This window comes from Gordonia sp. 852002-51296_SCH5728562-b, assembly GCF_001665475.1.
GTDB classification, from domain to species: Bacteria; Actinomycetota; Actinomycetes; order Mycobacteriales; family Mycobacteriaceae; genus Gordonia; species Gordonia sputi.
Genome location: NZ_LZMI01000112.1, coordinates 1 through 57,671 on the forward strand (window position 1 = coordinate 1; position 57,671 = coordinate 57,671).

53 protein-coding genes are annotated in these 57,671 nt (G+C 65.3%); 29 read left to right on the forward strand and 24 right to left on the reverse strand.

What is annotated here, in order from left to right; translation table 11 throughout:
- A partial coding sequence (locus tag A5766_RS18860) for an integrase core domain-containing protein (RefSeq protein ID WP_156527362.1) occupies positions 1 to 303 on the forward strand: 303 nt, incomplete at its 5' end.
- Between the two features lie 435 nt (positions 304 to 738).
- Here A5766_RS18860 and A5766_RS18865 read toward each other — a convergent pair.
- From A5766_RS18865 to A5766_RS18875, 3 genes are all read right to left on the reverse strand, one after another.
- Positions 739 to 1,677, reverse strand: a complete 939-nt coding sequence (locus A5766_RS18865; protein WP_156527519.1) for a hypothetical protein — start codon at positions 1,675 to 1,677, stop codon at positions 739 to 741.
- Between the two features lie 64 nt (positions 1,678 to 1,741).
- Entirely contained in the window at positions 1,742 to 2,950 is a 1,209-nt protein-coding gene (locus A5766_RS18870) for a protein phosphatase 2C domain-containing protein (protein ID WP_156527520.1), read from the reverse strand.
- Between the two features lie 38 nt (positions 2,951 to 2,988).
- On the reverse strand, positions 2,989 to 3,762 hold the full coding sequence (locus A5766_RS18875; protein WP_064905943.1) for a vWA domain-containing protein: 774 nt from the start codon (positions 3,760 to 3,762) through the stop codon (positions 2,989 to 2,991).
- A gap of 238 nt (positions 3,763 to 4,000) precedes the next feature.
- On the opposite strand from A5766_RS18875, the gene A5766_RS18880 reads away from it, so the two are divergent.
- Positions 4,001 to 4,879 (forward strand): hypothetical protein, encoded by an 879-nt coding sequence (locus tag A5766_RS18880; RefSeq protein ID WP_064905945.1) that lies wholly within the window; start codon positions 4,001 to 4,003, stop codon positions 4,877 to 4,879.
- A gap of 1,698 nt (positions 4,880 to 6,577) precedes the next feature.
- On the opposite strand, the gene A5766_RS18890 is transcribed toward A5766_RS18880, so the two are convergent.
- The gene (locus A5766_RS18890; protein ID WP_064905949.1) at positions 6,578 to 7,189 is read right to left on the reverse strand and encodes a helix-turn-helix transcriptional regulator; all 612 of its coding nucleotides are present in this window, start codon (positions 7,187 to 7,189) and stop codon (positions 6,578 to 6,580) included.
- Between the two features lie 186 nt (positions 7,190 to 7,375).
- Here A5766_RS18890 and A5766_RS18895 point away from each other — a divergent pair, with 186 nt between their 5' ends.
- Positions 7,376 to 8,110, forward strand: a complete 735-nt coding sequence (locus A5766_RS18895; RefSeq protein ID WP_064905951.1) for a hypothetical protein — start codon at positions 7,376 to 7,378, stop codon at positions 8,108 to 8,110.
- 12 nt (positions 8,111 to 8,122) lie between these two features.
- On the opposite strand, the gene A5766_RS18900 is transcribed toward A5766_RS18895, so the two are convergent.
- Together A5766_RS18900 and A5766_RS18905 are read right to left on the reverse strand one after the other, a co-directional pair.
- On the reverse strand, positions 8,123 to 9,148 hold the full coding sequence (locus A5766_RS18900) for a ThiF family adenylyltransferase (protein WP_064905953.1): 1,026 nt from the start codon (positions 9,146 to 9,148) through the stop codon (positions 8,123 to 8,125).
- Positions 9,145 to 10,563 (reverse strand): phenylacetate--CoA ligase family protein, encoded by a 1,419-nt coding sequence (locus tag A5766_RS18905; protein WP_064905956.1) that lies wholly within the window; start codon positions 10,561 to 10,563, stop codon positions 9,145 to 9,147. Before A5766_RS18905 ends, A5766_RS18900 begins: the two co-directional genes overlap by 4 nt.
- A gap of 375 nt (positions 10,564 to 10,938) precedes the next feature.
- On the opposite strand from A5766_RS18905, the gene A5766_RS18910 reads away from it, so the two are divergent.
- The 6 genes from A5766_RS18910 (at position 10,939) to A5766_RS18935 (ending at position 16,646) form a co-directional block, all read left to right on the forward strand.
- Positions 10,939 to 11,571: a helix-turn-helix transcriptional regulator gene (locus tag A5766_RS18910; protein WP_231894729.1), complete on the forward strand. Its 633-nt coding sequence runs from the start codon at positions 10,939 to 10,941 to the stop codon at positions 11,569 to 11,571.
- 48 nt (positions 11,572 to 11,619) lie between these two features.
- Positions 11,620 to 12,549 (forward strand): NADP-dependent oxidoreductase, encoded by a 930-nt coding sequence (locus A5766_RS18915; RefSeq protein ID WP_064905958.1) that lies wholly within the window; start codon positions 11,620 to 11,622, stop codon positions 12,547 to 12,549.
- Positions 12,550 to 12,613: 64 nt separating this feature from the next.
- Complete coding sequence (locus tag A5766_RS18920) at positions 12,614 to 14,023, forward strand: acyl-CoA synthetase (protein WP_064905960.1); 1,410 nt, start codon at positions 12,614 to 12,616, stop codon at positions 14,021 to 14,023.
- Between the two features lie 223 nt (positions 14,024 to 14,246).
- Positions 14,247 to 14,822 carry a TerD family protein gene (locus A5766_RS18925; RefSeq protein WP_064906012.1) on the forward strand — a complete coding sequence of 192 codons (576 nt, stop codon included), beginning with the start codon at positions 14,247 to 14,249 and terminating at the stop codon, positions 14,820 to 14,822.
- A 125-nt stretch (positions 14,823 to 14,947) separates the two neighbouring features.
- Positions 14,948 to 16,108, forward strand: a complete 1,161-nt coding sequence (locus A5766_RS18930) for a DUF475 domain-containing protein (protein ID WP_064905962.1) — start codon at positions 14,948 to 14,950, stop codon at positions 16,106 to 16,108.
- Complete coding sequence (locus tag A5766_RS18935) at positions 16,038 to 16,646, forward strand: TerD family protein (protein WP_064905965.1); 609 nt, start codon at positions 16,038 to 16,040, stop codon at positions 16,644 to 16,646. Before A5766_RS18930 ends, A5766_RS18935 begins: the two co-directional genes overlap by 71 nt.
- Positions 16,647 to 16,662: 16 nt before the next feature.
- Here A5766_RS18935 and A5766_RS18940 read toward each other — a convergent pair whose 3' ends face one another.
- From A5766_RS18940 to A5766_RS18950, 3 genes are read right to left on the reverse strand one after another with little or no spacing between them, the layout of a single operon-like run.
- Positions 16,663 to 17,427 carry an AIM24 family protein gene (locus A5766_RS18940; RefSeq protein ID WP_064905967.1) on the reverse strand — a complete coding sequence of 255 codons (765 nt, stop codon included), beginning with the start codon at positions 17,425 to 17,427 and terminating at the stop codon, positions 16,663 to 16,665.
- Positions 17,424 to 18,128, reverse strand: a complete 705-nt coding sequence (locus A5766_RS18945; RefSeq protein ID WP_064905969.1) for an AIM24 family protein — start codon at positions 18,126 to 18,128, stop codon at positions 17,424 to 17,426. Before A5766_RS18945 ends, A5766_RS18940 begins: the two co-directional genes overlap by 4 nt.
- 7 nt (positions 18,129 to 18,135) lie before the next feature.
- Positions 18,136 to 18,756 (reverse strand): AIM24 family protein, encoded by a 621-nt coding sequence (locus A5766_RS18950; protein WP_064906014.1) that lies wholly within the window; start codon positions 18,754 to 18,756, stop codon positions 18,136 to 18,138.
- 49 nt (positions 18,757 to 18,805) lie between these two features.
- Between A5766_RS18950 and A5766_RS18955 the strand changes: the two genes are divergently transcribed.
- Genes A5766_RS18955 through A5766_RS18980 form a run of 6 tightly spaced genes read left to right on the forward strand, consistent with a single transcriptional unit; the run spans position 18,806 to position 25,724 of the window.
- Positions 18,806 to 19,987, forward strand: a complete 1,182-nt coding sequence (locus A5766_RS18955; RefSeq protein WP_442902975.1) for a hypothetical protein — start codon at positions 18,806 to 18,808, stop codon at positions 19,985 to 19,987.
- Complete coding sequence (locus A5766_RS18960; RefSeq protein WP_064905971.1) at positions 19,984 to 21,186, forward strand: HpcH/HpaI aldolase/citrate lyase family protein; 1,203 nt, start codon at positions 19,984 to 19,986, stop codon at positions 21,184 to 21,186. Before A5766_RS18955 ends, A5766_RS18960 begins: the two co-directional genes overlap by 4 nt.
- Complete coding sequence (locus A5766_RS18965) at positions 21,183 to 22,517, forward strand: phosphoribosyltransferase family protein (protein WP_064905972.1); 1,335 nt, start codon at positions 21,183 to 21,185, stop codon at positions 22,515 to 22,517. Before A5766_RS18960 ends, A5766_RS18965 begins: the two co-directional genes overlap by 4 nt.
- Complete coding sequence (locus tag A5766_RS18970; protein WP_064905974.1) at positions 22,514 to 23,656, forward strand: cysteine protease StiP family protein; 1,143 nt, start codon at positions 22,514 to 22,516, stop codon at positions 23,654 to 23,656. The genes A5766_RS18965 and A5766_RS18970 overlap by 4 nt, the downstream gene beginning before the upstream one ends.
- Entirely contained in the window at positions 23,653 to 24,492 is an 840-nt protein-coding gene (locus tag A5766_RS18975; RefSeq protein WP_064905976.1) for a hypothetical protein, read from the forward strand. Before A5766_RS18970 ends, A5766_RS18975 begins: the two co-directional genes overlap by 4 nt.
- Positions 24,489 to 25,724 carry a TerD family protein gene (locus tag A5766_RS18980; protein ID WP_156527521.1) on the forward strand — a complete coding sequence of 412 codons (1,236 nt, stop codon included), beginning with the start codon at positions 24,489 to 24,491 and terminating at the stop codon, positions 25,722 to 25,724. The genes A5766_RS18975 and A5766_RS18980 overlap by 4 nt, the downstream gene beginning before the upstream one ends.
- A gap of 33 nt (positions 25,725 to 25,757) precedes the next feature.
- Here A5766_RS18980 and A5766_RS18985 read toward each other — a convergent pair whose 3' ends face one another.
- Positions 25,758 to 26,261: an LURP-one-related/scramblase family protein gene (locus A5766_RS18985; protein WP_064906018.1), complete on the reverse strand. Its 504-nt coding sequence runs from the start codon at positions 26,259 to 26,261 to the stop codon at positions 25,758 to 25,760.
- 1 nt (position 26,262) lies between these two features.
- Here A5766_RS18985 and A5766_RS24505 point away from each other — a divergent pair, with 1 nt between their 5' ends.
- From A5766_RS24505 to A5766_RS18995, 3 genes are read left to right on the forward strand one after another with little or no spacing between them, the layout of a single operon-like run.
- Positions 26,263 to 26,478, forward strand: coding sequence for a hypothetical protein (locus tag A5766_RS24505; protein WP_156527522.1), 216 nt, complete (start codon positions 26,263 to 26,265; stop codon positions 26,476 to 26,478).
- 27 nt (positions 26,479 to 26,505) lie between these two features.
- Positions 26,506 to 26,883 (forward strand): YidH family protein, encoded by a 378-nt coding sequence (locus A5766_RS18990; RefSeq protein ID WP_005202450.1) that lies wholly within the window; start codon positions 26,506 to 26,508, stop codon positions 26,881 to 26,883.
- Positions 26,880 to 27,218 carry a DUF202 domain-containing protein gene (locus tag A5766_RS18995; protein WP_064861661.1) on the forward strand — a complete coding sequence of 113 codons (339 nt, stop codon included), beginning with the start codon at positions 26,880 to 26,882 and terminating at the stop codon, positions 27,216 to 27,218. Before A5766_RS18990 ends, A5766_RS18995 begins: the two co-directional genes overlap by 4 nt.
- A gap of 151 nt (positions 27,219 to 27,369) precedes the next feature.
- On the opposite strand, the gene A5766_RS19000 is transcribed toward A5766_RS18995, so the two are convergent.
- The 8 genes from A5766_RS19000 to A5766_RS19035 all read right to left on the reverse strand — a co-directional run bounded on the left by A5766_RS19000 (position 27,370) and on the right by A5766_RS19035 (position 38,622).
- Positions 27,370 to 28,119 (reverse strand): DUF429 domain-containing protein, encoded by a 750-nt coding sequence (locus tag A5766_RS19000; protein WP_005202454.1) that lies wholly within the window; start codon positions 28,117 to 28,119, stop codon positions 27,370 to 27,372.
- 2 nt (positions 28,120 to 28,121) lie between these two features.
- The gene (locus tag A5766_RS19005; RefSeq protein WP_005202456.1) at positions 28,122 to 29,423 is read right to left on the reverse strand and encodes a TrpB-like pyridoxal phosphate-dependent enzyme; all 1,302 of its coding nucleotides are present in this window, start codon (positions 29,421 to 29,423) and stop codon (positions 28,122 to 28,124) included.
- A 545-nt stretch (positions 29,424 to 29,968) separates the two neighbouring features.
- On the reverse strand, positions 29,969 to 32,389 hold the full coding sequence (locus A5766_RS19010; protein ID WP_064905980.1) for a phosphoketolase family protein: 2,421 nt from the start codon (positions 32,387 to 32,389) through the stop codon (positions 29,969 to 29,971).
- Positions 32,390 to 32,538: 149 nt separating this feature from the next.
- Entirely contained in the window at positions 32,539 to 33,213 is a 675-nt protein-coding gene (locus A5766_RS19015; protein ID WP_005202459.1) for a response regulator, read from the reverse strand.
- Positions 33,210 to 34,874 (reverse strand): sensor histidine kinase, encoded by a 1,665-nt coding sequence (locus A5766_RS19020; protein WP_064905982.1) that lies wholly within the window; start codon positions 34,872 to 34,874, stop codon positions 33,210 to 33,212. The genes A5766_RS19015 and A5766_RS19020 overlap by 4 nt, the downstream gene beginning before the upstream one ends.
- Before the next feature lie 49 nt (positions 34,875 to 34,923).
- On the reverse strand, positions 34,924 to 36,360 hold the full coding sequence (locus A5766_RS19025) for a CitMHS family transporter (protein WP_064861686.1): 1,437 nt from the start codon (positions 36,358 to 36,360) through the stop codon (positions 34,924 to 34,926).
- A 139-nt stretch (positions 36,361 to 36,499) separates the two neighbouring features.
- Positions 36,500 to 37,762 (reverse strand): DNA polymerase IV, encoded by a 1,263-nt coding sequence (gene dinB, locus A5766_RS19030; RefSeq protein ID WP_005202465.1) that lies wholly within the window; start codon positions 37,760 to 37,762, stop codon positions 36,500 to 36,502.
- A gap of 53 nt (positions 37,763 to 37,815) precedes the next feature.
- On the reverse strand, positions 37,816 to 38,622 hold the full coding sequence (locus A5766_RS19035) for an IclR family transcriptional regulator (RefSeq protein ID WP_005202482.1): 807 nt from the start codon (positions 38,620 to 38,622) through the stop codon (positions 37,816 to 37,818).
- Between the two features lie 174 nt (positions 38,623 to 38,796).
- On the opposite strand from A5766_RS19035, the gene dhaK reads away from it, so the two are divergent.
- The 4 genes from dhaK to A5766_RS19055 all read left to right on the forward strand — a co-directional run bounded on the left by dhaK (position 38,797) and on the right by A5766_RS19055 (position 44,037).
- Positions 38,797 to 39,804 carry a dihydroxyacetone kinase subunit DhaK gene (dhaK, locus tag A5766_RS19040; protein ID WP_064905985.1) on the forward strand — a complete coding sequence of 336 codons (1,008 nt, stop codon included), beginning with the start codon at positions 38,797 to 38,799 and terminating at the stop codon, positions 39,802 to 39,804.
- Complete coding sequence (dhaL, locus tag A5766_RS19045; RefSeq protein ID WP_064905986.1) at positions 39,801 to 40,436, forward strand: dihydroxyacetone kinase subunit DhaL; 636 nt, start codon at positions 39,801 to 39,803, stop codon at positions 40,434 to 40,436. Before dhaK ends, dhaL begins: the two co-directional genes overlap by 4 nt.
- On the forward strand, positions 40,433 to 42,994 hold the full coding sequence (gene ptsP / locus A5766_RS19050) for a phosphoenolpyruvate--protein phosphotransferase (RefSeq protein WP_064905988.1): 2,562 nt from the start codon (positions 40,433 to 40,435) through the stop codon (positions 42,992 to 42,994). Before dhaL ends, ptsP begins: the two co-directional genes overlap by 4 nt.
- An 80-nt stretch (positions 42,995 to 43,074) precedes the next feature.
- Complete coding sequence (locus A5766_RS19055; RefSeq protein ID WP_005202488.1) at positions 43,075 to 44,037, forward strand: aldo/keto reductase; 963 nt, start codon at positions 43,075 to 43,077, stop codon at positions 44,035 to 44,037.
- Between the two features lie 9 nt (positions 44,038 to 44,046).
- On the opposite strand, the gene A5766_RS19060 is transcribed toward A5766_RS19055, so the two are convergent.
- A complete protein-coding gene (locus tag A5766_RS19060; RefSeq protein ID WP_005202489.1) occupies positions 44,047 to 44,685 on the reverse strand; it encodes a class I SAM-dependent methyltransferase in 639 nt (212 codons plus the stop codon).
- A 292-nt stretch (positions 44,686 to 44,977) separates the two neighbouring features.
- Between A5766_RS19060 and A5766_RS19065 the strand changes: the two genes are divergently transcribed.
- The 3 genes from A5766_RS19065 (at position 44,978) to A5766_RS19075 (ending at position 48,748) form a co-directional block, all read left to right on the forward strand.
- Positions 44,978 to 45,760 (forward strand): LLM class F420-dependent oxidoreductase, encoded by a 783-nt coding sequence (locus tag A5766_RS19065; protein ID WP_005202490.1) that lies wholly within the window; start codon positions 44,978 to 44,980, stop codon positions 45,758 to 45,760.
- A gap of 11 nt (positions 45,761 to 45,771) precedes the next feature.
- Positions 45,772 to 46,569, forward strand: a complete 798-nt coding sequence (locus A5766_RS19070) for a DUF1295 domain-containing protein (RefSeq protein WP_064905990.1) — start codon at positions 45,772 to 45,774, stop codon at positions 46,567 to 46,569.
- 202 nt (positions 46,570 to 46,771) lie between these two features.
- Positions 46,772 to 48,748: a TPM domain-containing protein gene (locus tag A5766_RS19075; protein ID WP_064906019.1), complete on the forward strand. Its 1,977-nt coding sequence runs from the start codon at positions 46,772 to 46,774 to the stop codon at positions 48,746 to 48,748.
- A gap of 780 nt (positions 48,749 to 49,528) precedes the next feature.
- Here the strand turns inward: A5766_RS19075 and A5766_RS19080 are convergent.
- Complete coding sequence (locus A5766_RS19080; RefSeq protein WP_005207694.1) at positions 49,529 to 49,747, reverse strand: hypothetical protein; 219 nt, start codon at positions 49,745 to 49,747, stop codon at positions 49,529 to 49,531.
- 59 nt (positions 49,748 to 49,806) lie between these two features.
- On the opposite strand from A5766_RS19080, the gene A5766_RS19085 reads away from it, so the two are divergent.
- Together A5766_RS19085 and A5766_RS19090 are read left to right on the forward strand one after the other, a co-directional pair.
- Positions 49,807 to 50,271 (forward strand): MarR family winged helix-turn-helix transcriptional regulator, encoded by a 465-nt coding sequence (locus A5766_RS19085; RefSeq protein WP_005207693.1) that lies wholly within the window; start codon positions 49,807 to 49,809, stop codon positions 50,269 to 50,271.
- Between the two features lie 78 nt (positions 50,272 to 50,349).
- The gene (locus tag A5766_RS19090; protein ID WP_064905992.1) at positions 50,350 to 51,624 is read left to right on the forward strand and encodes an MFS transporter; all 1,275 of its coding nucleotides are present in this window, start codon (positions 50,350 to 50,352) and stop codon (positions 51,622 to 51,624) included.
- A gap of 75 nt (positions 51,625 to 51,699) precedes the next feature.
- Here the strand turns inward: A5766_RS19090 and ggh are convergent, their stop codons facing one another.
- Complete coding sequence (gene ggh / locus A5766_RS19095) at positions 51,700 to 53,040, reverse strand: glucosylglycerate hydrolase (RefSeq protein ID WP_064906021.1); 1,341 nt, start codon at positions 53,038 to 53,040, stop codon at positions 51,700 to 51,702.
- 75 nt (positions 53,041 to 53,115) lie between these two features.
- Between ggh and A5766_RS19100 the strand changes: the two genes are divergently transcribed.
- Positions 53,116 to 53,793: an SDR family oxidoreductase gene (locus tag A5766_RS19100; RefSeq protein ID WP_064906023.1), complete on the forward strand. Its 678-nt coding sequence runs from the start codon at positions 53,116 to 53,118 to the stop codon at positions 53,791 to 53,793.
- Positions 53,794 to 53,943: 150 nt separating this feature from the next.
- Here the strand turns inward: A5766_RS19100 and A5766_RS19105 are convergent, their stop codons facing one another.
- From A5766_RS19105 to A5766_RS19115, 3 genes are all read right to left on the reverse strand, one after another.
- Positions 53,944 to 54,339, reverse strand: coding sequence for a nuclear transport factor 2 family protein (locus A5766_RS19105; RefSeq protein WP_064905994.1), 396 nt, complete (start codon positions 54,337 to 54,339; stop codon positions 53,944 to 53,946).
- Positions 54,340 to 54,384: 45 nt separating this feature from the next.
- Entirely contained in the window at positions 54,385 to 55,557 is a 1,173-nt protein-coding gene (locus tag A5766_RS19110; protein ID WP_064906025.1) for a thiolase family protein, read from the reverse strand.
- Positions 55,558 to 55,654: 97 nt separating this feature from the next.
- On the reverse strand, positions 55,655 to 57,076 hold the full coding sequence (locus A5766_RS19115; protein ID WP_064905996.1) for an MFS transporter: 1,422 nt from the start codon (positions 57,074 to 57,076) through the stop codon (positions 55,655 to 55,657).
- Positions 57,077 to 57,131: 55 nt separating this feature from the next.
- On the opposite strand from A5766_RS19115, the gene A5766_RS19120 reads away from it, so the two are divergent.
- Positions 57,132 to 57,596 carry a winged helix-turn-helix transcriptional regulator gene (locus A5766_RS19120; protein WP_064905998.1) on the forward strand — a complete coding sequence of 155 codons (465 nt, stop codon included), beginning with the start codon at positions 57,132 to 57,134 and terminating at the stop codon, positions 57,594 to 57,596.
- Positions 57,597 to 57,671 lie beyond the last annotated feature (75 nt).

Sequence of the window (57,671 nt, forward strand, 5' to 3'; positions counted from 1 at the left end):
GGCCCTGAGTTCATCTCAGAAGCCCTGCAGGCGTTCTGTGCAGGGTCGGTCGGGATCTCCTACATTCCGCCCGGCACACCGTGGAACAACGGGTTCATCGAGTCGTTCAACAACCGGTTGCGCGACGAGTGCTTGAACCGCAACTGCTGGCCCACCCTGTTGGAGGCCCGTGTGGTCATCGGCGACTTCAAGGCCGACCACAACCACCGACACCGGCATTCGGCACTGGGCTACCGAACCCCGGCCGAGTACGCTGCCGGATGCACCCACCAGCATCACCCCGTGGGCTGCGAGATCGACTGACGATCACAACAAGGAACTGGCTCTAGAACTGCCTGGACCGGTTATCGGGGACCTGCCAGATTCGCCACCTCGATCCGCCACTACCGGGCCATAACCATGCTATTCCGGCGAACCGACATCAACGCCGCCGCTTAATTCCCCCAACGACCGACAAATTGTCACCGCGGTCCGCGATGAACACTAGATTGCGTCAAGTCAGGAAGCTCGCATCACCTTGAACGCGGTCGAGTAACATCACCAGCGCTCTGCCGACGTTGGTCAGCCACCCAAAAGGCAACACGCGGCTGTTGATGGAGATCAACGATGGTTGGACCGATCCGTGTTACCTGGCGACGGGGGGTGGCATGCCGCACTGCTCGCTGCCGGGTCCTGCTTCGATGTGGGTCTTGCTCTGGCGACTGCGCGGGTAATCGCTAGAGCGGGCGTGCTGAACTGTCATCGGCGGAATGTCGCGAGGATGTCTGAAACTGTTGGGCGAGCCTTCGGATCCGTGTTGGTCATAGCCAGGATCGCGGCAGCCCCCGCAGGGTTGTTGGCAAGGACGCGCTTGATGTTGGACGGCGCACTCTTCGACGTGTATACATTCGCAATCAAAGTCGGATCACTTTCGGTGGGTACGTGGAACAACCGAATTGCGAAGAGCCCGAGCTTGAACACATCGGATTGCGAATTCTGTACTGATGCACGGGCCTTTGCGGCTCCGGTCAACGATCGTGAAGCGCCGGCTAGTTCAAGATGTGCTGCCTCACGGGCGGCGCTGACGTTCTCGGGCACGAGCCAGCCATTGGTGTTGGCTTGCTTCACCGCAGGTTGCGTACTGCCCATGCGGAACCCGTCGATATCCATGAACTTCGGAATCAGGTGCCGTTCGTTCCCTTGCGGTATTCGGTCGGGATTTGTAAAGATGAGATTGTTCTCACTGAAGTCGCCGATTATCAGCCCATTTCGGTGCAGCAGAGCAACCGCCGACAATGTCGTCAGGAACAACCTCATACGTTCTGCCGCACTCGCGCTGGGTATTCCACGCCGCGACTTCTTCGATTCCGGCACCATCAACTGTGCGCCGTCGAAAATGCGTTCCTTTGTTCGTCCTTTCGATAGCTTGAGGTCGAAGAAGTACGGAGATGGAATTAACTTCATGAGAATTCCAAGGGCCCGGTTCTTCTCCACGACCAGGGCTTGCGGCCAGACGAAGAATTGCTTGACAAGGGCGCGATCTTCCGAACTCATGCTGTCCGGACGCAGTATCAACGCGGGCATTGATGCCCACAACGCGTACCCACTGTCCTGTAGAATGTCAGCTCGGTAGGCCTTGTAAACCAACGGCCCGTCAACGCCGGGAATCGGAGAGCCGTCGTCGACCTTGTAGACCACCGCCTGTCCGCCCTCTGCAAGTCTCGTAAGTCGTCCGAGTTTCGAGCGCTCTACGATGACATCGTCACGGGTTCGAGGCATGTGTTCCCCAAAGGATTACAGCGGTCCGATCGTCATCGGCATTCTTGTTGACAAAGCTCATGCTCTGCAAAAGTTCCAATTTACTTCTGGGTTTCGACCATCGCTCGTAAAGGTATCTGGCTACAGGACTTTCACCAGTCTCGATCACCTCCCCGATACCATCGGTACACAGTATTACTGTCTGGTCCGGTTCAAGATTGTACGATCGGACAATCGGCGGGCCAGGATCCAGTGGCAAAGGGATTACTGAGTTATCAATCAGCGCGCTATCCAAACATTTTCCCTGGTGCACGGTTCCGAGGCCGCGCACAGGGTCGAGGACGAACAACGAACTGTCGCCGCTGATCCGCACCCACGTTACCGGCAGAACGCCGTCCAACGATCGTGTAGTCGGTGCGACCAGTACGTCGCAGGTGGTCGCCATCTGTGACGCGAGTGCGCGATCGCTCGGATTGGGTCCTTCGGTACCATGCATGATTACACGTGTACTGTTGTGCTGGACACGCTCCCGCGTGCGTCTGGCGACCCCTTCCCAGTCGATCGAAACTGTGTTCCTCGCCAGTTCACGTTCCGTTTCCTGGACGGCCGCAGTGACCGCCCAAGTGGCCGCCTGATGAGAGTAGCGGGCGGCGCCGACACCGTCGGCGATCGCCGCGATAACCCAATGCCCCGAGACGATGAGCGCATAAGCGTCTTGGCGGGGAGTCTGCGCATAGTGATGGCTAGCACCTCTGACACTTGCCGCCCCAACGAAAAGGTCGTCAGAAACCCTCCCGGCATCGACCACCGTGTCCGGATGGTGTCCTCCACCGACAGAATTCAGCACATTGGGCACGATGCGCTGCATGGATGCCGGGTCTCCCACCAAAGCGCTGCCATTGTAGAAGCCGGCTGTAGCGACGACGTGATCAGTTGCGGACGGAAGAACCCAGACCGGCTCGACAACCGAGCCAAGGCTCAGAGCTCCGAGTTGGTGTCTATCTTGAGATTCATCGTCTCGTTCGAGAGTATCGTCGCTCTTAACCTCCGATGCCATCTCCCCGTCGGATAATTGCGCCTCGCGCGAACCCGAGGCATGCGGGAACTCATCACTCTGAGCGCGTTCCGCTGAACCTCGTTCTTCGGCGAGGTGCTGGACCGATAAGGTTGTCGTTGTTTGCTCGGCATCCATTGGCCCGTCGAGCTCAGACATCTGCCGCCTCCACCACGGGAGCCAGCGGCAGCGCCGCACTAGGTTGCGAGGTCATAGTCGACGAAGACACTCGGGTCGATCGGCTTGATCTCCGCAAAGGAATCTTCCTCATCGGGTACCGCTGCCGACGACGCATCTTTGAGAGTTGCAACCATGCTGAGCATCAGATCCGAAATGAAGCCTGCCAACGCATCACCCGGCGACACCCCTTTACGCGAAAGAATTACCTCCCCAGTCACCTTGTCATCATCGCTACAGGTCTCAGGATTCCTCCATACGTACTTCGTTAGTGTCTCTTTGGATACCTTCGTGCCCACGCCGAACAGTGAAATCAGCGGAAACGCGGCGAATTCGGGGGCAGTTAACTCATCGAAGGCTTTCTTTCGATCGCTGTCGTTGCAGATGGGTTCACCGTCGGTGATCATAAAGACCGCCGGGCGGTACACTTTCGCACCGTCAGCTTTCAGCATCTGATAGTCAGCCTCGATGCGCTCACGTAGAAGACGGAATACGTTGGTGTAGCTCGTTCCACTCGAAGGAACCAAGGCTACATCTTCTGGCAGATCCGAGCCTTTGGACAGGGGCGCGATTACTTCGGCTTCGTCGTTGAAAGCAATGAGGCAGAAGCGCGAGCGTTCCTCTGCGACAGGGTTGTCGAGGCACGCGTCCACGATCGATGGAACCAACTCGTTCGCTGCGTCGATCTTGCCGTCGTCCTTCATCGACCATGACCTGTCCACAGCCAGGTAGATGGGCAGAATACGCTGGGCTTCGTCCTGGAGTTCTTCATTCTGGACTGGTTTAGGCACCATGAACGCGCTCCTAGGGTAATCGATAGATTCGGGGGAATGCTAACCCGTGCCTACCCACTGCGCGAGGTGACACCCATAGCAGGAAAAATCTTCATCTGAACGGACTACTAATGAGCAACGCACGCCTTGCAGAACACATCCACAGAAGGTGTGAATCGGATGACTGCGCGATATGCTCTGGTGTCTTGAACTTCCCCGGCACGGCGCGGACCCATCACTGACCGATCGGAGACTCTTCATGTCTGGCACTGCTCTGATCTTTGTGTTGGATCGCGACGGGCTGGCGTCCAAGAACTGGTCATGGATGAGAGCCAGGGCTGAGCACCGTGGCGGATCTGGTTCGCTGATAGCGGTAGTCGTCGCCGAAGGCGAAGTAGTCCACTCGCTTGTCCCGGCAATCAGAGTTGCCGACACTCCGGCAGAGATTTCCTTCCCAGAGTTTGCATCAAACGCAGGCGTGGGTGTCGAGGCGAAGTTGAGTGAGCACCTTCATATGATCGCTGCTCAGACCCAGGCACACCGGCTCGATGTAGACGCCACGGGCAGTGCTGCGCTTGTGACAGCTGCCAAGAAGGCTGCCGCTCAGGTGTCGGGTGCCGCGATGACCGCCACACAGGTGCTAGAAAGCGGCATCACCGCGACGGCCGGAACGTCGGCGCCAGGTCAGCGAAGGGGTAGGCGTCTTCGTCGCAGGGTGATCGATACGCTTCTGCACCTTGTCTGGCTCTGCCTTCTGCTTGGACTGTTCATTCCCGCCGACACATCTGAGTTGGCCGCGCACGTCTCGTGGCTTATTGTCGTAGTGGGAATTCCTCTACTGCTAGGTGCTGTAGTACTCCGTGACGCCGAGGTATACTGGTTTTTGTCGAACTTTTATACCCTGCTGATCGCCATTCCTCCGCTACTCGGGTGGACTCTGTCGCTGAATCCTCAGATCTCATTCGACTTTATCGACTCAAATTACAATCCGTTGTTGTGGGCCTGTGATCTCGGAGCTCATTTCGCACAATTTCTCATGGGTCTACCAATTGGAGTATGGGTAGGCGTGGAATCCGTTGCCCTCGTAGCAGTGCTGATCACCCAGTTGCTTGTGTCAAGTTCACTAATCGACGTCTGATCGTGTCATGAAGTTGCCGGAGAATGGAACCGGATACTCTTGTGTGGTCTGCGGAGCACCGATTCGTGGTGACCATTTCTATCTCCAGGCCAGGGACGCCCGGTTTTGTCGAGCACACCGCAATCTTCCGCGATGTACCTTCTGCGGGCTACCTGCCGGGTACCGGATGGAGGAGATAAACTATTGTGCACTGTGTCGACGTGATGCGGTCTCGGACGATCGAGCGGTTAATTTGGCCCAAAAGTCTATGGTCCAGTTGCGCAGGTTGGGATTGAAATTTGCCGTAAAACCCGGTTTCAGCCTCGCCTCCCGCAGCCCAAGGAGCGGAGATATCACCGGGCATTCGATCTTGGGTTGGACGAACGTCACAACCGTTGACAACCGGATATCGGACATCCAGATAATAGTTCGCAGACATATGCCAGCCATGAACATGATTGCCACGTTTGTGCATGAAGTGGGACACGCCTATGCATGTACTCTCGGGGTGAAGGATGAATACCTGGAAGAGGGTTTCTGTGAGGCTCTCGCCTACTATCACTTGAGTATGCACGTGCCCAATAGCGAATTGGTCGTGCACCAGATAGCGGGACGTTCGGATTCTTACGGTGAGGCGTTCCGTGCCTGTTCCACAGTAATTCGCCGGCACGGTTTCCCAGCGCTGATCACAAAGCTGCAGACCGCTAACTCCTAGTACTACAGCCGTAAATCGCGTTCATTGGTGCATAGGCCGCTTCGAAGCGTGCGCGCCCAGCGAGCGCTTCTGTGGCCCGATCCGATCGTGGCCATTGCACGACGACTGCCCGGCCGACCAGTGGCAGCGGGCGGCCATCACCGCTCGTAATGCGCGGCAGGTCGGCGTCGAGGTCCCGGCTGACGCCACAGCCGCAAGGCATACCAAGAGCATTTAGGTGCTGCGCCGAGACGATGACCATGTCAAGGGCCACCTGTTAGCGATGAGTACGGTTTTCCGCGCAGGTACCGGACCGGCGTTCAGTGTTTCGCAGCTCCGGTCAAGGGGCTGTAGCCCGATCTGACGAATGCCGGCTGGCATTGACACGTCGCAGCGATAGTTCACCCCACCAGCCGCGATCGTCGAGAGGATTCCGATGCCCGCGTGTCCGATGAGTGGGGATTCGAGGTGGCTGCTGTTCCTGTCGTCGTGTCGCAGAAGGCTCTGTCAACGTAGGCCGCGGCCCTTCTAGTCGAACGGCTCATCCCAGGCCCTGGATCAACCTCGACGTTGGAAATCCGCTTACGCCACAGGTGTTCGTGTCGTTCGACGTCCACGATTTCGACCGTCGAACACTACGTCCTTGCAGGCCCGGCGCGGAAGTGTCGCGACGAGTTGGCAGAGCCGTTCAGAATGCGTGTCGAACTGGTCGACTTGGGGTGCGGTTTCAAACACCGTCGGCGTCGCCGACGAACAGGCACTCCAGCGCGTACTTTTCATCGGTTTGGGCTAGGGAAACGCGGCCGGGTTCGCCGTAGTCTGGGCGCATCGAACGATCGGTGAGGGGGCAATCAGTGGGGGAATGCGCCGCATGCGCGCAGCAATTGGTGGTGTGCCCTAAATGCCAAGGGGAGGCGGGTCTCTGGGGAATCGCAGGGCGCCTCACCTGTCTGGCATGCGACGACACCGGCAAACTCTGTCCGACCCACGGGAAGTCGTGGCAAGCCTGACCCCAGGACACCTCCTCAGCGAGTCATCAACTGGCTCCGCTCGACCCAGCCGTCGGCCATACGCTCCAGCAGCAGCTGCGCCTTGTTGCTGACCGTGCGGTCGGCCTCGGAGTACCTGCGCATCACACGGCGCAGGTGTGAGCGCACAGTGCTCTCGGAAATGAAGTATTTCGTCGCGGTATCCCGGACGGTGGCTCCCAACGTGTAGGTGACGACCACTTCAAGTTCGCGTCCGCTCAGGTGCACACGGCCTTCGGTGCGGACTCCGCCGACGACGCTGCTGAGCGTCTGTTCGAGGGTGCCCGCCGCATAGGGCGAATCGAGCAACTCGATGCCCCGCGGATCATCGACCCGGACGCCGAGGCTGATGATGCGCGCGTCGAGGAAGGCATTCCCTCGCTGAACCTTCTCCAGGTTCCCCTCGCTGCGGACGAGCACGGCGGCCACGTGTGCCGGATCATTCTCCATCGCGTCGAGATCAACGATCCGAGCGCGGTAGCCGAAGCGCTCTATCAAGGCGACAAGCGCCAAGTCACCCAATTTCTGCTCGGCGATCACCGCGACCGACGGGTTCGCCGGCAGCGGATAGGCGTCAACCAGAAGGTCATCATTGATGGTGGCGGTCATTACGGCTCCTTGGCGGCTCAGATCATCCGGGGTGGAACGAGTCCTAATACAGACTCATGGGTTTGGCGGTCAACATCAGCCGTGGTCCGAACACCGTTCCTTCGCAGCCGAGCAACTCATCCCCCAAAAAGACAGAAGTCATGCCTGATCACGCACGGCGATGGCCTATGAGGCATCATTACGCACATGCCAACCGGCCTCCGCATCCTGATCGCGTCACCTCTCGGCCACGTGGTGGCGGCTCCTCTCGAGTCCGCATTTGCCGATGTCACGGTGGTGGTGGCGCGCGACAGGAACGAGTTCTTGAGTTCCGTCGCCGCCCGGGTGCGGTTCGATGTTGTCAGCGCGGACCTGGTTTTCAATCGACCAGATCTGGAGTGGACTTTCGACGGACTCGATGTGATAGAGGGGCTGCGCTCGGCCAATCGGCTAGCACCGGTTTTGCTCGCGACCCAGGGTCACTCCATGGAAGAGGATCACCTCGCTGAGGCTCGGCTGCGCTCCGATGTGTCGGGTGTGGTCGCAAAGTCCGACGGCCTGCAAGTGTTCATGGACTCACTGAAGTCCGTCGCTCTCGGTCAGCACCTGAACTTGTCAGTGGCCAAAAGCCCTCGCCCATCGCTGTTCGAGCTCTTCGACGGGCGGCGGGGAACCACCGCCGCCCGTCTCGCCGGCGCGATCGCCTCGGGTAACGCTGCCGACAACGCCACCTTGGCCGCGGCCGCGAAGGTCTCCCCCAACACCGCAAACAAGGTGGCGACCAACTACATCGGGCCGATGATGCGCGCCCGCAACGAGCACGACGAACGGTTGCCGCTCACCCAGCCGTCGGTGTATCGCTGGTGCGGCTTGCACGCGCGCTACATCGTGAGCTGGTGCCGCAGGCACGGCCACGACGATGTACTGAGACCCGCTCGCTGAAGCCACACGCGTCTAATCACCAGAGCCGCGAAGCACGGCGTCGGCACATACCGATACACGGCCGGACACCACGTCATCCCCGACGACGATGCGGCGTGCGGTGATCGCCCCTACGGCCCCCGCGAGAGTCGCCGCTGAACCAAGCTGCGGCCAAGACGGGATACTCACGCCAACCTCGCCGAGTGCCGAGCGGGTCCGCGGTCCGATGTCCGCGCCGACGATTGCCTCGGCAATGCGGGTGCGGTTGCCTGGGTCCCGCAGCTCCGCGGTACTGAGGGTGTCGATGTCACCGGCACGGCCGTGGAACAGCGGGTAGTCGGGGTCTAGGTCGTAACGCTCCACATCGACGATGACGTTGTCGCCGTCATCGGTCACCATCACTAGCGGGATGCCTGCAGCTCGAGCACGACGTCGGATCGCCACCTTGGCGGCAAGATCGTCGACCTCTTCGAGGATAACGTCAGGCTGGCATCGCGAGCCGCCACCGAAGAAGGAGTCAGCGAACTCGTCGGTGACGCCGTCGACGAAGACCTCGGCCTCGAGGTAAGGATCGGTCTCCAACAGACGCCGCCAAGCGAGTTCTGCCTTGCCCACACCGAGATCGCATACCGATGCGGGCAGACGGTTGAGGTTGGTTGGTCCCAAGGTGTCCGGGTCGGCGATGCGAACCCTCCGCGCACCCGTGAGAACGCAAGTGTGTAGCAGTGACGCTCCCACGCTTAGCCCGGCGACCGCGATAAGCGCGCTCGACCATCGATTCTGTTCGTCGTCAGTTATAAGGAAGCTGTTTCGTGAAGTGCGGAGCCGGTGGAAGAGGGCCGGTTCGGGAAGCCGCACCATCGTCGACCGCCATCCGAAAACGACGTACCGGCTGTACGGATCGGCATTTTCGAGATCGACTGTGGGCAGGTTGCCGTCGAAACGACGAAGTGCGGCAAGTTCGTCGACGGCCGCGTGCCAGCCATCGACGACATCGAGCTTGGTGCGGAGTTCGCTGATACGCGCATGGTCGTCAATTGGATGCAGGATCTCGATCACTTCATGCCTCCGCTGACGTAGGTGTGCTTGATCTGGGGCGCAGCGAAAGGCCCCGTCCGATATCCGAACAGCGTGATCTGTGGATCGGTGCGCTCGCCATGCTCGGTGCGCAGGGCTCGGAACTCATCGTTGGCTGCCAAAAGCGAATCCAAGCAAAGGACCCGAAGCCGTTGCGCCAGAGACGACGTCGCGTCGGTCCCGGCGGCCAATTCAACGCTGACTCGCAACACCGGGTCGTGCGACTCGTCGGGCATTCCGTCGACGACGAAGCGCCCGGTCACCGAATCGGTAACCAACGTGGCATCGAACGCTTCCGCAAGATGAGAGGGGTAGATGTTGGACGAATAGAACGTGGTCGCGACGTCGGTTCGGCCGCTCAGCACCACGTATGCCGCGGCTGGGTCGACCTGCGCGGCGAGCTCTGAGTGACCACACTCAATGAGCTCGTCGCGCAGGCGATCTGCGCTGAACACTGCGCCGCGATCGTTGATGCGGTACCGGATCAACGGCAGTACCGAGTTGATGGTGAACAGTAGGTACCCATCCTCAACCTCCACGTACCGGCGCATCGGATCGACAGCCACCAGCGTGGGCGGTCGTGTGCTCTCGAGACCGAAGATCGCCGCGCCCAGACGACTACCGGGTCGGGCCGCGCGTCGAACCGCGATCGTCAACGGCGTCTCGTGACCCATAACGCCGGCTTCAGCGGTGCCGTACATGACGCAGACTCGATCGGGTTGGCCGGGACGCCCTATGCGGCTCAGCACATGATCACGCCAACCTTCCCCGATCGCTTCGCCTGCGAGCAGAAGGTAAATGTCCTGGGCAAGGTCGTCGTCGGATGCCTGGTCGAGCAGATCCTTGATCAGCGGCGGGTAGCCCGCGAGGACGACCTTCTCGTAATAGGGGCCCAGCTCGGTGAGGTTGCGCAGTGCGGCGGCAACGTCGATACCAGTCGTAGTCACCGAGACGCGAGCGCCCTTCCCACGAAGCGCGAGGAAGGTCTGATACGTGTACGTACCGCCGATCCATGTACCCATGGCGAAACAGACGATAACCAGTGTGGACTCGGCGCCGATCCCGAAGTTCTGCTCGAGGATTCTGCCGTAGAACACGGTTGCGTCGTCCAGAGCGACCTGGTCACGGGGAAAGAATGCGGGGCTTCCGGTGGACCCAGATGTCGCCGACCAACTGCCCGTCGCGGTGATGTCGCCAAACCACAGCAGTTCAGGGAGGGGTGAGCGCCGTAAGTATTCCTTGCTGGTGATCGGCAGGTCGCGCAGGTCCCGGAGCGGCTTGTCCGCCGCTCCTCGGGCAAGCACGAGGCGGCGGTACGCCGGAACGTCGCGCGCCGCGCGATTCGCGAGATCAAGCGCCTCTTCAACGCCGGCAATCTGTTTCACAATTGGTTGCATGGTGCCTCCAGGTTCTCGGTTGTAACCCGGAAGCCGTTTCCCCACCCGAGAACCAACAAAGGCTCCTGTTTACCTCGATCGCCGCTGCCGAAGAGGGGGCGGACGTACTGAGAATCTGCGATTGTTCGCGCGTCTCCTCCCAGCACTGGAAACTGGCCACTCCGTAGAGCGGTGACGCCAAACTATGCAGAACTAACGACACTCAACTCTGCATCGGCGAGCGAACTTCAGGTGTATTCGTGCATGACCTCAGCGCTGATATGTCCTCACAAGTGCTGACTTGCGCAGAGGCCGGGGGCAGCATTCTTTATGCTCGGTTCACCCGAGTACATCAACTACACACTCGCGCGCAGCGCATTTTCCGGGGAGACCTCAATGACTGCCGACGTCGTCAGCGAACTCGACACCGCACCTTTGAAGGCTGCCAGGACTTTGGACGCTGCCAAGACCGCACCCACTGCGGTGATCATCGCAGAACACGACGTCATCGACTCGGCGCTGGCCGTGTTCGTCGAGGATGCAGGGCATCGCGCCGTCATCATCGACCTCGACAACGCCACCGATTCACTCGGCGGACTCGACGCCCCGGGCATCACGATCGTGCGGTCCGCGCGCCGCGTCGCTCAGGTTCGGTCCATCCGCGCGCTCAACGGCACCGTGATCGGCGCGATCGGCGTGCCTGTGTCGGACGCACGCAGCATCGACATCACAGACCCCGGCCACGCGCTCGACGTCCTGGCCGCGATGGCAGGAAAGTCGGAGTCGGCCCAACCCCGCGTCCCCCGCATCCACCTCACCGAACGCGAGCGCGAGATCCTCACCGCGTACGTCCTCGGTGCAACGCTGCGCGAGACGGCTCGCCGGTTCTTCATCGCCGAGAGCACGGCACGCGAACACTATCGGCGGGTTCGGCAGCGGTATCTCAACGCAGGCCGACCCGTCTCCAACAAGGCCGAGCTGCTGCTCGCGCTCATCGCCGACGGCTGGGTGCGGCCCGAGCAACTGTGAGCCAGCGAGTGAAAGCCGACGCCCCGCGCTGATCAGTAGTGTTGAACCATGCGCGTGCAACGGTGGGTGGCAACTGGCCCCGGCGGTCTCGACGACTTCGCGTTCATCGATGATCAGCTACATCCACCCGGGCCGGGCGAGGTCAGCATCGAGGTGCTCGCCGCAGGCGTCAATCCCGCCGACCTCAAGCACACGCTGACCGCATCGGACTTCCCCGTCCCCGTCGGCTATGAGGTGTCCGGAGTGATCGCGGCACTCGGGCCGGGCACCGAGATCGCTTCTGGCGCAGCATCTCCGGGCGACGACGTCCTCGCGTTCCGCGTCTACGGCGGATACGCGACCGCGTTGACGGTGCCCGCGGAGAAGGTGTTCGCACAACCTTCGACGGTCGATGAGGCCTCGGCTGCGAATCTGCTGCTTGCTGGCACGACGGCCGCCGACATGCTCCGGGCATCACGCGCAGCGACCGGCGACACGATTCTCCTACACGGCGCGTCGGGTGCGGTCGGCATGGCGGTGTTGCAACTCGCGCTGCTGCGCGGCATCACCGTGATCGGGACGGCGAGTCCGCGCAGTTTCGAGCGGGTCGTCGAATTCGGTGGTCTCCCAGTCGAATACGGGCCTGGTCTGGCCGATCGTGTTCGCGCGCTGGCCCCGAACGGCGTCGACGCCGCGCTCGACGCCGCCGGTACAGACGAGGCCATCGATACATCCGAGGAGTTGGTCGCCGACCGCTCGCGCATCGTCACCATCGTGGCGCGCGACCGCGCACAGCGAGACGGATTTGTAGCTCTTGGTGGTACGCAGCCCGAGAGTGCCGCCTACCGCGATTCGGTTCGAGCGGAGTTGATCGCACATGCCGCGGCAGGCGATCTGGTGGTTCCGGTCGCCCACACCTTCCACCTGTCACAAGCGCGCGCGGCACTCGAACTCGTCTCGGGCGGACACGCAGGCGGCAAGGTCGCGCTGCTGGTATGAGACTGATGAAGGTCGTGGCCGAGGAGGATAGTGCCCCAAGGAAAGTCGTGGCACAGTGAGAGACGTGTTGCTGCCCTATCTCGTCCCTGCCGCGCCGGATGATCCCGACGCGGTGATCGTCGGCGACGACGTGCTCTCGCGCGAAGACCTCGTCGGTGCGGCAACCGCTGTCGCAGAACGCATTCGCGGCGCACGCACGCTGGCCGTGCTCGCCCATCCGACTATCGAGACAGTGCTCGCCGTCGTCGGCGGCCTCATCGCGGGAGTTGCGATCGTTCCCGTGCCGCCGGATTCCGGCCCGCGAGAACTCGAGCACATTCTGACCGACTCGGGCGCTCAGGCGTGGCTCGGCGCCGCGCCCGACTCGACGCCACTGCCGGTGATCCCGATTCGACGCTTCGCCCGCTCGTGGCATTCGCATCCAGAACCGCCCGGCGAGTCGACCGCGCTGATCCTGTACACCTCGGGCACCACAGGCCTCCCCAAGGGCGTGCCGATCACCCGCCGCGCGATCGCCGCGGGACTCGACGCGCTGGCCGATGCGTGGGCGTGGACCTCCGACGACACTCTCGCCCACGGCTTGCCGCTGTTCCATGTCCACGGGCTGATCCTCGGCGTTCTCGGCCCTCTGCGCCGCGGCGGCAAGCTGATTCACACGGTCAAGCCCTCCCCCGCGGGTTATGCCGACGCGGCCGCGCGCGGTGCGTCGATGTTCTTTGGCGTGCCGACGGTCTGGACACGTATCGGCGCCGATCCTGCTGCAGCGCAGTCGCTTTCTTCCGCACGGCTACTCGTGTCGGGAAGTGCCCCACTGCCCGTCCCGGTGTTCGACAGGATTCGCGAGCTGACCGGACACGAGATCGTCGAACGCTACGGCATGACCGAGACCATGATCACCGTGTCGACCCGATTCGACGGCGAGCGCAAACCGGGCTGGGTGGGAATGCCGGTGCGCGGCGTCGAAACACGGCTGCGCAGCAGCGAGATCGATTCCGGTGCAACAGATCTGCCGCACGATGGCGAATCCGTCGGCGACCTTCACGTACGCGGGCCGATGGTCGGGTCGGGATACCTGAACCGACCGGAGGCCACGGCGCAGAGTTGGCTCGCCGACGGCTGGTTCGCGACCGGCGATGTCGCGGTGATCGGCGAGGACGGCATGCACCGCATCGTCGGACGCGCGTCGACGGATCTGATCAAGTCGGGCGGATTTCGCGTTGGCGCAGGCGAAATCGAAACCGTCCTACTCGGACACCCCGCCGTCGACGAGGTCGCGGTGATCGGTGTTCCCGACGACGACCTCGGCCAGCGGATCGTCGCCTATGTCGTCGGGTCGGCAGTCGCCGACGACGAGCTCATCGGGTTGGTAGCCACCGAGCTGTCCCATCACAAGCGGCCCCGCGAGATTCGGCGCGTCGACTCACTTCCACGCAACGCGATGGGCAAGGTGCAGAAGAAGCTGTTAGCGCAGTGACCTGTCCGCTCGGCCGCCGCTGTTCACCCGCCGTCGGTGTTGGACCGCCTCGCCACCGAGAACGTCATCATTCCCTCGTACTACGGACAACCAGCTTCTATGTTCCCGTCAGCCGTCCGTGGGTAGGGTGGCTGGCGCGTCGACATTATGTCCGACTTGTCACTTAAGATATGACCGTCATTCGACAGTGGCTCCCGCCACACCGCGGCAGAAAGGCACGATCATGGGCGTCAGCCTGAGCAAGGGTGGAAACGTATCGCTGACCAAGGAGGCTCCGGGCCTCACGGCTGTCGCAGTCGGACTCGGCTGGGATGCGCGGACCACCACCGGAGTCGAGTTCGACCTCGACGCCAGCGCAATCGCGTGCGGCACCGACAAGCGAGTGCTCTCCGATCAGCACTTCGTGTTCTTCAACAACCTCCGCTCGCCGGAGGGCTCCATCGAACACGCCGGTGACAACCTGACCGGTGAAGGTGACGGCGACGACGAGGTCATCAACGTCGACCTCGCGGGCACCCCTCCCAACATCGATTCCATCGTCTTCCCGGTCTCGATCTACGACGCCGACTCGCGTAGTCAGTCGTTCGGCCAGGTTCGCAACGCTTACATCCGGGTCGTCAATCGCGCCAACGGCTCCGAGATCGCCCGCTACGACCTGTCCGAGGACGCGTCGACCGAAACCGCGATGGTCTTCGGAGAGCTCTACCGCAACGGTGCTGACTGGAAGTTCCGCGCTGTCGGCCAGGGCTACGCGTCGGGTCTCGCGGGTATCGCCCGCGACTTCGGCGTCAACGTCTGATCCACGTCGCTTCGATGCCGCGCCTGACATTCGCAGGCGCGGCATCTGGCTTGTTTGACTGCGTGTGCCTGGTACCTGGACACGTGGTCCTCCTACTTCGGTGATGCAAGAAAGGCCGCTCCACCGTGATCTTCCGAATTTTCGGGCTGTCCATCGCCATCACGATCGTTTCGCTGGTGGTCGCATTTATCTATGGCGGCCCTACCGCCCTGTTCCTCACACTCATCCTCGGCATCCTCGAGGTGTCGCTCTCCTTCGACAACGCGGTCATCAACGCAACCGTGCTGCGACGCATGAGCGCGTTCTGGCAGAAGATCTTCTTGACCATCGGTGTGTTGATCGCGGTCTTCGGCATGCGGTTGGTCTTTCCTCTCGTGATCGTCTGGTTGAGCGCCAAGCTGAATCCTGTCGAGGCGCTGCGTCTCGCGCTCAATCCACCGACCGACGGCTCTCCGACCTACGAGCAGATCATCACCGACGCGCACCCGCAGATCGCTGCGTTCGGTGGCATGTTCCTGCTGATGTTGTTCCTCGGCTTCATCTTCGAGGAGAAGGAGATTCACTGGCTGCGCTGGATCGAGCGCCCGCTCGAGCGCATCGGCAGGCTCGACCAGCTCTCCGTTGTCGTCGCTGTCGCCGTCCTCGTCATCACCGCTGAATGGATTGCACCCGACGACGAGCGCTCGACGGTGCTCTTCGCCGGCGTACTGGGCATGACCACCTACATCCTGGTCAACGGGCTCGGAGAGTTGTTCAACACACCGGAAGAACTCGAAGAAGGCGCCGAATCGGAATCGCTGCCCCGCTCGGGCCCCAGCGATCTCGCCAAGGCGACGGGTAAAGCAGGCTTCTTCCTGTTCCTCTATCTCGAAGTGCTCGACGCGTCGTTCTCATTCGACGGCGTCATCGGAGCATTCGCCATCACCGCCGACCCGATCATCATCGCGTTGGGCCTCGGCTTCATCGGCGCGATGTTCGTGCGCTCGCTGACCGTCTTCCTCGTTCGCAAGGGCACGCTCAGCGAGTACGTCTACCTCGAGCACGGCGCTCACTGGGCGATCGGCGCCCTGGCGCTGATCCTCATGTACTCGATCGGTACTCACGTCCCCGAAGTGGTCACGGGCCTTGTCGGCGTCGTGCTCATCATCGCGGCTTTGATCTCCAGCATCATTCGACGCCGCAACCACCCCGAAGACACCCCGGAAGGAAAATCCGATGGCGATCAACATGAACAAGGTGACACTGAGCAAATCGACCCCGACGGTCTCGCTCGCCAAAAGGGGTGACGGCCAGGGAAACATGCGCGTCAACCTCAACTGGGACCAGGGTTCCGGCGGAGGTAGATTCTTCAAGCGCTCCTCGGGTATCGACCTCGACCTCGGGGCCATGTATGAGCTCGCCGATGGCAGTAAGGGCGTCGTGCAGGCGCTGGGCAATTCGTTCGGCTCGCTCGATCGTGCGCCCTACATCGTGCTCGACGGCGATGATCGCAGCGGAAGCAACACCGGTGGCGAGAATCTGCACATCAACCTCTCCGACATCGGACGCTTCCGTCGAGTCCTGATCTTCGCCTACATCTACGAGGGCACCCCGAACTGGTCGTCGGCCAATGGCGTGGTGACGCTGTTCCCGAGTTCAGGGCCCCAGGTCGAGGTTCGCCTGGATTCAGCAGACGACCGCGCGGTCTCATGTGCCATCGCGATGCTCACCAGCAACGGCAACGAGCTCAGCGTCAACCGCGAGGTGCGCTATATCCAAGGCGCGCAGCGGCACATCGACGAGGCCTACGGCTTCGGGATGAACTGGACGGCGGGCCGCAAGTAGCACGTACGCCGAAACCTCAGCCCTGCTGCTGCCCCAACTGACGGGAGACCTGCTGATTGATCTGCTGCAGACCCGGCACCGAGAGTCCGGACAACTGTCCCTGAATGGCGCGGACGATGGAGAAGTCGCTACGGACCTTCTCGCTCGACTGCACGAGAACGGTTCCGCTGCCGGTGAAGTCGAATTGCTGTTCCTCGCCCGACTGCACACCCATCCGGTGAGCGGTTGCCGCGATCAGGTCGGTGACCCACGACTGGTCGTAGTGGTGGCTCGGTGACGGGCAATCCGCCCAGCCCACAAGCGCTTCCGGGTCGACCCGCACCGGAGGTTCGACGAACATGACCGGACCGTTCGACGATGCGAGGAACTTGCCCGTGCCGAGCAGGGTGAGGAAGCCGGGCACGATGGACTGTTTCAACGAGAGTTGCGGTTGGAACGCGAGGAGATTCGCAGCCCTGATCGTCAGGTTGCCATCTTCGAGGTCGTAGGAATTGATGTTGTATCCACGGTCTCCGATGATCAGCTTCCCGTGTCCCTCAGCCACCACGAAATCGCTGAGATACAAGGGCGCAGAGAACTGTTGGGCCACCATCTGGAGGAGCTGACCGTTCAACCCGTGCTGTAACGAGGTGAACTTCATCTGCCCGTAGAACGCGATCATCGCGCCCTTCGACATGAACCACGGTGCGTTGAGCTCGATGCAGAACGAGTAGTCGTTGCCTTCGATGTTGTCGTCGGCCGGCAGCGACATCGGATTCCACACGGTGTTGAGTGCGCTCACAACTTCTCCTCTGACGCCTGTACGTACACGACTCCCTGACCCGCACACTGCAACTGCAGTGCCTCGCCACCCGTTCGGCCGACGTTGCGCCAACTGACGTTCGACGTCAGCGTGGTGGCCACCTGCCCCGCTGCCGCGACGTACGCCTGGGGATCGACGGTGACGGGCGGACGGTCGGGGGCGACCCCGAGTTCGAAGACGCCGCCATGGCCGAGGATCACCACCTGCCCCTGACCGGACAACTGAGTGGTGAACATGCCCTGCCCCGTGACCGCGCCCGCCGCAGCGGACCGCAGCGAACCGAACAGTCCGCCACCACCGCCGCCACCGCCCTGGGCGGTCACCGACACCACTGATGCCTGCAGGCCGGACGTGTAGGCGAGCGTGCGTGATGCTTCGACGCGGATCAAGCCGCCGACCCTGCCGACGTCGACGACCTCTACCTCGATCCCCCGGAACCCGAAGTGCACGACTCCCTGTCCGGTGGCGAGGATCGTCGACTCGTGTTCGCCTGCGAGTCGATGTCCGATCGCGCCGCCGATCCCCGACATCCCGCCCGATCCCGGCCCGACACCGGCGATCTGGTGCGGCGCGAACCGCACGTCGCCCGTGTAGAACAGCATCGCCCCTCTGCGGGCGACCACCGGTCCGGACTGGGCGACGTCGACCGACACGACCTTGCTGTTGACCTTGGTGAACATGCTCCGCCTACCGTTCCGCCGGCTGAATCGACACCACGCCGGTTCCGTCCCAACGCAGCGAGAACGCTTCGGCGCTGCCCTGCCCGATGGCCGAACGCCACGACACATCGGTCACGAACGACTGCGAGAGCGCGCCACGCGCACAGACGAACGCGTTGGGGTCGACGATCAGCGGATACTGCGGCGAGACCTCGAGGTGAATCAGCGGACCACCATTCGACACGATGCCGACCTGGCCGGTTCCACTGACCGTCGTCGTGAACAGTCCTTGGCCACCTGTCGCGCCGTGCATGCCCGCGAACGTGACATTCGTCTGGAGGTTGCCGTTGAGAACCATCAGTTGCTGCGACTCCACCTGCAGCGTCTCACCGCTCAATTCGATGATCGTCGTCTCCGCGGCGTTGTGCGCGAAGTAGACGACGCCGGTACCGCCGGCCTCCATGAGCGACAACGATTCGCCGGTTGCCCGACGCTTGATCCCGGCGACGAGTCCGTCGCCACCACCGAACCCCGCGGATTTGAAACTGACCTGGCCCTCATAGGCGACCATCGAACCGGAGAGCGCGCGAACCGAGGTGTTGTTCAGTCGCGCCTCGATCACCCGCTTGGATCGCTGTACCAGTTGCACGTTCATCCTCCCGTCGTACCTTGACGAAACTAGTCGATAGCATCAGACGGTGGGCAGTAGGTTCTGGCAGCGGGGAGAGCGTGGCAGCTCAGGCATGCCTGCCGACACCGCGGCGTCGGTCCAGCAGATGACCACAGCATTCCTCGAGTCAGAGCAAACACTGAGCAGCATCGACGGCGCGGTCGCCACGGCTCACGAGATCGAGCCGCGAACTCGGCTGCGGGACGAGTGGAATGCATTGCGGGAGCGCTACTCCCAGGCGACCGCCGGCTACCTCGACCTCTCGAACTCACCACGGCCCGCGCGGGGCGAACTCGCGCGGTGCACAGACGCGTTGCGGTCTCTCCAGGTCGAGATGCAGCGTTTCGCCGCCGCCAACTCCGCCGAACTCGGCCGCGCGTCGCGTGCAGTCGACGAGGTCGCATCCCTCGAACGTCAGACTCAGGTCGCGGCGACGCAGCTGCGCGGGGTGATGGCCCAAACGCCGGCATCCCTCACGACGCTGCACAGCGTTCGCCTCGCCACCGAGAGGTTCGACGCCGCGCTGACCGAACAGCGCGCGGCATCGGGCCTGCTCGCGAGGCGGGCAGCCGCTCAACGCGTGCTGGCCGCGCGCCAGTCGCTCGAGGACGCGCTCGCCGATGCGCCGTCGCTCACCGAGCGCGGCCAGCGGGTCATCCGCTCGGTCGACACACGCCGCAGCGGGATCGTGACCCGCGCGGAGCGCATGCCCGGCGAACTCTCGACTCTCCGCAGAGAGTTCAGCCTAGAGTGCTCACTCGATCTGCAAGACAATGAGCAGGTCTATTCGCGGTTCCTCGACGCCGCCGATCACCGATTGGCACAGGCCCGATCGCACCTGTCCGACGCCCCTGACCTCGCCATCAGCGAGGCCGAAGCAGCGCGCGACGAACTCGACGGTGCAGAGCAGGCCGTGGATGCGGTCGCCGACAGGTTGCGTGGTCTGCGAGAGGTGCGCGCCGACCCGGGAGCTCTCGAACAGCGCGTGCGGTTCCGCCTGCGAGACGCGCAACACTTTGCCGTCGATAACGCTCTGGTTGACGAATGGGGCTCAGTGCTCGATGCTCAGGCCGACCGAATTGTCCGTTCACGGAGTGCCCTCGATCGGGTACATCCCGACTACTGGACGTATTCCACGGAGTTGACCACGATTGAGCGCCGCATCGTCGAGATCGTCGAGCGGATGAGGGGGCAGGTGGCCAGGCGATGACACTCACAACCGATGCGCCAAGTGCGAGTCGGGCAGGCAACGGCGCCAGGCACTTTCGTCATCTCCCCGCGTCGACGCGGGAACGCTTGTTCGTCACGCAACCGTCGCCGGTCTCCACCTCGTGGTCGACCGACCGTCTCGCCATCGCGCTTGGCGCCACCCTCTACGTGCCCGCGACGCGTCCCGACCTCGCCGAAGTGATCACACGCCGACACGCCGACGGCGTCGTGTCGATGGTCATCGACCTCGAAGACGCGATCGCCGACGGCGATCAGGCCGCCGCCATCGAAAGCGCTGTGGACGCCCTGCGTCGACTCGATTCGACTGCCGCGGCCGAGATGATGCTGTTCGTTCGCGTCCGCTCCGCCGATCAGATCGCGACGATCAGCGAGGCGCTCGGCTCGACGAACTCGCTCATGGGATTCGTACTCCCGAAATTCGACGCCGATAACGCACACGAATTCTTGATTGCGGTGCGGAAGGCCGGTATTCGAGCCGGTAGGCACTTCTGGGCAATGCCGGTACTCGAGTCCGCTGGCATCGTTCACCGCGAGAGTCGCGAACACCACCTGTCGGTGATCGCCGACGCGATCGACGAGCACCGATCCCGGGTGCTCGCCATCCGCATCGGCGCGACGGACATGTGCGGACTGTTCGGCATCCGCCGCGACCGCGACCTGACCATCTACGACGTCCGCGTCGCAGCCGACGCGATCGCGTCGATCATCAACCGGCTGGGACGATGCGACTCCGCCGGGCACATCGTCACCGGACCGGTCTGGGAGTACTTCGCCGATCACGAGCGACTGTTCAAGCCATCGCTTCGGCAGACCCCGTTCCAGGAGCAGGGTGCCGTGTGGTTTCGCAGCCAGTTGGTACGCAAAGACCTCGACGGTTTGCTGCGGGAGATCGCGCTCGACCGTGCGAACGGTATGCACGGCAAGACCGTGATCCACCCGACCCATGCCGCCGCGGTGCACGCACTCAGCGTGGTGACCCACGAGGAGTACCACGACGCACTCGACATCCTCGCCTCAGACACCGGCGGCGTGCAGGCATCGACGTATCGGAACAAGATGAATGAGTCCAAGCCACACCGCAATTGGGCGTCACGCGTGATCGACCGGGCCGCCGTGTTCGGGGTCACCCACCCCGGCGTCGGCTTCGTCGACCTCCTCACCGCGATGGATCTCTCGTGACAACTACCAGTTCACGTGCAGCGCACGTCGTCGACTCCGCGGACGCCCCGAGCTGGGTCGCCGACACGTTCGGGGTGGCGATCACCGATCTCACAGATACCCCTTCTGGTGCTGAATCCGGTTGGAGCATCGACGAACTCGTCGTCCTCGGTCTGCGCCGCAATCGCAGGCGGGCACACCTGCTCGTGTCGACGGTTCTCGGCAAACACATCCCCACCCCGCCCGAACGCGTCCGCCGGGCCGCAGACGACCTCGCAGCGCTCGTCCGCGACCACATCGGCGTCGACGCGGCCGAGAAGTCGACGGTCCTCGGGTTCGCGGAGACGGCAACGGGTTTGGGCCACTGCGTCTTCCATGCGCTCGACGCTCACGCGTATCTGCACTCCACCCGTCGACGCCCACCGGGCGCGCTCACCATCGGGTCGTTCGAAGAGGGCCACTCACACGCGACAACCCATCTGTTGCAGCCGAGTTCGATCGAGGTGCTCTCCCCCGACCCCGACAGTCCACTCATCCTCGTCGACGACGAGATCTCCACCGGGGCAACCGCGCTACGGGCCATCACCGCGATCTGTGAGAGCACCGGCAGACGTGACTATGTGATCGCATCGCTCGTCGATCTGCGATCACCCGAACATCGGCAAGCCACAGACGATTTCGCGTCCAGCAACGATGTCCGGATCGAGTACGTATCGCTCGCGCAGGGCAGCATCGACCTTCCGGCAGGGCTCACCGATGCCGTATGGGAGACGCCGTCGACGCAGCTCAACCCACTCGGGACGCGAGGTGAGGTCGTCACGGTGACGCTGCCGTGGCCCGCCGATGTGCCCGAGGGTGGTCGTCACGGCTTCCTACGCTCGGACACACAGGAATTCACCAACGCTGTCGACGGTGCGGTGGCGGCACTGCTGCCCGAACTCGACTCGTCGAAAAGCACCGTGGTGGTGGGTCACGAAGAACTGATGTACCTGCCGCTCTGTATCGCGGAGGGGCTGGCCAAGGCCGGAATCCCCGCGACGTTCCAGACCACCACGCGCTCACCCGCGTTCGTCCGCGACGTCGACGGGTATCCGCTGCGCCGCGGCCTGACCTTCACCGCGCCCGAACACGACCCGGGGACACCGCGATTCGTCTACAACCTGCTCGACCCCGGCGGCTCGCCCGACCTTCCGCGCATCGTGTTGATCATCGACGACCCCGCGGACACCCCCGACCTCACGGCGCAGGGCGGAGTGCTCGACGTGATGACCGCGGCAGGCCACGACGTCGTCGTCGCGAAAGTCGCCGCGACCGGCCAAGTTGCGCTGCGCGACGCACGGAGCGCATCGTGACGGCTCAGCGACTCACCACAGAGGGAGCGCGGAACGCCGAGCTACGCGGCCCGGAGTTCGGCTCCTACGCACCCGATGAAGTGACCTGGCTTCTCAAAGACCTCTCGCACCTCGAACTCGAGGCCGACTTGGCCGTACGCGAACGCCGAATTCAAGCGGGCACAGCGCATTACGCGGAGTCTCTGCCCATCGAGTACCAGCCGGGAGTCGCATACCAGCAGTTGTTCGCCGACACCCTCGACGACTCGGCACAGCGCCTCGCGCACGCAGTCGGCGTCGTCGGAGAACTGATCATCGCCGAGCGACATCGCGAGCCGACGCTGGTGTCACTCGCGCGAGCGGGCACGCCGATCGGGATTCTCCTGAGACGCTGGCTGAATCATGTTCACGGCTGGGCCGCACCGCATTACACGATCTCGATAGTTCGCGATCGCGGCATCGACACGGTCGCCCTCGACCACATCACCGACCGCCACGACCCCGGATCACTGGTATTCGTCGACGGGTGGACCGGCAAGGGCGCCATCCAACGCGAGCTGACAGAGGCGCTCGACGCCTACGCCCGAAGCGGTGGGCCACGCCTCGCCGACGAAGTGGCCGTTCTCGCCGACCCCGGGTTCGCCACCACCACCTTCGGCACGCGCGACGACTTCCTCATCGCCTCGGCCTGTTTGAATTCGACTGTCTCCGGACTGATTTCACGGACGGTTCTCAACGCCGACCACATCGGCGACGGCGAGTTCCACGGCGCCAAGTTCTATCGACACCTTGCCGAGCACGACATGTCGAACCGCTTCCTCGACGTCGTGTCGGCGCAGTTCGACGCGGTACGCGAGGATGTTGCTGCAGACGTCGCCACTCTCGATGCCGCGGACCGCACGCCGACCTGGGCTGGCTGGGAGTCCGTGGAGGCGATCCGGGCGGAGTACGGACTCTCGTCGGTGAACTTCGTCAAGCCGGGCGTCGGAGAGACCACGCGGGTACTGCTGCGCCGCGTGCCGTGGCGAATTCTTGTGCGAGACAACGACCTACCCGAGCACCGCCACATTCGACTCCTTGCCGCCGAACGCGGGGTACCCGTCGAGGTGCGTGCCGACCTCGCGTACTCCTGCATGGGTCTGATCAAGGAGGACTCGTGACCGGATTGGTGGCGAGCGATCTCGACCGCACGCTCATCTATTCGCGTGACGCGATGGGGGAGATGCAGTTTCGTGACGCTTCTCCGGTGTGTGTCGAGATCTATCGCGACGCTCCGCTGTCGTACATGACGAGTTCGGCGATCACGCTTCTCACCGATCTACGCGCGCACGCACCCTTCGTCCCGGTGACCACCCGCACGCCCGAACAGTTCGGCCGCGTTCAGTTACCCGGAGGAACGCCTCACTACAGCGTGGTCAGCAGTGGCGGCCGCATCCTCGTCGACGGCGTCGACGACCACGGGTGGCGCAGCGGCGTCGAACGCGCCGTGGCCGCCGGTTCCGCACCGCTCGATGAAGTTCTTGCGCGATTGGCCGTTGCGGCAGAAGAGGATTGGGTGAGCACGCTGCGCACCGCCGACGACCTGTTCTGCTACCTGGTCGTCGACACCGAGCGCCAGCCCGAGCACTTTCTGCCCGAGTGGGAGCAGTGGTGCGCCCAGCGCGGGTGGGTCGCCTCGCAGCAGGGTCGCAAGATCTACGCCGTGCCCGAGGCCGTCACCAAATCCGCAGCGGTAGCGGAGGTCTACCGGCGGTGCGTCGACGATGGTTCGATTTCTGCCGGCGCCCCGGTCTTCGCGGCGGGCGACGGCAGGCTCGACGTCGACCTGCTGCAGTTCGCCGATGCCGGCATTCGGCCCGCGCACGGCGAGTTGGCCGAGTTGGATTGGCAGCATCCGACGGTGACCGTCACGTCGCAGTCCGGTGCACTGGCAGGTGAAGAGATACTCGAATGGTTGCTGGACGCAGTGACCCGACAAGCAAGGACGGCGATATGACGACAGTGTTGTCGAAAGGCCAGAACGCACCCCTGCCCGCGGGCGAGGTGACTATTTCTGTGGATGTTGCTGCGCCGGTTGATCTCTCGGCCCTGCTCGTCACGCCCGACATGCGCGTACGCTCCGACGCCGACTTCGTCTTCTACAACCAGCCCACCGGAGCAGGCGTCACGTTGGCGCCCACCACCGGTCGGCAGACGCTACGGATCACACCCGCGGCAGTACCCGCGGAGATCCACGCCGTGCGCGCGGTAATCACACTCGACGACGCGTCGTCGTCGTTCGGTCGGACGCCACCGCCGGTCGCGCATGTCTTCGACGCCGCGGGCACCGAGCTATTCTCGTTCACCATCCCCGATCTGAGCAGCGAAACCGTCGTCGTGGCCGTCGAGGTGTATCGCCGGGACACGGGATGGAAGGTGCGCTCGATCGGTCAGGGCTACGCGGGCGGTTTCGCCGATCTCGTTCGGGACCACGGGGTTTCGGTCGACGACGCGCCTGCGGCTGCCGCTCCTGCTACACCACCCGCTCCGCCTGCCGCTCCTGCGCCGGCCGCCCCGCCGTCACAGTTCACGCCGCCTCCCGCGCCGCCGCAGGCCGCCCCACCGCCGCAGCCCACCTCACCGCCGCAGCCAACCGAGATCAGCCTGTCCAAGAACAAGCGGGTCAACCTGGTGAAGGGCCAGAAGGTGACGTTACGCAAGGACGGCGGCGTCGCGCTCACCCTGGTGCGCATGGGACTCGGGTGGGACCCGGTCAAGCGCGGCTTCTTCGGCGGCGGGTCACAGAACATCGACCTCGACGCGTCGGTGATGATGTATTCGCGCGGTTCGCTCGCGGAGGCCATCTACTTCGGTCATCTTCGGAGCAGCGACAACTCGATCGTCCACTCCGGCGACAACTTGACCGGTGAAGGCGACGGCGACGACGAGGTGATCCGCGTCAACCTTCAGGCTGTCCCACCGCATATCGACAATCTCGCGTTCATCGTGACGTCGTACCGCGGGCAGACCTTCGAGGCGATCGACAACGCCTTCTGCCGTCTCGTCGACGACACGACCGGCGCCGAGTTGGCACGCTTCACGCTGCGGGGCGGCATGCCGTTCACCGGTGTGCTCATGGCCGTGATGTCGCGAAGCGGCGGGGACTGGAAGATGCGCGCCGTCGGCGACGGCTTCCAGGCCAAGACCCCGCGGGAGGCGGAAAGGTACCTCGGCCGGTACCTGGAGTAGGTCTGCACTGGGTGGGCGTGCACGGCCGGCGCGCTACGACGACCAGCTTGCGGCCGACGATGAGCTGGAAGCGTCGGCTCGAACGCGGTCGATGGCGACGACGAGCGAGATGATCATGGCTTCGAGCGCGTCGTCGAAGATGTCGACCTCGTAGGTGTCGCCCCAGCTGAGCAACTTCCTGCGAATACTGGCGACCCGTTCGCCATTGCGCGACACGTCGAAGGTCATGTCCCACCAGTCACCGGAGACGTCGAGCGCCGCACCCTCGATGAAGTACTTCGGCTTGAAGAAGCTGAACTCCTTGCGGATCGTCGCGACCTCGACGCCCTGCATCTCGACCGTGAACCGTGGCAAAAAGCTGAAGACGGTCTTCGTGATCTCCGCGATGGGAGCGCCTGATCCGTCAGTCACGGTGAAGTGCTTGGGGACCCGCATGAAGCTGCCCTGCACGTAGTAGCGCGGTTGCTCGGACTCGCCGAACACGGTGAACTGCTCGCCGACCGAGAAGACCTTCTGCTTGATATACAACCTCGACACGATGCACACCTTCCTCCGCGGTTCCGGCTACGCCTCTACCCGCGGTTCCGACCACCCTAGCCAAACCCCGTCCCTACCCGGTCGACGCGAGGCGACGCCCCGTCGACGCGAGGTCACTGCCGACTGTGCGCTCGAGAATGCCGACTGGGCGCTCGAGAATGTCGACCGGGCGCTCGAGAATGTCGACCGGGCGCTTCTGAGCGTCGAGCGTGCATAGGCAGCGGCGATCGGCCACAGTGGGAAGGTGCCTGAGAACGCCACGAACGAGTCACCCTTCTCGCCGCCGGCGCGCGAGCCCGATTACCGTTTCACACTCGCAAATGAGCGCACCTTCCTCGCGTGGCAGCGCACAGCGCTCGGACTCCTCGCCGCTGCGATAGCGGCGTTGCAGTTCCTGCCCGATCCGACGCACCCCGCGTTTCGGTACGGACTCGGATTGGCTCTCGGGCTTCTCGCAGTCGTCGTATCCGCCGGCGGCCTGATCCGGTGGAAGCAGAACGACGACGCGATCCGACGCGAACAGCCGCTGCCGAGAAGTTCACTGATTGCGGTGCTGGGTGTCGCTCTGACGGTGATCGCGGCGGCCGCGGTGATCACGGCGTTGATCGTCGCGCGGCCATGAGTGACCGGTCCGACCCCGCGACGCGCGCCGGATTGCAACCGCAACGTACGGATCTCGCATGGAGCAGAACGTCATTCGCGATTCTCGTCAATGGGCTTCTGGTCGCCGGTCGCGAGGTGCTGCGACCGAGTTCCTCGCCGACGCCTCTGATCTATGCGCTGTGTGCCGTCGCGGCAGTCGCCTCCGTCGTGGTCGCGATCATCGGACGGCGGCGTCGTCGAGTGCTCGGCGACAACTCCGCCCCATTGCACCGCTCGGACACGGCGGCCGTCATGACGACAGCTGCCGCGGTGTTGACGACGATCGTCGTGCTCCTCACCGCGGCGCTCGTGTAGGAACGGCGCGGTCGGCGGAGCGCTTGGTCGACGGAGTAGTCGGCCACGAACTTCCGGTTGCTGGAGTTCCGGTTGCCCAGACGCTCGGATTCCGCGCCTGTGGGCAACCGGAACCGCGGCGCCTACCGGGGTGCGCCGACGCTCCCGCGGGTCATCGCAGGTCGTCGATCCTGCCCGTCGGAACGTGAATCCAGCCCTCGCGGTGGGCGATCGGCATGTCTGCTTCGAGCGGAAGTGCGGTGCCGCCGAGGCTCGCCGCACGTGCGATGAGTGCGGTGACGACGGCGTCGAATGCGTTGTCGTTGCTGGCCATGAGGGCAGCGTGGCGTCCGACGTCCAGCCAGGGTGCCGCCGCTCGCAGGTCGTCGACGAGACCCGCGAGTACATCACGATGCGTCGAACGTTTGTATCCGCGCGATGTCAGTCCCCAATGCTTCAGTGCGCCAGCGGGATACGCTTCGACGGCCCAGCCGTCGACCCGGTTCGACACTCCGAGGTCGGCGAGCAGACCCGCACAGCGAAACGCTACGTGCGCGATCTGATCTGCCGACACGCTGAGCGGTCGGCCCAGTCCGTGCTCGACCAGGTAGCGATCAGTGCGTCGATATGCGAGCGGGCGACGTGCAGCGATGTCGTCGAGCTGCGACTCCTTCGCTGTGTCGCCACGATGGTGAGCGCTGACGAACTCGACAAAGGCGTCGGGCCACCCGAATGGCGAGTCGATGCCGCAGCGATCAGCGCCGTCGACGAGCGCACGGATCGTCGAATCATCTGCGGGAGTGACCAATTCGCGGAGTACAGCCGAGAACCCACCACGGTCGACGTCGTGTTCACGCCATTCGACGACGGCGACGGCGGTCGACGCGGGCGAGGCGGAGAGGTCGACGCCCGCGGTGATCACGCTCAGATCTTTCCGTCGAGGAACTCCGCGTAGGCGGGAAGGTCGAGTTGACCGTGACCCGACAGACCGATCACGACGACCTGCTCAGCAGGATTGTCGGCGACGTGTCGAGCGCACGCCGCGATCGCATGCGTCGACTCGGGCGCGGGCACGATGCCTTGCGTGCGCGCGAACTGCACGCCCGCGGCGAACGCGTCGTGCTGATCGATCGCCACACCCTGGACCAGGCCCTGCTCGACGGTGTGGCTCAGTGCGGGCGCCATGCCGTGGTAGCGCAGACCGCCGGCGTGGATGGGATCGGGCACGAAATCCATTCCGAGAGTGTGCATCTTGAGAAGCGGGGTGAGGCCCGCGACGTCGCCGTGGTCGTAGCGGTATTCGCCCTGCGTGATCGACGGGCACGCCGAGGGCTCCGCGGCGACCACCCTCGGGTTCGACCGGCCGTGGATCTTTTCGCGCAGGAACGGGAACGCCAACCCGGCCAGATTGGAACCGCCACCCGCACAACCGAATACGACGTCTGCACCATTGGGTTCGACGGCGACGAGCTGTTCGACGGCCTCCTGACCGATCACACTCTGGTGCAGCACAACGTGATTGAGCACGCTGCCGAGCGCGTACCTGGCGTCGGGGTCGTTGGCGGCGACCTCGACGGCCTCACTGACGGCCATCCCGAGACTGCCAGTGGTGTCGGGGGTCTTCGCGAGAATTGCACGGCCCGACTCGGTCAACGTCGACGGGCTCGAGTGAATCGTGCCGCCGTATGTGCGGATCAGATAGCCGCGGTATGGCTTCGATTCATAGGACGCGCGCACCTGCCAGACCTCGACGTCGATGCCGAACTGTGCACCCGCGAACGCGAGCGCACTACCCCACTGACCCGCGCCGGTCTCGGTGGTGAGCTTCCGGACACCGTCGACGCTGTTGTAATACGCCTGCGCGACAGCGGAATTGGTCTTGTGTGAGCCGACGGGGCTGACGCCCTCGTACTTCACGTAGATCCGCGCGCCCGTGTTGAGCGACTCCTCGAAGCGTCGCGCACGGATGAGCGGCGACGGCCGCCACATCTTGTAGATCTCGCGCACCGGTTCGGGGATCTCGATGTACGGCTCGGTCGAGACCTCCTGCGCGATCAGTCCGCTCGGGAAGAGCGCGACGAGATCGTCTGGTCCGACGGGCTCCTTGGTGCCCGGATGCAGGTGCGGCGGGATCGGCTCGGAGAGCTCCGCCGCGAGGTTGTACCAGTGCGTCGGCACGTCCACGGTGATGAGGTCCGGGTTGCTTGCGTCCACGTGCATCGTCATGCGGACACTCTAGTCCGCGGGCGGGCAGCGCCGCGGGCCGATTCGGCGCTCGGCGTCGGGCGGGGGTTAGGCGGCTCGACGTCGAGCGCCCCCGCAGAAAGTAGGGGAAGGAACCTTTCCCCGCGTTGCTGATCCCTCCCCCAGAAGCTGCGCGCGGAAACCGAAGAAGCCCGCGGAAAGAACGCTTCCCCTAGTTCCTGCACCCGGTGCCGCGTCCCGACGTCGAACCGCACGACCGCTCGGGGCGTGCGCCCCGACAGAAAGTAGGGGAAAGAACCCTTCCTCGAGTTACTGACCTCTCCCCCAGAAGCTGTGCGGAGAAACCGAAGGAACCCACGGAAAGAACGCCTCCCCTAGTTCCTGCACCCCGGTGCCGCGTCCCGACGTCGGGCCAGGGGCAGCGCGACGTCGAACACACGACTACTCGACCTCCAGCGCCCCAAGAAAGTAGGGGAAAGAACCCTTCCCCTACTTTCCGCGCGGCCGCCGGCCGACGAGGCCCGCCCGCCGGCCGAGCCCGCCGAGTCCACCCGACCCCGGCGCGCCTAGTCCCGCGAGCCGCTCGGGGATGACCACTTCCAGTCGCGCACCTCGGGGAGGTCCTCGAAGTGTTCGCGGACGTAGTCGTGGTGGCGGGCGAGCTGGTTGTTGCAGTACGCCACCAGCTCCTCGGCCTTCTCGGGGGCGCGGCGTGCGCGACGCAGCGCCTCGATCACCAGGTGGTAGCGGCTCATCTTGTTCAGCACCACCATGTCGAACGGGGTTGTGGTCGTGCCCTGTTCGGAGAAGCCGCGCACGTGGAAGCGTCCCGGATGGGTACGCCCGTGCACCAACTGGTGGATCGCGCGCGGGTAGCCGTGGAATCCGAACACCACGTCGACGTCGCGGGTGAACAGCTCGTTGAACTTTTCGTCCGACAGTCCGTGCGGGTGATCGTTCTGCGGCAGCAGCACCATCAGGTCCATCACGTTCACGACGCGCACACGCAGGTACGGCACCCACTCGCGCAGCAACTGCGCGGCGGCGAGGATCTCCTGCGTAGGGACGTCGCCCGCGCTGGCGAGCACGATGTCGGGTAGCTCGCCCTCGACGTTCTCGGTGCCCGCCCAATCCCAGATCGACGCTCCGGCGGCGGCCTGCTTGTTGGCCTCCTCCAGCGACAGGTACTGCAGGTGCGGCTGCTTGTCGACGACGATCAGGTTCACGTGATCGCGGCTGCGGAAGCAGTGATCCGAGATCGACAGCAGCGAGTTCGAGTCCGGCGGCAGCCACACGCGAACCACCTCGGGTGAGAGTGGCAGCACGAGGTCGATCAGCCCGGGACCCTGGTGCGAGAACCCGTTGTGGTCGTTTCGCCAGCACGTCGACGTCAGCAGGATGTTCAGCGACGCGACGGGTTCGCGCCACGGCAGCGTCGCCGCGTGCTGCAACCACTTGGTGTGCTGCACCACCATCGACGCGCTCACCATCGCGAACGCCTCATAGGTCGCGAACACACCGTGCCGACCGGTCAACGTGTAGCCCTCGAGCCAGCCCTGGCACAGGTGCTCGCTGAGCACCTCCATCACACGACCCGACGGCGAGAGGTTGTCGTCGTATTCGGTGACCGGAAGCTGCCACGCGCGGTCGGTGACCTCGAAGACCGCTCCGAGCCGGTTACTCGACGTCTCGTCCGGGCAGAAGAGCCGGAACGTGCCGCCGCCGTCGGCGTCGGAGTTCTGCGTGTAGATGTCGCGCATGAACTCACCGAGAACGCGGGTCGTTTCGAATGAGACGTCGCCCGGTTCGGGGATGTCGAGCGCGTACTGCTCGATCGGCGGCAGCCGCAGCGGCGAGAGCAACCGACCACCATTGGCATACGGCGTCGCACCCATCCGGAGATCGCCCGCAGGCGCAAGCGAGGCAATCGATTCGACGATGGCGCCGTTGTCGTCGAAGATCTCCTCCGGCTTGTACGACTTCAGCCACTCCTCGAGGATCGCGAGGTGTTCGGGGTTTTCCCGGACGCCCGAGAGCGGCACCTGATGCGCCCAGTGCGTGCCCTCGATCTTCTTGCCGTCGACCTCTTTCGGTCCGGTCCAACCCTTGGGTGTGCGCAATACGATTGCGGGCCAATGGGTGTCGGGCAACGTCGAATCGGCGCCGTCTGCGCGCGCCTCGGATTGGATCTCACCGATCCGACGACGGGCCTCCACGATCGCGGCGCGCAGGTCGGAGAACACCTGGGCGGGATCGTCGCCCTCGACGAATGTCGGAACCCAGCCCTGCCCGTGCAGATAGTCGGTCACCTCGGCGTCGGTACTGCGGCCGAGGACCGTCGGACCGGCGATCTTCGCCCCGTTGAGGTGAAGGATCGGCAGCACGGCGCCGTCGCGCGCGGCGTTGAGGAAGGCCGGAATCTTCCACGAACCCGAGAGTGGCCCGGTCTCGGCCTCACCGTCGCCGATGACACAGGCGACGGTCAGGTCGGGGTTGTCGTAGGCCGCGCCCGCCGCGTGTACCAGTGCATATCCGAGCTCGCCGCCCTCGTGGATACTTCCCGGGGTCTGCACGCTCACGTGACTGGGGATGCCGCCGGGCGTCGAGAACTGACGGCAGAGACGTTTGACGCCGTCGGCGTCGAGGGAGATCTTCGGGTAGACCTCGGTGTAGGTGCCTTCGAGGTACGTATTCGCGACAAGCGCGGGACCACCGTGTCCGGGACCGGTGATGTAGAGCCACGAACTGTCGGACTCCTTGATGATCCGGTTCAGCACCGTATAGATCGCCGAGAGTCCCGGGCTGGTCCCCCAGTGGCCGAGCAGACGAGGCTTGATGTGGTCGCGCGAAAGTGGTTCGCGCAGCAAGACATTGTCTTGCAGATAGATCTGGGCGACGGTGAGGTAATTCGCCGCCGCCCACCATCGCAGGTCGGCGTCGAGATCCGCCTGCTGATACGCGCGCTGTTGGGTGGAGACCTCGGTCATGCGGGTTCCCTTCGAACTCGTCGACTCTTGATGGTGCTCTTGTCCATTCCCCCTTCCATCAGTTCTACGCGGACACCAAGCCGCGTGCGCGGCTCTTCACCGTAAATTCGCCCAAGGTGTTACCCGGAAGGGGTGTTTGCCCGGAGATCTCACCCCGGCAGCCGATACACCTGCCGTGGGCGACCCGTACTGCCGTAGTGCAGCGACATGAGCAGCCTGCCACTGTCGACGAGCGCCGCGAGGTGGCGCCGCGCGGTCGCGGGCGAGACCCCGATTCGTGCCGAGACCTCGTCGGCGAACATCGACTCGCCCTCGGTGAACTGGTCGAGGATCGTGCGCTCGGTGTGCGAGCCGCTGTCGCCGGCGTGAGGGACGGGTCGAGTACCCGTGCGCATGGCCGACAGCGCGGCGTCGACGGCCGCCTGGTCGATGTGCTCAGCGGCGAGTGCACGCCGATAGTGGGCGTAGCCGGCAAGACGTCGTGCGAGTTCGGTGTCGTCGAACGGTTTGATGAGGTACGTCAGGGCACCGGCACGCAGCGCGCGACGCACAGCGGCTGCATCGGTCTCTGCACCGGCGATGAAACAGTCGCACTCCAACTCGGCAAGGAGGTCGATGCCGGAACCGTCGGGCAGATGAACGTCGAGCAAGACCAGGTCGGTGTCGGGGTGCGAAGCGAGGGCTTCGCGCGCCTGCGCGACCGACCCCGCCGTCGCGGTGACGCGGAAACCTCGTAGCGCGGTGACGATTGCCGCGTGGAGTCCGGCGACGCGAAAGTCGTCGTCGACGATCAGCACCCCGAGTTCACGCGTCGGCGTACTCATCGGACAACCGCTGTCGAATCGAACACGCCGGGTAGTCGTGCAACGATAACCGCACCACCCCAACGGTTTTCAACGTCGCTCCGACGCTCTCCACCAGGATCGACGACGACGATGTCGCCGCCGAGTCGCCTGGCGAGTTGCCGCGACAACGCCAGACCCATTCCCCGTCCTCCCGGCACCGACGGGGCGTCCTTTGTCGTGACACCGTCGGAGAAGATCGTTGCGGGATCGTCGAATCCGATTCCCGGCCCCGAATCGGTGACGGTGATCAGCAATTCGTCGCCCTCCGTAATCGCGTCCACGTCGACGTGTGGCCGTGAATCGTTGTCGCCATCGGACTCTCCGATGCGTTGCGCTGCTGCATCGATCGCGTTGTCGACGAGATTTCCGACGACGGTCGTGACCGTGATCGGATCGAGAAGCGTCCCGCGCACCCACGTCTGATCGCCGAGACCGAGTACGACGCCGCGTTCTCTGGCGTGCGAGGCCTTGGCGTCGAGGAATGCGGACAGATGCGGCTCGTCGATGTTCTCGATTCCTTCCAGACCGAAATGACCTGCGCTGCCCGTCAATTCGGATAGGTATGCGCGCGCCTCGTCGACGTGGCTGCGACGCAGGAGGCCGGCGAGCACGTGCAGCCGATTCGCCGTCTCGTGGCGCTGTGCGCGCAATGCCGTACTCATCGCGCCCATCGAATCGATCTCGCGGGTGAGCTCTTCGACGTCGGTGCGATCGATGATCGACGCGACGATACCGAGGTCGCGCCCGTCGACATCGACCCGGTGCGACGACACCAGCACGATGCGGTCGCCGACGGTCGCGGCGACCGGATCGGGGGTCGGGGTGCGCAGCACAGCCCGGATCCGGTCGCTGAGCTCGAGATCGTCGACGCTGGCACCGACCTCATCAGTGATGTCGAGCAGCTGACGTGCCTTGTCGTTGATGACGCGCATGACACCGGTCGCGTCGACAGCGAGCACGCCGTCGGCCATGGCGTGCAACACGGCGCCCTGATCGCGGACCAGTTCGGCCAGTTCGTCGGGTTCGAGACCCAAAGTGAGTCGACGCCATCGACGCGCGAGCAGGATTGATCCCACCGCGCCGACGGCGAGCGCCGCCAGAGCGATCAGCACCGTGGTCCCGATTGCCCGACGCGTCGCTGCCGCAAGGTCGGCCGTCGAGACACCCACGCTCACCAGTCCGACAACGCGACCGTCGTCGATGATGGGCACCTTCGCGCGCACGGACTCGCCGAGCGTGCCGCGATCGGTGGTGATATCGGCCTGCCCCGACAGCGCCTTGGTGGGATCGGTCGACACGTGCTTCCCGACCTCGCCCCGATCGGGGTGCGACAACCGGATGCCGTTGGCGTTCGCGATCACGACGAACAACGCTCCGGTGCGCTCACGCACCGCGGATGCCTGGGCTTGAATCGGACCGTTCGCCAGTTGGCTGACGTCGAGGTCGCTGCGGTCGCTTTCCGCGACCTCGCTGACCGTTTCACGATCGGCCGCCACCGACTGCGCGATCGCGAGCGCGCGTTGCGCGTACTCGTCGCGGCTACGGTCGTCGGTACCCGCGAGCACGACGCCGAAACCGACGCCGAGGCTCACCGCGATGACGGACAGTTGCAGCAGAAGAACCTGCGTCCGTAATCGCATGTGTAGAGCCTAGGCGTCGGCAGTAGTGCGGCGGTTGGAGTTCGAACTCTCAGAACGGGATCGCGCCGACCACGACGCCCACAGCAAGCATCGTCACCGATACCAGTGCTGCTCGCCACAGGACCTTCTTGTGATGGTCGGCCAGTGAGACCCCCGCGAGCGCGACCAGCAGCAGGATCGCGGGCACCAGCGGGCTCTGCATGTGAACGGTCTGGCCGGTGATCGAGGCGCGTGCCATCTCTGCGGGATCGATGCCGTACCGCGAGGCGGTCTCCGAGAGGACCGGAAGCACACCGTAATAGAACGCATCGTTGCTCATCAGGAATGTCAACGGCATCGAAACGATCCCGATGACGATTGCCATGTGCGGACCCATCGCGCTCGGAATCCCGTCGGCCATCCAATGTGCGATGGCGTCCACCATCCCGGTCCCACTGAACACCCCGGTCAACACCGCAGCGGCTAGCACCATCGCGACCACCGAGACGATGCTGGAACTGTGGCGGGTGATGGCCTCCTGTTGATCTTTGATGTGCGGGAAGTTCACGGCAAGCGCGATAGCCGCGAAGATCATGAAGAGAACGGGGATCGCGACGATGTCGGCTCCGAGGATCGCCAGCAGGGCGACCGTCAGCGTCGCGTTGACCCAGACCAGCTTGGGTCGCAACGTCTTTCGATTCGGATCGAGAACCCCGGTGAACGCCGACTCCCCGTCGCCATCCGACGTCGTGGCGACATCGCCTGTGCTGGAGTCGGTTCCGCTCGAACCAGTCGAGAGAGCTGGTCGGTTGTTCGACGTCGTCCCGGACCCGCCGACTCCAGCGGCAACCAGTTCACCGCGCGGCACGAGCACCGCGTCGTCGACTTCCAGACGCCCGATCCGACGACGCTCCAAGACCCCGAGGTGATAGGCGAAAGCCAGGACGACCAGCAGCGCGGCCCCGAGCGCGGGGAGCATGGGCAGAAAGATGTCGTTGGTGTCGATCTTCAGCGCACTCGCCGCACGAGCCGTGGGGCCTCCCCACGGAAGTATGTTCATCGTGCCGTTCGCGAGACCTGCGACGACGGTGAGGACGACGGGGCTGACGCGTAGTTTCAGATAGAGCGGTAGGAGTGCCGCGGTGGTGATGATGAACGTCGTCGAGCCGTCGCCGTCGAGTGAGACGACCATCGCGAGCACTGCGGTGCCGACGACCAGCCGCGCCGGATCATGCCCGACCATCCGGACCACCAGCCGAACGATGGGGTCGAAGAGCCCGACGTCGATCATGATCCCGAAGAAGATGATCGCGAAGAACAGCATCGCCGCCGTAGGGGCGAGTTCTTTGATCCCGTCGGTGATCATGTCGCTGATGCTGAGGCCAGCGCCGGCGAACAGCCCGAACGCGACCGGGACCAGGATGAGCGCGACCACTGGTGTCGCGCGTTTGGTGATGATGAGGAACATGAACGTGGCGACCATGCCCAACCCGAGTGCTACCAACATTTCCGTGCTCTTTCTCGTGTCGTTCGCGAGCGGTGTGTTGCCCGTTACTGATCGAGTGTCGGGGTAGTCCAGATCACAGTGAAGCTTGTGCGCGTAAGGCACGTTTTGCGCGTTCTGCGCACGGGAAACGGGCTGCCGTTCAGTCCGGAAGCATCGGGGCGTCGTCGCCGTGGTGGCGCCCGAGGAGTACGCCGCGGGTGACGGCGTCGCGGCCGAATCGCGTTCTCAGATCGTCCATCGCGGTGTCGAGGTGCGCGCCCCGACCGCTGAGTGGACTCGACGCCTCGACCGCGCGCACCCGGCGGTCGGCAGGGTCGGGTTGGTCGAACGGCAGGGTGAGCTGAATCGAGTCGCGCTCGTCGAGTCCGGTGAGCGACAACCCGATCAACGTGCACCCGCGGTCGCGGATCACGGGCAGGGCGTCGTCGAGCAATCCCCGCGCCGACGACATGATCACGTCGGTGCGGTCGGTGGCGTCGGACAGTGTTCGCGACCGTGTAGCACGCGAGAAGTCGTCGAACCGGAGACGCAATACGACTGTGCGACAGACTCGTTCGGCATTTCGGAGGCGACGTCCGAGGCGTTCGACGATCGCGACGACGGTCGCCTCGAGGTCGGCTTCGCTCTTGGGTCGACGGCCGAGCGCCCGCTGCGAACCGATCGACGAGCGTCGACGCCCGGTCTCGACACAACGCGGATCGGTGGCCATCGACAGCGCGAAGAGGTGACGCGCAGAGCCCGGTCCGACGATGTGCTTGAGTGAGCGCTCGCCGAGCCGGGCGATCCCGCCGACCGTGGTGACGCCCGCGTCGTGGAGTTTGGCCTCGGTCACCGGCCCGACGCCCCAGAGCCTCCGAACCGGTAGCGGATGCAAGAACGCCAGCTCGGTTCCCGGCGCCACTTCGAGCAGCCCGTCCGGTTTGCCGACGGCGCTCGCGACCTTCGCGAGGAACTTGGTGCGCGCGAGACCCACGGTGATCGGCAGTCCCACCTCGTCGCTTACGCGTCTACGCAGACGCTCCGCGATCTCGACCGGTGTTCCCGACACTCGACGCAGGCCCGCGACGTCGAGGAACGCCTCGTCGACCGAGATGCCCTCGACGATGGGTGTGGTGTCGTGGAAGATCTCGAAGACCGCGCGGCTGGCCTCGACGTAGGCGTCGAAGCGTGGCGGCACCACGATTGCGCGCGGACAAAGCGCCCGCGCCTCGTGGCCCGGCATCGGCGACCGCACGCCGAACGCCTTGGCCTCGTAGCTGGCCGCGAGCACGACACCACCACCTACAAGCACCGGCCGCCCGCGCAGCGCCGGATTGTCGCGCTGCTCGACCGACGCGTAGAACGAGTCGAGATCGGCATGCAGTATCGACGCCTCGTGCCGCTCGCGTCGCTCGATCCGCATAGAACACATGTTCGCATGCGAGTCTGACATTCTCTACACCCGAGCTGCCCCGATCAACCCGTGCGGGACCTCCGCCGCCAGGCGTCCTTGTCGGTGGCGCGGTCGTCCTGAACTGCGGGAGGCCAAGTGGCAGCGCCCAATTCGCGCGAGGTATTGCGCGCGACGTCGCGCAACATCGAGGCGACCGACGACTCGAGCGGCCACTGCTCCGCGGTGGCGACGACACCGACCGCACCGATCGGACCGCCCATCCGGTCGGTCAAGACGGCTGCGAGTTCGCACTCACCCAAAACAGCCTCTTCGACGGACTCGGCGAGTCCTGTCGCGCGCACATCGGCGAGGGTTGCGCGCAGCGCCTTCGGATCGGTGAGGGTCGATCCGGTCATGTCGCGCAGGTCGGCGTCGAGGATGTCGTCGGTCAGCTTGGCGTCGAACGCCATGATCGCCTTGCCGAGCGCCGACGCATGCGCGGGTATGACGATTCCGACCTCGGGCATCTGCCGCGAACCGTCGAGTCTGGGTTGGTGATGGACCACCACGACGTCGTCGATCAACATCACTGCGGTGCGGACCGCGAGTCCGCTGCGTCGTGCGAGATCCTCAGCCCACGGCGCGATCCGCGCACGAAGTTCGAGACTGTCGAGGTAGACGTTCCCGAAAGTGAGAACCGCAGGTCCGAGGCGGTAGCGCCCCGAGTCACGCTCCTGCACGACCATCCGGTGCGCAAGCAGCGTGCGGACGATGCCGTGCACGGTCGACGGCGGCAGCTCGAGCCTCTCCGCGATCTGGCCGAGACTCATCCTGTGGTCGCCCGCCAGCACCGTCAGCACGCGAAGCGCGCGGTCTACGGACTGAATCATCCCGACATTCTCGCAGCAATCGTCGCAGCGATCTCCCCTGAGGAGAGATCTCCGCTGTTCCAACTTCAGAAAGTATTGCCCGTCACATCTCGCGTGGCGTAGTGTGACGTTTCATTCGATAATGCCGAATGAAACAGACGACATCCCCGTCCGTCCCCGTAGGAGTTGTGGCTCATGAAGAAGTTCATCAACGAGCCGGCCGATGTGCTGGCCGACGCACTGCGCGGGGTTGCGGCCGCTCATCCCCGACTGCGCGTCGACCACGAGAACAGGGTGATCTTCCGCGCGGAGGGACCGCGCAGGGGAAAGGTCGGGTTGGTCTCCGGCGGAGGGAGCGGCCACGAGCCACTGCACGGCGGCTTCGTCGGTCCGGGGATGCTCGACGCCGCTGCCTGCGGCGAGGTGTTCACCTCGCCCGTCCCCGACCAGATCCTGGCCGCCACCAGCGGCGTCGACGGTGGCGTTGGCGTGCTGCACATCGTGAAGAACTACAGCGGCGACGTGATGAACTTCGAGATGGCCGCGGAGCTCGCCGACGTCGAGGTGGTGTCTGTCATCGTCGACGACGACGTCGCTGTCACCGACAGCAGCTTCACCGTCGGTCGACGCGGCGTCGCGGGCACGGTCTTCGTCGAGAAGATCGCCGGGGCGGTCGCCGAGCGCGGCGCCGACCTCGCCGAAGTCGCCCGACTGGCACGCAAGACAGATGACAACGCACGCACCATGGGCCTCGCTCTTACCTCCTGCACGGTCCCCGCGGTCGGCCACCCCACCTTCGATCTCCCCGAGAACCAGATCGAACTCGGCGTCGGCATCCACGGCGAACCGGGCCGCAAACGCGTCGATCTGCCTTCGGCGAACGAGATGGCACAGATGCTGATCGATCCGGTTCTCGCCGACCTCGACTTCACCGTCGGTGAGAACGGGGTCGTCCTGCTGGTCAACGGCCTCGGCGGGACACCCCTGATCGAGCTCTATCTGATGTGCGCCGAGTTCTCACGACGCCTCGACGCCGCGGGCATCACCGCTACGCGCACCCTGGTCGGCAACTACGTCACCAGTCTCGACATGGCGGGATGTTCGGTCTCACTGTTGCGACTCGACGACGAACTCACCGATCTGTGGGACGCTCCGGTCGACACACCGAACCTGCACTGGGCTGATCGAAAGGGCACGTCATGACCACTCTGACCACTAACACCATCGCCACCTGGCTCCGCCTGTTCACCAGCGACGTTGTGGCCAATGTCGACGAACTGACCCAACTCGACGCCGCGATCGGCGACGCCGACCACGGATCGAACATGGAACGCGGCATGACCGCCGTCGTCGACGGACTCGCCGACAGTCCGGACCTGCCGGGACCGCTGCTGAAGAAGGCGGGCATGACACTCGTCAGCAAGGTCAGCGGGCCGCTCTACGGGACCCTGCTGCTCCGGATGGCGGGCGCCATCGGCGACAGCAGCGAGATCGACGGCCCGACGCTGGCCGCGGCACTGCGCGCGGGGCTTGCCGGCGTGGTCGACCGCGGGCACGCACAGCCAGGCGACAAGACCATGTTCGATGCGCTCAACCCCGCATGCGATGCCCTCGACGCGGCGCTCGCCGACGGCGCAGCACTGCCGAAGGCGCTGCAGGTCGCCGCCGATGCTGCCGCTGCCGGGCGCGATTCGACCGTCGACATGGTGGCCCGCAAGGGTCGTGCGTCGTATCTCGGAGAGCGCAGCGTCGGACATCAGGATCCGGGAGCGACGAGCGCGGCGATGCTCGTCGACGCGCTCGCCGAAGCCGTGAACGCGACCGGCACATCATGACGGGGCTGGTGGTCGTCTCCCACAGCAGAGCGCTTGCCGACGCCGCGGTGGCACTGGCATCGGAGATGCTCCACGGATCGACGACCCGGATCGCCGTCGCAGCGGGACTCGACGCCGAGACCTTCGGCACCGATGCCACCGCCATCGTCGAGGCGATCGAGAAGGCAGACGACGGCCAGGGCGTCGTGGTGCTGATGGATCTCGGAAGTGCTGTTCTGTCAGCCGAACTCGCGCTCGAACTCATCGATCCGGAGGTCCGCGAGCGCACCGTGCTGTCGGCGGCTCCGTTGGTCGAGGGACTCATGGCCGCAGCCGTGACCGCCGCCTCCGGGGCTTCACCCTCCGACGTCGCCGCCGAGGCGGCGCAGGCGCTGACGCCGAAGCGGTCGGCGCTGGGCGTCGGCGAGGAGGATGTGCCGGCGAGTGGTGAGAATATGTCGCCCGGCGGTGAGTCCGCCGTCGTCGAGGTCGAGAACCCGCATGGCCTCCACGCCCGACCTGCCGCCCGATTGGTCACGGAGGCAAGACAATTCGACGCCGAGGTCACGCTGCGCAACCTCGATACCGGCGCCGGCCCGGCGTCGGCGAGCAGCATGTCGCAGGTCGTGGGCCTCGCCGTGCGGTGCGGCCAGCATCTCGAGATCGACGCGAGCGGCCCCGACGCACAGGCCGCCATCGAGCACCTGACTGCGTTGGCGCGCAATCGGTTTGGCGAGGAGGACGCGGCCGCTGGTCCCGACGCCCCCACCGCTGGTCGAGCTGGTCGAGACCACCCAACCGCTGGTCGCGCTTGTCGAGACCACCCCACCGCCGATCGAGCGTCAACCCCCGCCGGCCAAGCGACTACCGCCGGTCGAGCCGCCCCTCCCGGTGGTCGAGCTTGTCGAGACCACCCCGCCCTGCCCGCGTCGCCCGGGATCGCGATCGGGCCGGTGTTCACGCCCGCGGTCGTCGACGTCGAGCCCCCCGACGAGCACTTCGACTCCGCCGACGCCCAGTCCGCCAGACTGCGCGACGCCATCGACGATGTACGCGCCGACATCGAGAGCCTGCGCGCCACAACGGCGCAGCACAGCCCCGCCGACGCCGCCATCTTCGACGCCCACCTGGTGATGCTCGACGATCCCGACCTGGTGGCCGCAGCCCTCGAGCGCATCGAGTCCGGCGTGCCCGCGTCGCGCGCGTGGGCGGAGGCAGTGGCGGCAGTCGAAGCCGAATGGCGCGCCGTCGACGACCCCTACCTGCGCGAACGTGCCGTCGACGTGCACGCGGTCGGACAGCAGGTACTCCGCAAGCTGGCAGGCATCCCGGACGCGACCATCGATGGCACCGGCATCCTCGTCGTCGACGATCTGCTGCCCGCACAGGCGGCCGTCCTCGACGCCGAGAAGGTCGCGGGCGTCATCCTCGCGGGCGGGAGCCCGACAAGTCACGCTGCAATCCTCGCCCGCGCGCGCGGGATCCCCGCGGTCGTCGCTGCAGGCTCCGACGTCTTGGCCATCGAACCCGGTGTCACAGTCGCACTCGACGGATCGACCGGCGAGATCATCGTCGACCCTGACAGTCAGACCCTCGAACGCCTGCGCGGCGAGGCATCGCGTGCTGCGGAGCGCGGAGAACTCGCCCGCGCATCGGCGCACGAGTCGGCGAGCACCGCCGACGGCACGCGAATACTGGTGGCAGCCAACCTCGGTTCCGTCGAGGATGCGCGCGCCGCAGCCGAAAGCGGCGCGGACGGTTCGGGTTTGGTCCGTACCGAATTCCTCTACCTCGACCGTGCGCAGCCACCCTCCGTCGACGAGCAGATCGACACCTACCTCGCGATGGCCGATGCCCTTGGCGGCCAACGCATCACGCTACGCACGCTCGACGTCGGAGGCGACAAACCGCTCCCGTTCGCGCCGCAACCCGCGGAAGAGAACCCCTTCCTCGGCCTGCGTGGGCTCCGCCTCGCACTGGCGGAGAAGACCCTCTTCGACGACCAGCTCCGAGCCATCGTCACCGTTGCACACCAGACCCCGATCAGCATCATGTTCCCGATGGTGACCACCGTCGACGAATTACTCACCGCCCGAGAGCATCTCGACGCCGCGATCACTTCCGTCGGACGTGGCGAACCGGCGGGGCTCGAGGTGGGGATCATGATCGAGGTTCCCGCAGCAGCCCTCAAGACCGCCGCCTTCGCGCGGTACGTCGACTTCTTCAGCATCGGTACCAACGACCTCACGCAGTACACGCTGGCCGCAGAACGCGGCAACACTTCCGTTGCGGCGCTTGCTGATCCGCTCGATCCCGCAGTCGTCACACTGATCAACAGGGTCTGTCGCGGTGCGGGACCCGACCGCCTGGTCGCAGTCTGCGGAGAGCTGGCGGCCGACGAGACGGCAACCGATCTCCTTGTTGCGCTTGGGGTGCGGGAGCTGAGCGTCGCTCCCCGCGCTGTCCCGCCGGTCAAACAGGCGGTACGCGGCATCGAGGCCACCACCAATCCCAGGCTCGTCGAGCGGTGCCTCGAAGCTGACGCTGCTCACTCGGTGCGCGCCGCGCTCATCAAGTGAGCAGCGCGGCTCGATAGACTCGAACGCATGCAGGCCATCACACGAGCGAACACGGTCGACGGGGTTTACGAGGTCGAGAAGTGACAACACCAAGCGCCACAATCGGACTAGGCCTGGCAGCCGTTGGCCGTCCGGCGTACATCACGACCGGACGAGACGACGACCTCGGCGAGGAACGCAGCATCGAGGACATGCGTGCGCGCACGTACGCGGTGCTCGACGCCGCCTACGCCGACGGGGTGCGCTACCTCGACTGCGCGCGGTCGTACGGGCTGTCGGAGCAGTTCCTCGCGGACTGGTTGAGTGATCGACCCGACGTCGACGACGTGGTCGTCGCCTCGAAGTGGGGCTACCGCTACGTCGGCGAATGGGAACTCGACGCCGCGGTTCACGAGGTCAAGGACCACAGTCTCGGCGAGTTCGTCGACCAGTGGACCGCAAGCCGCTCGATACTCGGCGAAGCACTCTCCATCTACCAGATCCACTCGCTGACACCCGACAGCCCGGCACTGACCAACCCCGCACTCCTCGACGCGCTCGCCCGACTGCGCGACGACGGCTACCGCGTCGGCTTCTCGACGTCTGGTCTGTCGCAGGCCGACGTTGTGCGACAAGCGATCTCGATCGAAGTCGGCGGGGCACCGCTCTTCGGGGTCGTCCAGTCGACGTGGAATCTGCTGGAGACGTCGGTGGGCCCAGCGTTGGCGGAGGCCGCGGAGGCGGGGCTGTCGGTAGTCGTGAAAGAAGGCATGGCCAACGGACGGTTGGCGCCCGGCGTCGCCGACGACTCCGACGCCCGACGCGCCGTCGACCTCGCTGCAAACGAACTGGGCGTACCCACCGACCAGGTCGCGTTGGCGGCGGCGCTGGCTCAGCCGTGGGCGGCACATGTGCTGTCGGGCGCGGTGAGCGTCGAGCAGGTCGACAGTAACGTCGCCGCGAACACGGTGACCCTCGAACCCGCGGTTCTCGCGGAACTAGTCGCGCACCCCGAGACGCCTGCTGACTACTGGTCGAAGCGGTCGCAACGCGACTGGAGCTAGAGCTAGCTGCTACAGGGCGGGCAACCTACGCGCCAGCAGCACCACGTCGTCGATGTGGTGCCCACCGCCAGCGGGGATGCCGCGCGGGCGGGTCTCGTGGGTGACGATCTCCCAGCCAGCTTCTTTGGATTCACCGTCCGTGGTCCGGCTCTCGAGCAAGGTCGCGATGTCGTCGGGTTGCACGTAGTCGGCGGGGTCGAATCCGTGCGCGCGCACGCCTTCTGGCGCGTGTGCGACCACCAGCAGTGAGCCGCCCGGCCCGACAGCATCGACGAGTTTCTCTGCCACCGAACGGTTTTCGGTGAGGATCGGGAAGTAGTGCGCCGCGACGAGAGCGAAGTCACCACCCGGTACGTCGTCGACGACGAGATCTGTTTGCAGCCAAGTGATCTCGGGTCCGGGGAAGCTCTCCCGTGCGCGGTCGACGGCGACCTGCGAGATGTCGATCGCCGTGACCTGCCAGCCGCGCTCGGCGAGCCAGCGGGCATCGGCACCTTCACCACTTCCGACGTCGAGCGCGGTGCCCGGCGCGAGGTCGGAGGCCTCAGCGATCAGGGAGGGATTCACGTTGGACGTCCATAGGCGCTCGATGTCGGCGTACCTCGCGTCCCACTCCGCCGCCGTGTGCGGGTTCTGGTCGTGGCTCATCGGTCCAGCCTGACACCGCCGCCGCGCGGCGTCGAGCAGCATTGCGTTGGAGGCAAGAAGTGGTCTCGACAAGCTCGACCAGCGGTTAGGGGCCCGACCAGCGGGCGAGGTGGTCTCGACAAGCTCGACCAGCGGGCGGGGGTCTCGACAAGCTCGACCAGCGGTGGGTGCGCTCGACCAGCGGGCAGGGTGCGCTCGACCAGCGGTGGGTGCGCTCGACCAGCGGTGGGTGCGCTCGACCGGCGGAAGTTGGTCATCGACGCGGCGGCTGTGGAGGGGCAGACTGGGAGACATGGCATTTCCCATTCGCATCGGAGTCCAGATCCAGCCGCAGCACGCCCCCGACTACTCGCTGATACGCGACGCGGTCTTGCGGGCAGAAGACCTCGGCGTCGACATCATCTTCAACTGGGACCACTTCTATCCGCTCTACGGCGACCCCGACGGCGCGCATTTCGAGTGCTGGACCATGCTCGGCGCGTGGGCTGAGCAGACCGAACGCGTCGAGATCGGTGCGCTCGTCACGTGCAACTCGTATCGCAACCCCGACCTGCTGGCCGATATGGCACGCACCGTCGACCACATCTCCGGCGGCCGACTCATCCTCGGCATCGGCGCGGGCTGGTTCGAGAAGGACTACGACGCGTACGGCTACGACTTCGGCACCAAAGGCAGCCGCATCGGCGAGCTGGGCGAGGCACTGCCGCGGATCGCCTCACGGTTCGAGAAGCTCAATCCCCAACCCACCCGGCACATTCCGGTCCTCATCGGTGGCAGCGGCGAGAAGAAGACCCTCCCGCTCGTCGCGAAGTACGCCGACGCCTGGCACGGCTTCAACGACGTCGAGACCTACCGGCACAAGACCAAGGTGCTGTCGGGCTATTGCGAGGAGATCGGCCGCGACCCCGAAACCATCGAGCGGTCGGCAGGCATCCCGTTCACCGGCGACGTCGAGGAACTGGTGCGCACCGCCGACGCCATCAGCGCCGAAGGCGTCTCGCTGATCACCGTCGGCACCACCGGCCCCGAGTACGACCTGACGGCCGTCGAAGCGCTGTGCCGCTGGCGCGGGTGAACTGAGTCGATATGTCGAGCCTGGCCGTCGTCGCGATCATCGCGGGTGTCATCTCGCTTGGCTGTTGGGTCGCGTCGCTGATCACCGGCGACACGTCGTGGGTCGACCGCATCTGGTCGATCGCGCCTGTCATCTACCTCTGGGTGTTCGCGGCGTACAGCCACTTCGACGCCCGCACGACGGTGATGGCTGTGCTCGTGACGGCGTGGGGTATCCGTCTGACGTTCAACTTCGCCCGACACGGCGGGTATACCGGCACCGAGGACTACCGCTGGGCAGTGCTGCGCTCCCGAATGAGCAAGTGGCAGTTCTGGTTGTTCAACCTGTTCTTCATCGTGATCTACCAGAACCTGCTGCTGGTGCTGATCACGCTGCCCGGCTACACCGCGCAGCGTCATCCGGGCGGGTTCGTTGTGCTCGACGTCGTGCTCGCGGTGGCCTTCCTGGCGTTCCTCGCCGGGGAGGCCACCGCCGACCAGCAGCAGTGGGAGTTCCACGCACGCAAGGCCTCCGGCCAGACGTCGACGCGGTTCTGCACCACCGGGCTGTTCCACTACTCCCGGCACCCGAACTACTTCTTCGAGCAGGCCCAGTGGTGGGTGATCTACCTGTTCGGAGCCGTGGCCGCGGGGTCGATCCTGCAGCCGACGATCGTCGGCGCGGTGCTGCTGACCCTGCTGTTCGTCGGCTCGACCAAGTTCACCGAGTCACTGACACTGTCGAAGTACCCCGAATACGCCGACTACCAACACACAACGTCGGCGCAGATCCCGTTGCCGCCCAAGCGACGTCGGACGGCGGCTGCCTGAGCGGCGATCCTCTGCGCCGCAACCCTGTTCACGCGACGTTCGCCCAGCGATCGGGACAACCGGCGCGAGACGGGCGTGGCTGGGTTCAGCTCGAGGCCGTCGACCGCCTAGATTTGATGACATGCTCAGACCGCTCACTGTCGGAAAGAACATCCCGGACCCTCGCGTTCTCCTGCGCGTGGTGATTGTCGGAGCACTCCTCATGCTTGCGCTGGTGGGTACTTCTCTGGCCGCGGACACCGCCCGGGCCGAGCCGCCGATGCGGCTACCCGACCAGGTGACCGATCCCGCCGACGTGCTCTCGTCGTCGGATCGCACGCGGGTGCAGCACGCGGTCGAGGGGCTCTACCGCGACCACGGCGTGCAGTTGTGGGTCGTCTACGTCAAGACATTCAACGGGCTGGGTAGTGAGCAGTGGGGCTCGCAGACCGTGCAGATGAGCGACCTCGGCGAGCACGACGTGCTCCTCGCCGTCGCCACCGACGACCGCGCGTACCGCTTCGACGCGCCCGATTCGGTCGACGGCCTCGACCGGTCGAAGCTCGATTCGATCGCCCAGGACAACATCGTGCCCGCGCTCAAGAAGTCGGACTGGCCGGGCGCGGCCGTCGGCGCGGCGAACGGTCTCGGCTCGGCACTCACGCCGTCGCACACCGCCGCAATCGTCACCGGAGCGGTCGGTGGTGTCGCGGTCGTCGGCGGCGGCGGCGCCTACCTCTACTCACGGCGGCGTCGAAAGCAGAAGCTCGAGTCGCAACTCGACTCCGTTCGCGAACAGGAACTCACCGGCGACCAACTACTGTCACAGCCGATCGAGGTCCTCGAACCCTGGTCGCGCGAGGTCTTGACCGACACCGACAACGCAATCCGCACCAGCGAGGAGGAGCTGCGGCTGGCCGTCGACGAGTTCGGTCCGGCCCAGACCGCACCGTTTACACAGGCACTCGACGCCGCGAAACGTGGTCTTGCGACATCGTTCTCGCTGCGACAACGACTCGACGACGACATCCCGGAGACATCCGACGAACGACGCTCGATGCTGGTGCAGATCATCACAACCTGCACCGACGTCGACGCCGCACTCGACGAGCAGGTCTCGGCCTTCGACGAGATGCGCAATCTGTTGATCAACGCCGACAGCCGATTCGCGCAGATCACGCAGCAACTCGTCGCGCTGCGGGCACGCCTCGAGGGTGCCTCCGGCCAACTCGCGACGCTGACGCAGAAGTACGGCGCGCCGACGCTGCGCTCGATCGAGCACAACGTCGACCTCGCCGCCCAGGAGGTCGGGTTTGCCGAGAGCAGCGCGGACCAAGGTCGCGCGGCGATCGCGCGACCCGTCGGCGAGCAGGGCGCCGCCGTTGCCGCGATCCGCTCGGCGGAGGGCGCCATTTCCCAGGCCGACAAGCTCCTCGACTCGATCGACAACGCCGACACCAACATCGCCGCCGCGCACACGCAGCTGCCCGCGCTGATCGCCGAGGTCGAGGGCGAGTTGCAGGAGGCCGCCGGACTGTCGTCGGATGGCGGGCCGGAGCTGGCGACGGCGGTGGCGTCGGCCACCACGGCGCTCGACCGCGCCAAAGCCGGCACGGACCAGGACCTACTGGGAGTGTTCACCGCATTGGTCGACGCCGACGCCGACCTCGACCATGCACTCGATTCCGCCCGCGGCGCGCTGGCAAAGCGCAAGCAACGAACCGAGGTACTCACCGCTGCACTGACCAGCGCGCAGGCCAAGGTCACCGCGGCGTCGGACTTCATCTCAACTCGACGCGGCGCCATCGGCTCGACCGCACGCACCCGACTCGCCGAAGCGCAGCGCCTACTGCAGTCGGCCACTACGACCGCGGAGAGCGACCCGACCGCGTCGACCGATGCCGCGCGTCGAGCCGGATCTCTCGCCGACCAGGCACTGATGGCCGCACAGGGCGACGTGGTGAGCTGGCAGCAGAGTCAGCAGCCGCGCTCGAGCACCGGATCGGCGGCCACCGGTGCGGTACTCGGCGGCATCCTGGTCGACAGCTTCCTGCGCGGGACGATGCGCGGCGGTGGCTACGGCGGAGGGTTCGGGGGCGGCTTCGGCGGCGGTGGCTACACCAGCGGCGGCGGGCGCAGCCCCGGCTCGTTCGGCGGGTCGTCGAGCTCGGGCCGCATCGGCGTCGGGGGCCGGTTCTAGGGCCCTGGTCCGGTCGGGCGCGCGGTCGGGCGTGCGGTAGGCGGCCGCTGCGCGCCGCAGCCCGCAGAAAGTTGCGCGTCTTGGGCGGCCCGCATGTACCGGTACGTGCGGAGGGTCTGGGAAGTGCGGTTTTCTGCGGGCTCCCGGGTAAGGCACGCGCCTCGGTGCTGCACGCGCGGTCGCTGCCGCACTCCGCAGAAACTCACGCCCCACGGGCCGCGCGCATGTACCGGTACGTGCGGAGGGTCTGGGAAGTGCGGTTTTCTGCGGGCTCCCGGGTAAGGCACGCGCCACGTTCCTGCGGGCTCGGCCACTGCGCGCGGTCGCTGCGGCCTCCGCAGAAAGTGACGCCCTACGGGCGGCGCGCACGTACCGGTACGTGCGGAGGGCCTGAGAGGTGTGGTTTTATGCGGGGCGCGATTCGGCGTGCGCCCGGTTGCTGCAGTCTGCGCGTGCCCGCCTTCTGCACGCGGCACGTTGCTGCTGGCCCGGTCACTGCGCGCGCGGGCGCGGCGCAGTCCGCAGAAAGTGACGCCCCGCGGGCCGCCCGCACGTACCGGTACGTGCGGAGGCCCCGAGAGGTGTGGTTTTCTGCGGGCTCCCGGGTAAGGCACGCGCCACGTTGCTGCACGCTCGATCACTGCGCGCGGGCGCGCCGCACTCCGCAGAAAGTGACGCCCCACGGGCGGCGCGCATGTACCGGTACGTGCGGAGATCCCGAGAAGTGTAGTTTTCTGCGCGCGCGCCCAGTAGCCGCACACGCCCGGTTGCTGCGCGCCCCTACGCCGACTTCCGCCCGAAGCCCAGGTACGCGATTGGGCCGATGTAGTTGATGAAACTCGCTGCGGCCCAGGCCTTTTTGGGTCCGCGAACCTGCTCAGCGGGCCGCTGCTTGAGGTCGCGTAGGGCGTAGCCCTGCAGCGCGAACTGGGCGACGGCGGCAACGCTGATCAGCGCGCGCTTCGCGGGGGTGAGGTTCTTCTTCGTGTCACGAGTCACAACGTCACACTACCGTTCGGCCTTTTATTTCATAAGCCTAAGTATTAGAGTTACTAAACGTGACCGAAACCAGTGCAGACATCGCCCGAGCGCTTCGCCCCTCCGTGACGCGGCTCTACCTGGCGTTGCGTCGGCACACCCCGATTCCCGAGTACACCGCTGCTCAGGCGTCGGCGCTGGCCACGATCGTCGACCACGAGCCGATGCGCATGGGCGAACTCGCCGAACGCGAGTCCATCCGCATGCCAACGGCAACAGCCCTGGTCGACGGCCTGTGCAAGAGCGGACTGGTGGTTCGTGCACCAGACCCCGACGACCGACGTGCCGTCCTGGTCCGACTGACCGAACACGGGCACGAGGTTCTCGAGCGGGTTCGCGGGCAACGCGAGGACGCGCTCGCCGCAGCACTCGAACGGCTTTCCGACGACGACCGCGCGCGGCTCGCCGCGGCTGCCCCAGCATTTCGGGCACTGCACGCGGAGCTCGAGGGGACCCCGACCCCATCCCCGACCCCGACGAAGTAAAAACAGCGGCGACGTAGAAGCAGTAGTTCCCAAAGACTCTAGTAAGCAACAACTTTCGACAATGAACACGAGGTAGATGTGACAACCACGACGGAGAAGCCGGCGCAGTCGGCGCCAGAGGAGCACTCCCACTCACTGATCGAGACCTTCAAGGGTCAGCCCCGGGCCGTGTGGGTGACCGCATTCGCTGCGGTCATCGCCTTCATGGGTATCGGCCTCGTCGACCCGATCCTGAATACGATCCGCGAGGAACTGCACGCGCCGCCGTCGAAGCTGACGCTGCTTTTCGCCGTCTACCTCGGTGTGCAGGTGATCGCCATGCTGATCACCGGTTGGGCCGCATTCCGCTACGGACCCAAGCGCACGCTGACCGTCGGCCTCGCGTTGATCGTCATCGCAGCGGGCGTCTCGACGTTCGCGGGCAACATCGACCACCTCATCGCGATGCGCGTGCTCTGGGGTCTCGGCAACGCGCTGTTCATGGCGACGGCACTGGCGTTCATCGTCGGCGCGGCCAAGGGCGGCCAGCACGGCGCGATTCTACTGTACGAGGCCGCGCTCGGCGTCGGCCTGGCAGTCGGTCCGCTTCTCGGAGCACTGCTCGGAGCATGGACGTGGCGTGCACCGTTCGCGGGTACCGCGGTCCTCATGCTGATCGGTGCTGTGCTGTGTGCGTTCATGCTGCCGTCCGACGGTCCGCGCTCAGAACGTGTCGCGGTCAGCATTGTCGACCCGCTCAAAGCGCTGCGTAACCGCACCTTGCTGCTGACGTCGATCGGCTCGGCGTTCTACACCGGCGCACTGTTCACGGTCATCGCCTACGCGCCACTTGCCATGGGCCTCAAGCCGATTCCGGCGGGCATGGTGTTCTTCGGTTGGGGTCTGTTGACCGCACTCTCGGGTGTCTTCGTCGGGCCGCGACTCGCCGAATGGATCGGACAGCGCGGTGGCGTGATGACCGCGATCGTCGGCTACGGCGTCGTGATGGCGCTCGCAGCGGTCGGTGTCGCCACCGACCAGGTGTGGCTGACCGGTCTCGCGATCGTGCTCTCGGGTCTGCCGTCGGGCATCCTCAACACGCTGTTCACCGGCGTTGCGATGTCGTCGGCCGATCCCAACAAGCCGCGCTCGGTTGCCAGTGCCGGCTACAGCTTCCTGCGTTGGATGGGCGGCGCGGCGTCGGCCGTGCTGGTCGCCTACCTCGCGGAGTGGTTCGCTCCGGCGGCCCCGTTCTGGTTCGCCGTCGGCTACTGCGCCGTCGCCGTGATCGCGGTCGGGTTCGTGCAGTCGAAGAAGGCGGAGTCGCACCACGTCGACGAGGACGCCGCGCTGGTCGGTGCGGAAGAGTTCTGAGTCTCGCTCAATACGAAAGAGGTTGCCCCGCAGTCCACTTCGGACCGCGGGGCACTCTTCTGTAGGGAGCGGCCGTCAGTCGAGCCAGTCGAGCACCGACGCCGCGGTCCAGCTCTGCTGCATACTGCCGAGCGCCTCGCCGGTGAACGGCTCGTAGTACTCGGCGAACGCGCCATCGGTGGCCTGCCGCAAGCCCTCTTCACGGAGTCGCGCGGAGCGTTCTGTCCACCCGCGGCGCGCGAAGGCCCAGCTGAACAGCCAGGTCATCACCGGCCAGACCGGGCCGCGCCAATACTCACGTGGGCGGAAGTCGGCCGAAATCGGCGACGTCGACGGCGGGACACTGAATCTCAGGTCGGGGTGTCCGCAGAAGCGCGGGCCGTCGAACAGTCGTAGCAGCGCGCGTTCCCGATCGCGCGACAGCCCGCCGCACAGCAGGGGCGCGAAGACCGCGATGGTCTCGGAGTTGATCCACTGACCGGCGCGCAGGTCGTAGTCACGCGCGGCACCGTTGCGGTCGTTCGCGGCCGCGACCACGCCCGCCTTGAACCGATCCGACCACGCCCGCAGGTCTCGCACGTCAGCGCGCGGCTTGGAGTAGTCCTCCCCGATCGTCGCGAGAACATCGCATGCGACGGCGAAGATCGCACTGACGAAGACGTCCTCGACCATGAAACTCATGACCTTGGGCAGGATCTCGTCGTCGTAGTGCGCTCGTTTCATCTCTTCGACGAGCCAGATGTAGCGGTCGTATTCGAGGTCGGTCGGGCGCATCGAGAGGTCGGCGACGTGCTCGAGGTCGGCGCGGGTGTACGGCGGCAGATCCTCGCCGGGAACGACGCGCGAGTACGGACCGTCCCAGCGCGGGGAGTTGTCCATACCCGATTCCCAGCCGTGGTAGATCGTGACGCGACCGCGCCCGAGCGGATCCCGTGCGTGAGCGAGCCATCGATGCCACCGCATCAGCGCGCCCCACCGGCGGTCGATGAACTCGTTTGCGACGGCCCGCGTCGAACGGCCGTGTCGCCGTGAGTGATCCAGGATGCGCTGAACCGCAATCGCGTGCACCGGCGGCTGCGTGATGCCCGACGTCTCCGGATAGTCGGGTGCGGCGTCGGCCAGGCGCGAGCACTCCCATCGGCCTGGGCCGGGGAAATAACCGTCGCGCCCGTTGGCGAAAACGATGTGCGGAATCATGCCGTTCGACCACTGCGCCGAGAGCAGTGTGTCCATCTCGATGACGGCACGTTCGACGCTCAGCGGCGCGAGACCGACTGTCACGAATGCTGCGTCCCAGCTCCACATGTGCGGGTAGAGGCGGGGTGCCGCGCTGGTCATCGTGCCCAGATCGTTGCCGCGGAGCAGATACGCGGCTCGTGCCGACAACTGCGTTGGGGTGAATCCATACCTGGCCACGCGTTGATTCTGCACTGCCTCGACTGTCCTCGCCGCTCGAGGTCGTCGGTGATGTCCGCCGATACGGTTGGACGCGTGCCAACCGCATTGATCACCGGAGCCAGCCGCGGACTCGGCGAGCAGATCGCCCGACAACTCGCACCCACCCACTCGCTGATTCTCGGCGGCAGACCGTCGACAGCACTCGACGCGCTCGCCGCGGAGCTGGGTGCCACGACATTCGCCGTCGAACTCACCGACCACGATTCGGTTGCCGCGGCCGCGGCGTCGATACCGTCGCTGGACGTACTGGTCCATAGCGCGGGAGTCGGCTCGACGCTGCGCACCGTCGCCGAGACACCCGCCGACGAATGGCGTCACGTGCTCGAGGTGAATCTCGTTGCCGCAGCCGAGGTGACGCGTGTGCTGCTGCCCGCGCTGCGGGCGGCGCAGGGTCACGTCGTGTTCATCAACTCGGGCGCGGGGATTCGCGCCAACCCCGGTTGGGGCGCGTACGCGGCGAGCAAGTTCGGGCTGCGCGCGCTGGCCGACGCCCTGCGCGGCGAGGAGACCTCGCTGCGCGTGACGTCGGTGTTCCCCGGGCGAATCGACACCGACATGCAGCGCGAGCTGGTCGCGATCGAGGGCGACGACTACGACGCGTCGAAGTTCCTGAAGCCCTCGACGGTCGCGGGCGCGGTGGTCGCCGCGATCCACACCCCGGCCGACGCCCACCCGACGGAGATCGTGCTGCGCCCGACCGGCCGCGGGTGATCTCGACAAGCTCCTTCCCGCTGGTCGAGCGGGCGCGAGCGCAGCGAGCACCCGAGTCGAGACCACACCTCCGGGCGGGTGATCTCGACAAGCTCGATCAGCGGTTGGGGGCTCGATCAGCGGGGGTGGGCTCGATCGGCGGGAACTCCCCTACAGCTGCTTGAGGTCGGTCGGGGCCCAGACGGCGCGCATGGAGGAGATCTTGCCGTCGGCGTCGAAGACCATGATGTCGATCGGGGTGATCTCGAACCGCATGTCGGCGGTGCCGGTGACGAGCGTGAACTCGAAGACCGCGGTGTCGCCCGCGATCTTCTTCCAGTTCAGGGTGGCGACGTGCTCGTCCATGCCGGTGATGATCGAGTAGAACTCGACGAGCTGATCGCGGGTGTTGCGGATGTCGGCGCCGATCGGGTCCTCGACGGTCGCGTCGGGTGCGTAGAGATCCGCGATCTGCTCGGCGGTGCCGCTGGTGAGCAGATCGATGTACGCAGCTACGGCGGCCTCGATCTTGCTCGACAGCTCGGTCTGTTCCTGCTCGACGGTCATACGTGTCTCCAAATCTAGAACGTGTTCTACTTTGGAGCCAAGGTATCAGTCGAGGCGCTCGTAGATGGTGCCGTTCGCGATTCCGCCGGCCTCGCACATCGTCTGCAGCACGAAGCGCCCGCCGCGCTGCTCGAGAGCGTTGATGGCGGTCGCGGCGATACGTGCACCGCTCGCACCCAGCGGATGCCCGATGGCGATCGCGCCGCCGTTGACGTTCACGCGGTCCAGGTCGACGTCGAGTTCCTTCGCCCAGGCAAGCACCACGGACGCGAACGCCTCGTTGACCTCGAACAGGTCGATGTCGTCGAGGCTCAGTCCCGCGCGGGCCAGCACCTTGCGGGTCGCCGGAATGATCGCGGTGAGCATGAGCAGCGGGTCGTCGCCGACGACGGCGAACGAGTGCACGCGCGCCCGAGGCCGCACCCCGAGTTGTCGCGCCCGCTCCTCATTCATCACCAGCACCGCTGCCGAGCCGTCGTTGATCTGGCTCGCGTTGGCCGCGGTCACGTTCCAGCCGATCTGCGGGAATCGTTGCGCGATCGCCTCGTCGTAATAGGCGGGGCGAAGGCCTGCGAGTGTCTCGAGCGTCGAGCCGACGCGGATCCCCTCGTCCGTGGTCAGCCCCGCGAGCGGAGCGATCTCGTTGTCGAAGAGACCGTTCTTGGTCGCTGCTGCGGCCAATTCGTGTGAGCGCAGGGCGAACTCGTCCATCTCGGTGCGCGAGATGCCCCACTTGGCTGCGATCAGCTCCGCCGAGATGCCCTGCCCGACAAGTCCTTCGGGGTACCGTTCGTTGAAGGCCACGCCGTTGAGGTCGTCGGTGCCGAAGGCAGCCGATCCCATCGGTACCCGCGACATCGATTCGACGCCCGCACCGACCACTACGTCGTAGGCGCCCGCAATGACGCCCTGCGCTGCGAACGCGATGGCCTGTTGACCACTGCCGCACTGCCTGTCGAGCGAGACGCCCGGCACCGACTCCGGGTAGCCGGCCGCCAACAAACCGCGACGCGCGATGTTGAGGCTCTGCTCACCGACCTGCGTGACAACGCCGGTGATCACGTCGTCGATGTCGGCCGGATCGATTGCATTGCGTGACAGTAGTTCTCGCAGCGGATGAGCCAGGAGATCGACCGGGTGTACGTCGTGTAGCGCGCCCGTCGGCTTTCCCTTTCCGACCGGGGTGCGCACGGCGTCGACGATGACTGCTGTGTTCATGATCTTCATACCTTTCGTGATGGTGAATCATGCTGTGCCCGACTATGTTCGGGCGGGGCGGTGCTACGACCCCAAGGCCCAAGACCGCAAGACCGCATCAACCGATGTTCGACGCCGCGACCGCTTCAGCCTGGGCGGACGTGCGACGCACCAGCGGGCCGAGCGCGAGAATTGTTGCGGCTGCGGCGAATGCCGCGCAGACCCACCAGGTTCCCGTTGTGACTCCCGCTCCGAGCATGGCGACAAGCGCGCTGGTGCCGATCGTCGTACCCAGTTGTCGCGACATCGTGATCACCGCGCTGCCGCGGCCGGCGATAGCGGCGTCGAGTCCGCTTGTGGCGGTGGCGATCAACGCCGGAATGACCAGGCCGACACCGAATCCGCCGAGGAGCCAACCGGGTAGGAAGCCGGCGGCGTAGTTGGGATCGGACGCGTCGGTGCAGATTCTGATCAGGACCATTCCGATGGCCCACATGCCCGCTCCCGCGGCGGCGAGCAACCACGGCGAGACCGTCCGCGCCATCCGGGAGACCAGCACCGCCGCCACGGGCACCATCAGCGGACCCGGCGCAACGGCCAGACCGCTGCGGATCACCGAATAGCCCCAGCCCTTCTGTAGCAACAGGATTCCGTCGAGCAATCCGGCGGCGAAGGCGATGCTGAACAGCAACATCGCTGCCGTCCCGAAGGAGAACTCAGGACGCGAGAACAACCGTGTGGGGATCAGCGGGTCGTCGGATCGCCGATCGATGAAGACGAAGGCCACACCCAGGATCACGGCAGCGACGAGTACGGCGATCGCGCGCGTGGAACCCCATCCCCACTCGTCGCCCTGCACCAGGTAGAGGACGCCGAGTGCGCTCGACGCCGCGAGTAGCACGGCGCCTGTGAGCATTCCGATCGAGACGGCAGCGCCGGAGCGTTGTTGCTGCACACCGGAGTCGCGCCCGAAGACCCGGACCGCCGCGATCACGAACGCGATGCCGATCGGCACGTTGATCAGAAACGCTGCACGCCAGGAGAATTCGACGAGGATACCGCCGACGACCGGCCCGAGCGCCGCCGCCATCCCCGACGTTGCGGCCCAGATGCGCACGGCACCCGCCCGACGCTCCGGTGGCACCGACGTCACCAGAAGCGCAAGGCTCGCGGGCGTGAGCGCCGCCGCCCCGACAGCCTGCAGCACCCGCGCGGCGATGAGAACGCCGAGTGTCGGTGCGCATGCCGCGAGCGCGCTCGCCGCGGTGAACACGACGACCCCGCCGATGAAGCCGCGACGGTTGCCCAGCCTGTCGCTCGCGGCGCCCAGCGGGATGAGGAGTGCCGCATAGACGATCGCGTAAGCAGAGAGTGTCCAACTGACCGAGGTCAGCCGTGCGCCACCGAAGTCCTTGGCGATGTCGTCGAATGCCACGTTGACCACGAAGAGGTCGAGGGCGACCAGGAACGGCGCGCCGCACGCGACCGCGAGAAGAGCACCGGCGCCGTGCCGCCGTTCGCTCTGGCTTTTGTTTTCCATAGTCAGACTGTTTACCCGCTGACTATGCCTGCGTCAAGTCAGCTACACTGTGGGCATGGAGTTACGTGGACCTCTGGCCGAAAGGGACAACTGGACGGCGAATCGGTGCTCTATCGACAAAGCCATGGGCGTGATCGGCACCCGATCCGCGATGCTCATCCTGCGTGAAGCGTTCTACGGGGCAACACGATTCGACGAGTTCGCGCGCCGCGTCGGGATCACAGACGCCGTCGCATCGGCTCGACTGCGGGAGCTCACCGAGGCGGGGCTCTTCGAGAAGGTCCCCTACCGCGAGCCCGGCCAGCGCGTCCGCAACGAGTACCGCCTCACCGAGCAGGGCCACGCACTGCTGCCGGTGATCGTCGCGCTCATGCAGTGGGGCGACCGGTATCTGCAGCCCAGCGGTGCCCCACTCGACCTCACCGACGCCGACGGCGAGTCCATCCACGCCGCGGTCGTCGGACCCGACGGCACCGAACTCGGACCCGACGACGTCGCAGTTGCCCTCCATCGCAAGTAGCGATCACCCACGACCTCACCGTTCATCTGAGAAACCGACATTCTGGGCCGTGCCGTCAACCGTTTGATAAGTTCG

Coding starts and splice junctions, on each gene's coding strand:
- A5766_RS19035 (WP_005202482.1), bottom strand. CDS start 38,622: ATGATTCAGTCCGTAGACCGCGCGCTTCGCGTGCTGACGGTGCTGGCG.
- dinB (WP_005202465.1), bottom strand. CDS start 37,762: ATGCGGATCGAGCGACGCGAGCGGCACGAGGCGTCGATACTGCATGCC.
- A5766_RS18960 (WP_064905971.1), top strand. CDS start 19,984: ATGACACTCACAACCGATGCGCCAAGTGCGAGTCGGGCAGGCAACGGC.
- A5766_RS18895 (WP_064905951.1), top strand. CDS start 7,376: ATGCCAACCGGCCTCCGCATCCTGATCGCGTCACCTCTCGGCCACGTG.
- A5766_RS19110 (WP_064906025.1), bottom strand. CDS start 55,557: ATGAACACAGCAGTCATCGTCGACGCCGTGCGCACCCCGGTCGGAAAG.
- A5766_RS19105 (WP_064905994.1), bottom strand. CDS start 54,339: ATGACCGTCGAGCAGGAACAGACCGAGCTGTCGAGCAAGATCGAGGCC.
- A5766_RS19020 (WP_064905982.1), bottom strand. CDS start 34,874: ATGCGATTACGGACGCAGGTTCTTCTGCTGCAACTGTCCGTCATCGCG.
- A5766_RS18980 (WP_156527521.1), top strand. CDS start 24,489: ATGACGACAGTGTTGTCGAAAGGCCAGAACGCACCCCTGCCCGCGGGC.
- dhaK (WP_064905985.1), top strand. CDS start 38,797: ATGAAGAAGTTCATCAACGAGCCGGCCGATGTGCTGGCCGACGCACTG.
- A5766_RS19025 (WP_064861686.1), bottom strand. CDS start 36,360: ATGTTGGTAGCACTCGGGTTGGGCATGGTCGCCACGTTCATGTTCCTC.
- A5766_RS18875 (WP_064905943.1), bottom strand. CDS start 3,762: ATGGTGCCTAAACCAGTCCAGAATGAAGAACTCCAGGACGAAGCCCAG.
- A5766_RS18935 (WP_064905965.1), top strand. CDS start 16,038: ATGGCGATCAACATGAACAAGGTGACACTGAGCAAATCGACCCCGACG.
- A5766_RS18880 (WP_064905945.1), top strand. CDS start 4,001: ATGTCTGGCACTGCTCTGATCTTTGTGTTGGATCGCGACGGGCTGGCG.
- A5766_RS19115 (WP_064905996.1), bottom strand. CDS start 57,076: ATGGAAAACAAAAGCCAGAGCGAACGGCGGCACGGCGCCGGTGCTCTT.
- A5766_RS19005 (WP_005202456.1), bottom strand. CDS start 29,423: ATGACGATGCACGTGGACGCAAGCAACCCGGACCTCATCACCGTGGAC.
- A5766_RS19015 (WP_005202459.1), bottom strand. CDS start 33,213: ATGAGTACGCCGACGCGTGAACTCGGGGTGCTGATCGTCGACGACGAC.
- A5766_RS18995 (WP_064861661.1), top strand. CDS start 26,880: ATGAGTGACCGGTCCGACCCCGCGACGCGCGCCGGATTGCAACCGCAA.
- dhaL (WP_064905986.1), top strand. CDS start 39,801: ATGACCACTCTGACCACTAACACCATCGCCACCTGGCTCCGCCTGTTC.
- A5766_RS19060 (WP_005202489.1), bottom strand. CDS start 44,685: ATGAGCCACGACCAGAACCCGCACACGGCGGCGGAGTGGGACGCGAGG.
- A5766_RS18945 (WP_064905969.1), bottom strand. CDS start 18,128: ATGTTCACCAAGGTCAACAGCAAGGTCGTGTCGGTCGACGTCGCCCAG.
- A5766_RS18925 (WP_064906012.1), top strand. CDS start 14,247: ATGGGCGTCAGCCTGAGCAAGGGTGGAAACGTATCGCTGACCAAGGAG.
- A5766_RS19010 (WP_064905980.1), bottom strand. CDS start 32,389: ATGACCGAGGTCTCCACCCAACAGCGCGCGTATCAGCAGGCGGATCTC.
- A5766_RS18905 (WP_064905956.1), bottom strand. CDS start 10,563: ATGCAACCAATTGTGAAACAGATTGCCGGCGTTGAAGAGGCGCTTGAT.
- A5766_RS18915 (WP_064905958.1), top strand. CDS start 11,620: ATGCGCGTGCAACGGTGGGTGGCAACTGGCCCCGGCGGTCTCGACGAC.
- A5766_RS19120 (WP_064905998.1), top strand. CDS start 57,132: ATGGAGTTACGTGGACCTCTGGCCGAAAGGGACAACTGGACGGCGAAT.
- A5766_RS18910 (WP_231894729.1), top strand. CDS start 10,939: ATGACTGCCGACGTCGTCAGCGAACTCGACACCGCACCTTTGAAGGCT.
- A5766_RS19065 (WP_005202490.1), top strand. CDS start 44,978: ATGGCATTTCCCATTCGCATCGGAGTCCAGATCCAGCCGCAGCACGCC.
- A5766_RS24505 (WP_156527522.1), top strand. CDS start 26,263: ATGCACACCTTCCTCCGCGGTTCCGGCTACGCCTCTACCCGCGGTTCC.
- A5766_RS18870 (WP_156527520.1), bottom strand. CDS start 2,950: ATGTCTGAGCTCGACGGGCCAATGGATGCCGAGCAAACAACGACAACC.
- A5766_RS19070 (WP_064905990.1), top strand. CDS start 45,772: ATGTCGAGCCTGGCCGTCGTCGCGATCATCGCGGGTGTCATCTCGCTT.
- ptsP (WP_064905988.1), top strand. CDS start 40,433: ATGACGGGGCTGGTGGTCGTCTCCCACAGCAGAGCGCTTGCCGACGCC.
- A5766_RS18890 (WP_064905949.1), bottom strand. CDS start 7,189: ATGACCGCCACCATCAATGATGACCTTCTGGTTGACGCCTATCCGCTG.
- A5766_RS19075 (WP_064906019.1), top strand. CDS start 46,772: ATGCTTGCGCTGGTGGGTACTTCTCTGGCCGCGGACACCGCCCGGGCC.